The organism is Dietzia sp. IN118 (assembly GCF_032905965.1).
Classification (GTDB): domain Bacteria; phylum Actinomycetota; class Actinomycetes; order Mycobacteriales; family Mycobacteriaceae; genus Dietzia; species Dietzia kunjamensis.
Genome location: NZ_JAUMSR010000001.1, coordinates 2,388,489 through 2,446,159, shown reverse-complemented (window position 1 = coordinate 2,446,159; position 57,671 = coordinate 2,388,489). Strand labels below are relative to the sequence as shown.

Sequence of the window (57,671 nt, the reverse complement as noted above, 5' to 3'; positions counted from 1 at the left end):
GTGATCGAGAAGGCCGAGTTCTTGTCGACCTACGCGCAACGGGACCTGTTCTTCCTCTCCGGATCCGGTGACGCGCTCGTCCCGGACCCGCGCTGGACGGCCGCCGACCGCACCGATGTCGAGTACTCGCTCGTCAATCTGCTCGCCACCGGCCCCCGGCCCGGACTCACCGACGCGGTCCTGTCCCGCGTACCCGCCTCCGTCTCCGTCCGCCCCGACGAGGACGAGGACGGCGCCGACGCCGCGGGCACCACCATCGACTTCGCCGGGCTGCCGGTCCTCAGCAGCCAGGCCACCACCCAGTTCGCCGCGCAGGTCGTGTGGACCCTCGCCCGCGCCGACGTCCCCGGCCCCTACCGCCTCGAGCGGGACAGCGCCCCCCTCGACGAGCGATACGCGACCGGGTGGACCACCGAGGACGTCCGTGACTTCGACCCCTACCCGCCGGCGGAGCCCATGCGATACGCCCTCACCGCCGCGGACGGGTTGGTGCGGCTCGAGGCCGGCGGCGCACGACCGGCCTCGGGGCCCTGGTCGGAGGTGCGCGGCGGCACCAGCGCGGTGATCTCCCACGACGGACGCAACCTCGCCGTGGTGACCGGGGAGGGGGAGATCGGACCGCGCCGTGTCCTGGTGGGGCCGATCGACGGCGCGCCCGCCGAGGCCCTCACCGCCGGGACGGTGGCCGGCCCGACGTTCCACCCGGTGACCGGGCGGGCCTGGGTGCTGGTCGACGACGCGCGACTGCTCCGTATCGGGATGGGCGAGAACGCCCCCGCCGTCCAGGAGATGGACGCCGGGCCGCTGCTCGCCCTCGGGGCGAGGGTGACCGGCCTGCGTATCGACCAGTCCGGAACCCAACTGGCCGTGGTCGTCGACGGCAAGGTGTTCATCGGCGCGTTGTCCGCCGAGACCGGACAACCGCTGCCGGGCACGTTCCGCCAGGTCGGCCGCGCACTCGGGGAGACCGTCACCGCCGTGGCGTGGCGGGACCGGTCCACGATCGTCGTGGGTCGCGACACCACCGAGGCCCCCGTCGCGACCGTCTCCGTGGACGGGGCGATCGCCGAGCCGTTGTCCCAGCGAAACATCTCGGGGCCGGTGACCGCGGTCGCGGCGGCCGGGCGCGAGATCTACGTGGTGGACCGGCGGTCCCTGCTGCGACTCGACACCGGTGCCGACACCGGTGACAGGTACTGGCGGGAGATCGCCGGACTGGCCGCCATCCGCGCGGACCCGGTGGTGGCGGGCTGAGCCGGTGACCGCCGGGGACGAGGGTGCGCCGGCCCGGTGGCGCGGCGGGGAGACCTGGACCGCGGCTCTCGCCGACCTGGTCGTACCCGTGGAATGCGCCGGATGCGGCCGCCCCCGTCACCGGTGGTGCCCGGACTGCGCCGCCACACTCGCGGGAGCCCCGCTGGGAGTGCGGACCCGCGCCGAGCTACGGGTACCGGTCTGGGCGCTGTCCCGGCACGCCGGCCCGGCCGCCCGGGCGGTGTCCGCCTACAAGGACCGCGGGCGGGCCGACCTGGCACGGCCACTCGGAGCGGCACTGGCCGCGGCCGTCGACGTGCTCCGGGCAGACGGGGAGATCGCGGAGGCGGGCGACCGCCCCACCGTGCTGGTGCCCGCCCCCGCGTCGGCCCGGGCCCGGCGGCGACGGGGGTTCGACCACGTCCGCGGCGTCGTGGACGTCCTCGCCGCCGAGCTCGCCGGCTCGGTGCCGGGCGGGCCGGTGGTGGTGGCCCCGCTCCTCGAGGTCCGGGGACGGGTGCGGGACGCGGCCGGGCTCGGCGCGCAGGCCCGCGCGGACAATCTCTCGGGGCGGATCCGCCGCCGCCCGGTGGGCACCGGGTTGCGGTCGACCCCGGGGGCGCCGGCGACCGTGCCCGCCCTGTTGGGGACACCGTCGACCGTGCTCCTCGTCGACGACGTGGTCACCACGGGCGCCACCGCCGCGCAGTGCGTCGCGGTCCTGGACGCGGGCGGGTTGCGCGTCACGGGTGTGCTCGCCGTGACCGCAGCCTGACGGCGGACCACTCCCCGCGGGGGAGGGGTCGACGCGACCTTCGCGGTCCGCGGGTCCGCGCCCACGCGAGGGGGTAGGGTGGGTTTTGGACGCGTTCACCAGCACGTTCGCCGCCTGGCGGCTCCGGTGGACAGCGTCTGCAGAGTATCCACTCAGCCATGTGGGTGGCCCCTTCGGCCGGGATTCCGGGCGGTTACCGGATCGGCCGCAGCGGCCCGCCGCAGGCCCGATGAGGAGGAGCTTCGATGGCGAAGACCCCCGCAGTCCTGCTTGATCCCGCCACCTTCGACGGTCCGTCGACAGACGACCCCGGTACGCCGGAGGCCCCGGTCACCATCCGTGGCCGCAATGTCGAGGTCCCCGAACACTTCGCGAGCCGCATCAACGCCAAGCTCGCGAAGATCGAGAAGATCTCGCCGGCCATCCAACGGTTCGACGTGATCCTGCTGCACGAGAACAACCCGCGGCTGTCCAAGGTGAGCCAGCGCATCGAGATCACCCTCAAGGGCAAGCCCGGCGTCGCTCGCGCGGAGGCGGCCGAGGACACCTTCTACGCGGCCCTCGAGTCGGCGGTCGCCAAGCTCGAGCGTCAGATGCGCAAGGCCCGCACGCGGCGCAAGATCAGCCACTCCGGCCACCGGCGCCCCCAGTCCGTCGCCGAGGCGACCGCCGAGCTGACGGCCGACGCCGCCCCGGCCGAGATGCTGGACGGGGTCGACGGCGCCGAGTACAACGACGGGGTCGACGAGCAGATGCCGGGACAGATCGTGCGGAAGAAGGAGCACGACGGCGCCCCGATGTCGGTCGACGAGGCACTCGAGAAGATGGAGCTGGTGGGCCACGACTTCTATCTCTTCCGGGATACCGAGACCGGACGCGCCACCGTCGTCTACCGCCGGCACGCGTTCGACTACGGGCTCATCACCCTGAGCGACGAGGGCTGACGGCCCCGTCCCGTAACCCCCGAGGGCGGTCCGGTCCCCCCTGACCGGACCGCCCTCGGGGTGTCACGACGGCCCACAGCGCCTAGGATGAGGACGGGCCCGCGTGTCGCCACGCAGGTCGCCGTATCCACGACCACTTCCCCGACCACGAGGACGTTCGAGACTGTGTCGATTCTTTCCAAGCTGCTCCGTGCCGGCGAGGGGCGAAAGCTCAAGAAGTACACCGCTCTCGCCGACTACGTGGACACACTCGCCGACGAGACGGAGAAGCTGAGCGACGACGAACTGCGGGCAAAGACCGACGAGTTCAGGCGTCGCGTCGCCGACGGGGAGACCTTGGACGAGCTCCTCCCGGAGGCCTTCGCGGTGGCCCGCGAGGCGGCCCACCGGGTCCTCGGTCAGAAGCCCTACAAGGTGCAGATCATCGGCGCCATCGTGCTGCACACCGGGTCGGTCGCCGAGATGAAGACCGGCGAGGGCAAGACCCTGACCTGTGTGTTGCCGGCCTACCTCAACGCGCTGGCCGGTAACGGCGTGCACGTGGTCACCGTCAACGACTACCTGGCCAAGCGTGACGCGGAATGGATGGGTCGTGTCCACCGCTTCCTCGGCCTGTCGGTGGGAGCGATCCTCGGCGGGATGACCCCGGCGCAGCGCCGCGAGGCCTACCACGCCGACATCACCTACGGCACCAACAACGAGTTCGGCTTCGACTACCTGCGCGACAACATGGCGCACGACACCGCCGACCTGGTCCAGCGCGGCCACAACTACGCGATCGTGGACGAGGTCGACTCGATCCTCATCGACGAGGCGCGGACCCCGCTCATCATCTCGGGACCCGCCGACGGTTCCAGCAAGTGGTACGGCGAGTTCGCACGCATCGCGCCGTTGCTGGAGGAGGGGACCCACTACGAGGTCGACCGCAAGAAGCGGACCATCGGCGTGACCGAGCAGGGCGTGGAGTTCGTCGAGGACCAGCTGGGGATCGACAACCTCTACGAGGCCGCGAACTCGCCCCTGGTGAGCTACCTGAACAACTCCATCAAAGCCAAGGAGCTGTTCACCAAGGACAAGGACTACATCGTCCGCGACGGCGACGTGATCATCGTCGACGAGTTCACCGGCCGAGTCCTCGACGGGCGTCGCTACAACGAGGGCATGCACCAGGCGATCGAGGCCAAGGAGCGGGTCGAGATCAAGGCCGAGAACCAGACGCTGGCCACCATCACCCTGCAGAACTACTTCCGGCTGTACGACAAGCTGGCGGGCATGACGGGCACGGCCGAGACCGAGGCCGCCGAGCTCTACTCGATCTACAAGCTCGAGGTCATGCCCATCCCGACCAACCGGCCGATGGCCCGCGAGGACCAGGCGGACCTCATCTACAAGACGGAGGAGGCGAAGTTCGCCGCCGTCGTGGAGGACATCGCCGAGCGGGTCGAGAAGAAGCAGCCGGTGCTCGTGGGCACCGCCTCGGTCGAGCGCAGTGAGCACCTGTCCAAGCTGCTCACGCGCAAGGGCATCAAGCACCACGTCCTCAACGCCAAGTTCCACGCCTCGGAGGCGCAGATCATCGCGCAGGCCGGACGGCCCGGTGCGGTCACGGTCGCCACGAACATGGCCGGCCGCGGCACCGACATCGTCCTCGGCGGCAACGCCGACATCATCGCCGACCTCAACCTGCGCGAGCGCGGACTCGACCCGGTCACCACCCCGGAGGAGTACGAGCAGGCCTGGGACACCGAGATCGAGCGGATGCGCACGCTCACCAAGGAGGAGGCGGAGCGGGTCCGCCAAGCCGGTGGCCTGTACGTGCTCGGCACCGAGCGGCACGACTCGCGGCGCATCGACAACCAGCTGCGCGGGCGCTCGGGACGTCAGGGCGACCCGGGCGAGTCACGCTTCTACCTCTCGCTGGGTGACGAGCTCATGAGGCGCTTCAACGGTGCTGCCGTCGAGGCGATCATGAATCGTCTGAGCCTGCCCGACGACGTGCCGATCGAGGCCGGCATGGTCTCGCGGGCCGTGAAGAACGCCCAGACGCAGGTCGAGTCGCAGAACTTCGAGATCCGCAAGGACGTCCTCAAGTACGACGAGGTGATGAACCAGCAACGCACGGTGATCTACCGTGAGCGCAAGCGGATCCTCGAGGGCGAGGACATCACCGACCAGGTCGAGTCGATGATCTACCAGGTCGTCAGCGCCTACGTCGACGGTGCCACCGCCGAGGGGTACGTCGAGGACTGGGACCTGGACAAGCTGTGGGACGCGCTCCACCAGCTCTACCCGGTGACGATCGCGGCGCAGGACATCATCGACGGCGACGAGTACGGGTCGTCCGGCGACCTGTCCGCCAAGAACCTCAAGGACGCCGTCCTCGACGACGTCTTCGCCCGCTACGACGAGCGTGAGGCAGAGATCGAGGGCATCGGCGGGGAGGGTGCCATGCGTCAGCTCGAGCGGTCGGTCATGCTACAGGTCCTCGACCGGAAGTGGCGCGAGCACCTCTACGAGATGGACTACCTCAAGGAGGGCATCGGCCTCCGGGCGATGGCCCAGCGTGACCCGCTCGTCGAGTACCAGCGCGAGGGCTACGACATGTTCTCGGTGATGATGGACGGCGTCCGTGAAGAGACGGTGGCGTTCCTCTTCAACGTCAAGGTCGAGGCCAACCAGCAGCAGAAGGCGATGGCCGGTCCCTCCGCGTCGCAGGCGGCGGCACTCGCCGGCGCCAACCCGATCCTCCGGGCCGCCGGTACCGGCCGGGATGTGAGTGCGGACCAGATGCAGTTCTCCGGCCCGTCGGAGAGTGGCGACCCGGAGCTGGTCGACGAGGGTGCCTCCGCGAACCGGGCGGAGCGGCGGTCTCAGGAGCGGCAGCAGCGCGCAGAGCGCCGCGAGAGGGCGGCCAAGGCCGCCACGAGGGGCCGCCGGGACTGACCCGGCACCCCCGCGCGGCCCGCGGGATGGTTCAGACCAACCTGAGGGCCACGCAGCCGGCACCGGTGGGGGTGACCCGAATGCGGGCCGCGACGGCGAACAGTCGCGGCCCGCGGGCGTACGTGGCGCAGACCTCGTAGTCCACCGCCTCCGCGTCCGGCGCTCGTCCGGGGTCGGCCGTGCGGCCTTCCGACCTGCCGGGCTCCGACCTGCCGGGCTCCGCCCGACCGGGGTCGGCGGCGTGGATGTGCAGCCGGTGAACCCTGGCTGGTCCCAGGTGCTGTCCGGGCACACCGTCACGCGCGAGCGTGCGCAGCATCTCTGCGAGATGGGGCGGGAACGCGCCCCTGGTGTGGTGCGGGGCCCGCCTGCGATCCACGACTTCCAGAGCCATGACGACCAGGGCGTGTGCGGCCCGCCGCGCGGGGACCGGGACGCCGCGTTCCGGAGCCGGCACCGGCCTGGCGGGCGGGGTGACGACGCACTCCCGATCCGTCGTCCCCGCGGCCCCCGGCACTCCCGGCGCGGGTTCGGTGGAGGGTAGGGGCCGGACGCGGCCGGCCTCCCGATCGGTTTCGGCCGACCGGTGAGGCCGCACCGTCGTGGGTGGCGAAACGGGCGTCGGTGCCATCTGGGGTCTGCTCCCTCCCGCGCCGGACCCGGGGTGGTCTGGCGTGCTCTACCCCTCATGACGCGCCGGAACGAGCGCCCGGTTCCACCTCGCCTACTGCACCGTGCCCGGGTGTTGCCTAGGCTGTCCCCATGCGTGGACTGATAGTCGACTACTTCGGGGTGCTGGACGGCACGGAGGAGGACCGTGAGAACTGGCGGTCGATCCTGACCGGTGCGAGGGCGAATGACGTCCGTCTCGCCGTGCTGAGCAATGAACCCGAGGGGCCGGGAGCGGACCGTGTCCGGGAGGACGCCCGCGATCTCGGGATCGAGCACGTGGTGCTCAGCGGTGTGACCGGGGTGGAGAAGCCCGAGCCCGAGGCGTTCCTGGAGGCGGCGCGCCGGCTCGAACTCGAGCCGCGGGAGTGCGTGATGGTCGACGACGCCATCGAGAACGTCCTCGGCGCCGTGCGGACCGGCATGATCGGCGTGTTCTACCAGGTGTTCGACCGTGCGGCCGTGGAGATCCGGGGACTCCTCGGGTTGGACGAGGTGGTCTGACACCGTGGCGACCAGGTTGGCCACCGCGGACGCGGATCTGCTCCTCGGTGACGCCGCGCGTTCCCGGAGCAGGCACTCGTGCTCGTTGGCGCTGGTCGCCAGGGACGAACCGTGGGACATCGACCGCGTCATGGAGTTCGTCGACGCCCGCCTGGCCGACGCGCCCCGGTACCGTCAACGGATCCGGCATATCCCCTTCTCCCTGGCCAGGGCCGTGTGGGTGGACGACCCGGACTTCGACCTCAGTTTCCACGTCCGGCGGTCGGCGCTCCCCGCTCCCGGCGGGATGCGGCAGCTGGCCGACCTCGTGGCGCGGCTCGTCGACAGGCCACTGGAGGCGGATCGCCCGCTGTGGGAGCTGTACCTCATCGAGGGGCTTCCGGATGGACGGTTGGCGATCCTCACCAAGACGCACCATGCGCTGCTGGGCGGTCCCCACGCCGTGGATCTCGCCCAGGTGCTCGTGACGGACGAGCGGGCCTCCGCGGATGTCGACGAGGTCGCCACGTGGACCCCGGTGCCGGCGCCCGGGGACGGGGTCCTCGTCCTGGACGCGCTCATGACCATCGCGACCGACCCCCTGGAGCTGGTGCGCCGCTCGGCCCGCCTGGCTCACGCGCTGGAGCGGGCCACCCGCGGACTGGTCGGCGCGGCGAATCTGTCGATGCTCCGTCCCGCAGGCGGTCTGGCGGAGATGTTCCGCACCACCCGTCCCCGCGGGAGCCGGGTGGGGTTGGCGTCCTTCCCTCTCGCGCAGGCGCGGGAGATCGCGCGCGAGCACTCCTGCAAGGTGAATGACGTCGTGCTCGCCGTGCTCTGCGGGGCACTGCGGTCCTGGATTCTGTCGTGCGGCCACCCCCTGTCCACCTCGGACACGCTCAGGGCGATCGTGCCGATGGCGGTGACCTCGGAGGCCGACGGGTCGGAGAACCAGAGCGAGGCCACCTCGGCGGAGATCGCCTCGGCGCTCATCGGCATGCCGGTCGGGGAGCCCAATCCCCGTATGCGTCTGGCGCAGATCGCCCGCGAGACGGCCACCCAGCGTCATCCGCGTGAGGCCGTGGGGGCCAAGTCCCTGGCGCGGCTGTCCGGGTTCGCTCCGCCCACCCTGCACGCGCTGGCCTCCCGGGCGGCGATCATGTTGCCGTCGGAGAGCTACGACCTGGTCGTCACGAACGCGCCCGGTCCCCAGCGCAAGGTGTTCTGGGGCGATGGCGAACTCGTCGAGGTCTACCCCGTCCCGGCCCTGCTCGAGGGGCAGGCGTTGGCCGTGTCGATGAGCAGCTATGCCGGGACCGTGTACTGCGGGTTCACCTCGGATCGCCAGGCCGTCCCGGACGTGGAGGAGATCGGAGAGCTCATCTCGTCCGCGTTGGACGAGCTCACCGGCACCGCCGGTTGAGCGGCACCGCCCGCTGACCATCACCCGCCCGAGGAGAGTCCATCATGCGTTTGTTCGTCCCCGCCACCATGGCGATGCTCGAGACCCTGCTCGAGGCAGGGGAGATGCCCGTGCGGAGCGGCACCGCGTTCGCGGCGACCCCCGCGCTCATCGAGTCCTACGCCGAGGGCGACATGGAGGAGATCGAACACGTGGCGTTCCTCGAGGCCGCGCGGGCGTCGCTCCGGCTGCTCGGCGGTGAACTCGACTCCGGCGCCGCGCACGAGGCCCACCCGTACCGGCGGGTCGTGGTGAGCGCGGACGTCCCCGACGGGCGGGTGCAGCCGCGGCCGGACCTGGACACCGCCGTGGTGCGGCTGGACGGTGCCACGGTGGGGACCGCGGAGATCGCCGCCGTCCACGTTGATCTGGCCGGGGCCGTGGACCTGGTGAAGGACGCGGTCGAGGTGGTGGACCGTGCGGATCTGGGGGACGAGGACGCCGAGCTCACCGTCGGTGACGCCCTCGACGTGGACCTGGCGTGGTACGACGCGGTGGAACTGCCGTTCCTGCTCACGCTGCTCTAGGGGTGCGGGCGCACCCGGGCCGGACACCGCCCGGATGCCGGGACTGCCCCGATCGCCTGCGGACCCGGGTCGACGGCGTGGAGAATCGGCCCGGGGGATCCCGCCGGACGGGAACCTACGCTACCGTAGGTTCGTAGTCCGGAAGCGGCGGTCCGACCCCCGGGCCGCGGGGATCCGTTTTCAAGGAGGCACCAGTGTCCGAGTCGAGAAGTGGGCTCAATCGCGTCCTGCGTGCGGCGGCCGCGCGGGTTCCGGAGCCGCGGGGGGCGCGTACGTTCCTCAACCGCCTCACCCACCCGCTGCGGATGGACGACTACTCCTCGCTCATCTACCCGCTGTGGTCGTCCCGCGAGCTGCGCGGCGAGATCGTCTCCGTGCGCCGTGAGGCCGACGACGCGGTGACCCTCGTGATCAAGCCGGGCTGGGGCGCCACGCCCGAGTACCGCCCCGGTCAGTACCTGGGGATCGGCGTCCTGCTCAACGGCCGGTGGACCTGGCGCTCGTACTCGTTGACGTCGGCGCCCACGACGGGGCGTGGCGAGTACTCGGTGACGGTCAAGGCCCTGCCGGAGGGGCTGCTGAGCAACCATATCGTCGGAACGGTCGAGCCGGGGATGATCGTCCGGCTCCAGGCGCCGGCCGGTGATTTCCACCTGCCCTCGCCCACGCCCGAGAAGCTGATGTTCGTCACCGCCGGCTCGGGCATCACCCCGGTGATGGGCATGCTGCGGTCGCTGGACCGCCGCTCGGCCGACGAGGGGTTCCCCGACGTGGTGCACGTCCACTCGATCCGCGACCGTGATGACGCACTGTTCCACGACGAGCTCCTCGCGCTGGAGCGCACCCAGCCGGGTTACACGCTGCACCTGCGGGTGACCAGCGAGGACGGCCGCATCGACTCCGAGCAGATGTCGGCGCTCGTGCCGGACTGGTCGGAGCGTCCCACCTGGGCGTGCGGGCCCTCGGCGATGCTCGACGAGCTGACCGAGCACTTCGAGGCAACGGGACGGGACGACCTCCACATGGAGCGTTTCACCGTGGACCGCAACGCGGGCGCGTCGGGCGGGACCGTCAAGTACGGCTCGACCGACAAGACGGTGGAGCTCGACGGGGCCACCACGATCCTCGAGGGCGGGGAGAGCGTGGGCGTGCAGATGCCGTTCGGCTGCCGGATGGGTATCTGCCAGACGTGCGTCGTGGGCTTGGAGGAGGGCCACGTCCGCGACCTGCGCAACGGCACCGACCACGGTCCGGGGGAGCGGATCCAGACCTGCGTCTCGGTGGCGCTGGGGGACGTCGAGATCAAGATCTGATCGGCCGCCCGGCCGGCGCCCCCGTGAGGCCCGGGTGCTGGCCGGGCCACACCCGGCCGCCGCGCCACACCCGGCCGCCGGGCCACGCCCCGCCGCAGTCCACCGAATCAGTCCTGGTCGAACCCCAGCGCCCAGGGGTCGTTGGACTGCAACGCCCCGAGGAGTTCCCGCACCGCGAGCGCCCGCCGGTGCACGGCGGGGTCGGTGACGGCGTCGAAGGCGCACTCGGGGTCCGCGGGCGGACCCTGGTGGGTGCATCCGCGCGGGCACGCGCCGGCGATCTCGTCGAGGTCGGAGAACGCGGCCACCACGTCGTCGGGGGAGACGTGCGCCAGCCCGAAACTGCGGATGCCGGGGGTGTCCACCACCCAGCCGCCCGTCGCCAGTTCGAGTGCGACGGACTGCGTGGAGGTGTGTCGGCCCTTGCCGACGCCGGAGACCACGCCCGTCGCCCTGTAGGCATCGGGGACCAGGCGGTTGACCAACGTCGATTTGCCGACGCCCGAGTGCCCGATCATCGCGGAGATCCGGCCGTCGATCAGGTCATGGAGATCGTCCAGCTCGTCGTCGACCCCCACCCGCAGGACCGGCACGTCGAGTTCGGCGAATTCGGCGGCGAACACCGACGGGTCGTCCAGGTCGCCCTTGGTCAGGCACAGGACCGGGTCCAGCCCCCCGGTGTAGGCGGCGACGAGGGCGCGGGCGACGAACCCGGCGCGCGGCGGGGGGTCGGCGACGGCCACGACGATGAGCAGGAGCTCGGCGTTGGCCACCACGACCCGCTCGTAGGGGTCGGAGTCGTCGGCGGTCCGGCGCAGCACCGTCGAGCGTTCCTCGACGCGAACGATCCGGGCGAGGGTGTCGCGCGCGCCGGTGAGGTCGCCGACGACGCCCACGCGGTCACCCACCACCACGGGGGTCCGGCCGAGCTCGCGGGCCCGCATGGCGACGACGCGGGTCCCGGCGGTGTGGTCGGGGCCGTCGTCGAGCAGCACGCAGCCCCAGCGCCCGCGGTCCACGGCGACGATCATCGCGGCGGCGGCGTCGTCATGGCTGGGCCGACGTTTGGTCCTGGGGCGTGAGCCCTTCCCGGGCCGGATCCGGACGTCGGACTCGTCCCACCCCCGTGCGCTGCCCGCACCCCGTCCGCTCGGCATGGCCGCCCGTCAGCCCTGTCCGGCGAGCATGTCGGCCCACATCGCGGTGAAGCCGGGCATGGTCTTGGAGGTGGACTCGACGTCGTCGACCCCGACGCCCGGGGCCACGAGGCCGATGATGGCGCCGGCGGTGGCCATGCGGTGGTCGGCGTAGGCGCGCCAGGGCGCGCCGTGCAGCGGGGCCGGGGTGATCTCGAGGCCGTCGTCGAGCTCGGTGACGCCGCAGCCCACGGCGCCGAGTTCCGCGGCGAGCGCGGCGAGGCGGTCGGTCTCGTGTCCGCGCAGGTGCGCGATGCCGGTGAGCCGGGAGGGGCCGTCGGCGAGCGCGCACAGGGCGGCGACGGTGGGCGTGAGCTCGCCGATGGCGGACAGGTCCAGGTCCACGGGGGACAGGCGTGAGGGGCCGACGACGACGAGGGTGCCATGGCCCGCACCGTCGGCGTCCTCGAGGGTGACGGTGGCGCCCATGGCCTGCAGGATGACGCGGATGGCGTCCCCGGGCTGGGTGGTGGCGGCGGGCCAGTGCGGGACGCGGACGGTCCCGCCGGTGACCGCGGCGGCGGCGAGGAACGGGGTGGCGTTGGACAGGTCCGGTTCGACGACCCTGTCGACGGCGTCGATCGGACCCGGCGCGACCCGCCACGAGGACGGGGTCGGTTGGTCGACGGTGACGCCGGACTCGCGGAGCATCTCCAGCGTCATCTCGATGTGCGGCCCGGAGGGGACAGGCGAGGCGCCGACGTGGACCAACTCGGCGCCCTCGTCGAACCGCGCGGCGGAGAGCAGCAGGCCGGAGACGAACTGCGAGGAGGCGGAGGCGTCCATCTCGACGCGGCCGCCCCGCAGCGAGCCGGCGCCGTCGACGGTGAACGGCAGGCTGTCCCCGGCGATCCGGGCACCCAGTGCGCGCAGGGCGTCGAGCACGGTGGCCTGCGGTCGGACACGGGCCGCGGGGTCACCGTCGAAGGTGGAACGGCCGGTCGCCAGGGCGGCGACCGACGGGACGAATCGCATCACCGTGCCGGCCAGTCCACACTCGACGTCGGCGCCCCGCAGCTCACCGGGGGTGATGACGAGGTCGGTGTCACCCGGGCCGAGCGGTCCGGACGGTCCCTCGATGCGTGTCCCCAGCGCCTGCAGCGCGCCGATCATGAGATCGGTGTCCCGACTGCGCAGCGTGCCGACCAGGCGGGAGGGGCCGTCGGCCAGCGCCGCGAGCACCAGAGCACGGTTGGTCAGTGACTTGGACCCGGGGATGGTGACGTCGGCGTCGACGGGGCCGGCGGCGACGGGCGCGTTCCAATGACTCACCTGGTCATTGTCGCCCATCGAGGCGGCATCCGCCGGACCCGGGTGCGAGGATGTCGGCATGTGTGGACGGTTCTCCCTCTCCTCGGACCCGGCGCTGCTCGCGGTGGAGCTGGACGCGGTCGACGAGGCGAGCTCCCCGCCTCCCGGTCTGTTCCCCGCCTCCGCGCCCCGGGCGCCGCGGTTCAACATCGCGCCCACCACCACGATCCCGGTTCTGGCACTGGACGTCCCGCGGTCCGAGAGGCTCGTCGAGCCGGCCGGATCGGCGGCGACGGCGGGTCAGGGCGTGACCCCTGGCCCGGGCGCGGCGGCGGGCACGGCGACGCCCCGGCGGGTGCTCCGGGCGATGCGGTGGGGGCTCGTTCCCTCGTGGGCGGGGGACTCACAGCGGCTGCCGAACCTGTTCAACGCCCGGGTGGAGACCGCGTACTCCAAGCCGTCGTTCCGGTCCGCGGTGGCCCGCCGGCACTGCGTGATTCCGATGGACGGCTGGTACGAGTGGGTGGCGGGCGAGCCCGCGACCCCCGGCGGGAAGGCGGGGCCCAAGCAGCCGTACTTCATGAGCCTGCCGGGGGACCGCGGCCTGCTCATGGCCGGGTTGTGGGAGGCCCGACGGGACCCGGTGGACGAGACGGTCACCCAACTGTCGTGCACGATCCTCACCACGGAGGCGCTCGGGTCGCTGCGCCGGGTGCACGACCGGATGCCGCTGGTGGTCCGCCCCGAGGTGCTCGGGGACTGGCTCGATACCGCCGTCATGCGTGACCCGCGTGCCCTGGTGGACGGCGCGGGCGGTGACCTGGGCGAGTGGGCCGAGTCGGTGGAGATCAGGCCGGTGTCGCGGGCGGTGTCCACTGTCCGCAACGACGGCCCGGAGCTGGTGCGGCCGGTCGACCCCGCCGAGGGGATGCTCTTCTAGGCGGTCGGGACCGGGCGGCCGTGTCCGGGCGGCCGTGACCGGGCGGTCAGCCGGCCGTGATCGGGGCGGTCACCGCCCGGGTGATCGCCACCAGATCCACGGGGGCGAGCTCGATCTCCCACCCGCGTCTGCCGGCGCTGCAAAGGATCGTGGGATGGGCCAGGGCCGAGGCGTCCACCACCGTCGCCAGGGGGCGACGCTGGCAGACGGGCGACACGCCCCCGACGACGTACCCGGTGCTCTTCTCCGCCACGTCGATCGGCGCCAGGGCGGCCTTGCCGCACCCCAGGGCGGCGGCCGCGGCCTTGAGGTCCAGCGAGGAGGTCACGGGCAGGACCGCCACCGCGAGCGGGACCCGTGACCCCTCGGGAGGTCTGCCGGTGGCCAGGACCAGTGTCTTGAACACCCTGTTCGCGGCCACCCCCAGTCGGTCGCCCATCACGCGGGCCGCCTCGTCGCCGTAGGTCGCGTCACCGGTCACCTCGTAGGTGTGCACGGTGTGGTCGATGTCGGCGTCGCGCAGCGCGACGATCGCCGGGGTCGCCGCGGCGCCGCCTCGTCCCTTCCTGCTGCCCACGGGACGGGAGCCTAGCGGGTGACGGGGTCCGGAATACCGCGACGGCCCACCGCGTTGATTCCCAGCAGGTACCCGGGGTAGGTCCCGGGTCGGAAGGGAGGGTGCGATGCGGACCGCGGTCCTCGACGCCCCGGGCGTGCGGTTAGACTCCGGGACACCGACAGGTGAGGAGTTCCGGTTGCCGACCGAGTTGCAGCCCGACGAGGCCGACCAGCGCGCAGAGAAGTTCGAGGAGCTGGCGATGCCTCTCCTCGACCAGCTCTACGGCGCGGCCTTGCGGATGACCCGGAATCCCGCCGATGCGGAGGACCTGGTGCAGGAGGCCTACGCCAAGGCCTTCGCGGGATTCCACTCGTTCAAGCCGGGGACCAACTTCCGTGCGTGGATGCACCGCATCCTCACCAACGCCTACATCAACCACTACCGCAAGCGTCAGCGCCAGCCCGCGCAGTACCCGACCGATGAGATCACGGACTGGCAGTTGGCCGCCGCGGCCGAGCACACCTCGACGGGCCTCCGCTCGGCGGAGGTCGAGGCGATGGAACTGCTGCCGGACGACGAGATCCGGGCGGCCCTCGCCGAGCTGCCGGAGGAGTTCCGGATGGCGGTGTACTACGCCGACGTCCAGGACCTGCCGTACAAGGAGATCGCGGAGATCATGGACACCCCGCTGGGGACCGTGATGTCGCGTCTACACCGCGGTCGCAAGCAGCTGCGCGAGCTGCTGCGCGACGTGGCCACCGAGCGGGGTTTCGGCCGCGACCGCGAGGAGGGGGCGAAGTGATGAGGGAGCACGACCCACGACTCGACGAGATCGACTGTCGGTCGGCGAAGCGCGACCTGTCCCTGCTGGTGGACCTCGAGTGCGACGACGCCTGCCGCTCTCGACTCGAACATCATCTCGCGGGGTGTCCGGACTGCCGGGAGTTGTTCCTCTCGGAGCGCCGCCTCAAGGCGAAGCTCTCCAGTTCGTGCTGCGAGAAGGCTCCGACCGGGCTGCGGGAACGCCTGATGGTGGAGATCCGACGCACGACGGTGACCACGACGGATGCGGACGGCACCACCGTGGTTCACAGACACACGACCGTCGAGAGACGCGACTTCGGCTGATCCGCGGACGCGGTGACGGACGACGAGGGGGCGGGCACCGGTCAGGTGCCCGCCCCCTCGTCGTCCACGGCGTCCGTACTCAGCTGTTCGGACGCTTACCGTGGTTGGCGTTCTTCTTACGGCGATCCCGCCTCTTGCGGCCACGCTTGCTCATGGTCGCCTCCTTTCGTCGGTGTACAAGTCTTCCATGCGCGGGCCCGTGTGGTTGCATTGGAGGTGTCCGGGGGCCGTTGTCGAGGAAGCAGAGGAATAATCCATATGACTGAACAGGTCCGTGCCGAGATGGTCGCGAACGTCTTGGAGGTCGTCGCGGCGGTCGGCACCGAGGTCGCCGAGGGCGACACGATCGTTCTCCTGGAGTCGATGAAGATGGAGATCCCGGTGCTGTGTGAGGGCTCGGGAACCGTGACGGAGGTCGCGGTGAAGCCCGGCGACGTCATCCAGGCGGGCGATCTCATCGCCGTCATCGACTGACCGATCGGCCGCCACAACGGCGGGAGGCCGGTTCCCACCCTCATCGGGTTGGGAACCGGCCTCTCGTACGCTGGCCGTCCTGGGGTCGGGCGACGTACGCGTCAGACGGTCGGGGTCAGACCGTGGTCCGGGTGCGGGCGCGGCGACGCTTGAGGGCGCGACGCTCGTCCTCGCTCATGCCGCCCCACACGCCGGCGTCCTGGCCGGACTCGAGGGCCCAGGTCAGGCACTCGGCGGTGACGGGGCAGCGGTTGCAGACGATCTTCGCCTCGGCGATCTGCGCGAGGGCGGGGCCGGAATTGCCGACGGGGAAGAACAGCTCGGGATCCTCGTCGCGGCAGATGGCCTTGTGGCGCCAGTCCATGGGAACTCCTTCGTCGTGAGACCGAGGTCGGGTGCGCCGGGCAGCACGAACACGCGCCGTTCAGGCGTGGACCTGTACGATCGACGTGAGAACGTGCGTGTTCGGTGACACCCGACGGGGTGGTGGGGGTTGTACCCGCTCCGCGGGCTCACTCCTGCTGGAGTGGCTCCCGGTTAAGGCAAGGCAAACACGGTGTGTCTGCGCTGTTACAACTGATCGTCCCACGATTCCCTGACAAGTCAACCCTCTTGAACCTCGATGTGGTAAACGTCACGCGCTTTGTCAAATCGGCGCGAAAGCGCACACCAGAGGCTGTTATCGCCTAGGCGGAGCGCGCCCCACCAGGGGTGTGGGGCCCGGTGGATCCGGTGCCACATAGTCTTGAGAGGTGAACGTGAGACGACAGGACGAGCCCCGTGTTCCGGCAGGCCCGCGGATCGCGATCCCCGGCCCGGTCCGCCTCGCCGGCTGGATCGCCTCTGCTCAGGGGCTCATCGGCGTGGGCATCGCGGTGATCCTGTTGGTCCGTGCGATCGGCGGCCACCGCGAGGAGACCGTGGTCATCAGCGGGTACGGGACCGCCGTGTGGTTCGCGATCCTCGGGGGCGGGTTGTTGGCCGCCGGGCTGGGACTGCTGCGCGGTCGGCGGTGGGGCCGCGGTCTGGTGGTGATCGCCGAGCTGCTGCTGCTCTTCGTCGCGTGGTACGTGGGGGTGGGGTCGCACCAGTACCTGGCCGGGATCGCCCTGGCGGTGGTGTGTGCCTCCGCCCTGGTGGCGTTGTTCCGGCGCGACGCCGTCGAGTGGTACGCCGCCTGACCGACTGGTACGCCGCCCGGCCAGCCGTCCGCGGCCCGGTCAGGCCAGCAGCTTGTAGGCGTGGATCGAGCCGCCGCGGCGTTCGTAGAGGATGTCGCCGATCTGCGCCAGCCCGGTGACGCCGTCGCCCTCCGCGGAGGTGGCACCCAGCCGGAGTGTCTCGACGCCCGAGTCGTGATCCAGGAGACCGAAACCGCCGGCGACGGGGAGCAGTACCCAATCCCGCGCGGTGGTGACGTCGGGGTCGGGTGACCACCCGCCGGTCAGGCCCGGGCCGGTGGCCCCGCCGGCCGTCCAGGTGTGCTGGCCGGTATCGGTCCGGAAGGCGTGGGTGGCGCCGCCGTCGAACCACCGTGCCTGGGTGTCATCGCCGGAGAGTGTGGTGGCGCCCGGTTTCGCCGCGGGTTCGGAGTCCAGTCGCAGGACGGGGGAGTACTGGCGCGGGGAGGTGAACCATTCGACGGCCCAGGCGCCGTCGCGGTCGGTCAGTGCGAGGACGCCCTCGTCGGTGACGTCGATGATCCACAGGCCCCGGGCGCTGGTGGTCTCCGAGGCGATCTCCTCGGGCTTGCGGCTGTCCTCGGGGACGGTCTCGGCGAGCGTGAGCCGTGTGGAGTCGTCGCCGGGGCAGCGTTCGGCGACGGCGAACCGGTCGTCGGTGAGGTCGGCCGTTCCGAGGGTGCAGCCGGTACGTGGTTGCATGTCGGCTTCCTGGGGCGCCTCGACGGCGCCGTACTCGACGGTGCGGACGAGGTCGTCGCGCCAGATCTCGAGCCGCTCGGGGCTCGAGGCCAGCGCGTGCCGCCAGGTCGAGGTCAGTTCCATCGCGTCGGGGAAGGCGCTCTGTCGGGTGCTCGTGTACTGCTGCGTCGTCGGATCGAGGGCGGTGACGTCACTGCACCCGGCGGCCCCGTCGAACGCCGCGGCGAGGATGTCGGCGTAAAACGTGGCCGCGCAGGGACGTCCGGCGTGTGAATACGTCCACCGCTGCTCGCCCGAGCCCGCGTCGCGGCCCACGAGGGTCCCGTCGTCGTCGAGGGTGACGAGGTTGCCCTTGGTGGTCAGTGGGGCGCCCGCGCCCCCCGACGCGTGGGACCACAGGGGCTGGAGTGAGGTGGGGCGTTCGACTGCGGGCCCGTAGACGGGCTGCTCGTCGTCGGCGGCGCGGAAGTGCGAGCGGTTCGCGCTTCCCGACAGCAGGACGGCGGCGGCCACCACCGCCATGACGACGACGATGACGGCCGCGGTCACCAGATCGCGCCGTGTCCCCCGTTCGGAGGGCACACCGGGGAACCGTCGGCCCGGGCCGCCGGTGGCGTGACTGTCTGCGCGCACGTGCCGTATGTGGGGAGGTGGTGGCCCGGTCAGTCCTGACCGGCCTGGTCGGGCGACGACGACGAGGGGCGCCGACGGCGACGGCGGCGCCGCGGGGGTGCGTCGCCGGGGGTCGCCGAACCGTCTGCGCTGTCGGTCCCGGGAGCGGGGTCACCGGACGTGGCGGGCGTCGAGGCCTCGTCAGCGCCGGAGGCCCCGGTCCGGGTACGCCGCCGACGGGGTCCCGATCCGGTCCCGGACTCCCGGGCGGGCCCGCGGGAGTCGCGGTCGACCGGGCGGCGGCCGGAGCCGGTCCCGGTGGGGGCGCCGACGCGTCCGCCGGCGCTCTCCGGGATCCCGAGATCGGACCGCAGGTGCGGGGACGTCGAGTAGGTCTCGGCGGGCTCACCGGACCCGAGTCCGAGGGCCTTGTCGATCAGGCCCCACCGGGGCAGGTCGTCCCAGTCCACGAGGGTGACGGCGACACCCGTGCGTCCGGCGCGGCCCGTGCGGCCGATCCGGTGCACGTAGGTCTTCTCGTCCTCCGGGCACTGGTAGTTGATGACGTGGGTGACATCGTCGACGTCGATCCCGCGGGCCGCGACATCGGTGGCGACGAGGACGTCGACGTCACCGGAGCGGAACGCCTTGAGGGACTTCTCACGCGCTCCCTGGCCGAGGTCGCCGTGGATGGCGCCCACCCGGAAGCCACGCTCCGCGAGATCGTCGGCCAACTTCTGGGCGGTGCGCTTGGTGCGGCAGAAGATCATGGTGGCGCCACGGCCCTCGGCCTGGAGGATCCGGGAGACCACCTCGGGCTTGTCGAGCGAATGGGCCCGGTAGACGTACTGGGTGGTGTTCTCGTGCGTGGCGCCGGAGTCGGCGGCCTCGGCGCGGATGTGGGTGGGTTTGGTGAGGAAGGTGCGGGCCAGGGTGATGATCGGGCCGGGCATGGTGGCCGAGAACAGCATGGTCTGGCGCTTCTCCGGGACCATGCGCAGCAGCTTCTCGATGTCGGGCAGGAAGCCCAGGTCGAGCATCTCGTCGGCCTCGTCGAGGACGAGGGCCTCGACCTTGCCCAGCACGAGCTTCGACTGGTTCGCGAGGTCGAGCAGGCGGCCGGGGGTGCCGACGACCACGTCGACGCCCTTCTCCAGGGCCTCGGTCTGCTGCTCGTACGGCGTTCCGCCGTAGATCGCGAGGACCTTGAGCGGGCGGGTGCCGGACCCGGAGGCCGCCGGCGCGGTGAGGCCGGTCGCGGCGATCTTGAGGTCCTGGGTGACCTGGACGCACAGCTCGCGGGTGGGGACGATGATGAGCGCCCGCGGGGTGCCGTCGAGCGTCCTGGTCGCCTCGCCGGTGGCGATGCGGTGGAGGAGCGGGACGCCGAACCCGTAGGTCTTGCCCATGCCGGTCCGGGCCTGACCGATGAGGTCGGATCCGGCCAGTGCCAGCGGGAGGGTGAGTTCCTGGATGGCGAACGTGTGGGTGATCCCGCGCTCGGCGAGCGCGGTGACGATCTCCGGGCGGACGCCGAGCTCGGCGAAGCTGGGGGAGGAGTCGGAGGACGGGGCGTCGACGACGGCGGTCGTCGTGGCCATGCCGTCGACTTCTTCGGTGGTGACATCTGTGGTGGACAGGGCGGTGCCTTTCTCGTCTCGCGCGCGGATGGTTCGGGCCGCACAAGGTCCGGCCTCGCGAGCGGGGCGCGCGCACATTTCCACGGGACCTGTCACGCCCGGCGCCGGAGCGATCCGGACCCGGGGAGTGATCCACGTGCACACATCCTATCCCGTGCCGCCGCCTTTCGAGCGCGTCGGGCTAGCCTGGACCGCACGCACCGCCGATGACGGCGTGACATGCGCCTACGACGAGAAGGGCAGGCACCGTGGAGGTCAAGATCGGCATCGCCGACAGCAACCGTGAGCTCGTGTTCAAGACCGGGATGACGCCGGAGGACGTGTACAAGCGCGTCGAGGCGGCCCTGACCGCGGAGGCCAAGGCGGTACTCGAGCTCGAGGACGAGAAGGGGCGCCGTTACCTCGTGTCCACCGATCGGGTGGCGTACGTCGAGATCGGCGAGACCGCGCGCCGCGCGGTCGGGTTCCTCTCCTGAGGGAGTGAACCCCGGGCCGGGGGCCGCCCTCGCGGCCCCGACCCCCGGGGGTCAGGCCTGGTTGTCCGGCTCGGTCCGGTCCCTTCCGTGACAAGGGATCTTCGACAGGCCGCCCCAGCACAGCGTGACCGTCGTCGAGACGGCGTCCGCGCGGGGGATCGGCCGGCCGGCGTCGAGCCAGTGCCCGGCGCTGACACGACTGGCCCCGACCAGTCCGACGGCCAGCAGTCGCGAGCGGTGGGCGTCGAGCCCCGAGTCCCCGCGGACGAGGTCGTGGACCGCGTCGATGCAGCCGTCGGTGGCCCGGTCGAGTTCCCGCCGGACGTCCTCGTCACCGGACTCGGAGTAGAAGACCAGCCGGAACCCGCGGGTGTCGGCGTCGGCGTACGCGAAGAACGTGTCGACGGCCGCCTCGACCCTGCGCCGGTTGTCGGAGGTCGAGTCCAGCGCGGCACGGATGCGTCCGAGCAGTTCGTCGACGTGGTGGCGCAGCACCTCGATGTACAGGTCACGTTTGGAATCGAAGTGCTGGTAGAGCACCGGCTTGGAGACGCCGGCCAGGACGGCGATGTCATCCATCCCGGAGGCGTGGAAGCCCTGGTCGACGAACACGGTCCCGGCGGCGTCGATCAGCTGGCTGCGCCGGGCCCCGCGGGGGAGCCGGGCCGCTCGGGTGCGGCCCGGTGCGGCCGGGAAGGATCCGTCCGGGCTCGTCATCTGCTGGCTCCTTCTCCGCCCGGGCGGGAGTCGACAGGCGTCCGGGCCAGACGGACAATACCCGCAGCCGCGGAGTGCGGGAGGAGGCGCCTCACCCCTCATGTGGGATCGTGTAGGCCTTGACTTCAGGAGTGGACGTGGAGGTGTACGGATGAGCGACGGCCGTCGCCGGACGCCGGGCGGTGCGGACGCCGAGGGTCGTCAGCGACCCCCGTACTACCCTCCGCACGGCGAGCCGCTGCGCGCGCCGTGGGACCCGCAGGAGTCGACCCCGGGGCGCCGCCGGTCGGTGCCCGGATCCCGGGACCACCTGCGTCGGCAGACCCCGGTCGGCAGGTTCTTGGCCACCTGGGGCTGGCGCGCGTACGCGATCCCGGTGCTCGTGGTGCTCACCGCCCTGGTGATCGGGGACGCCATCGTCTCGCCGGGCGCGTCGGACGAGGACCGGGTGGTCCGGGCGGAAGAGACCCCGGCCGTGGTCGGGGTACCCGCGGCGGGTGAGGTCCCGCCCAGTGGTGAGTTGCCGGAGGGCGGCTCCTTCATCGGGGCCGCGAGCGGGGAGTTCAGGATCGTGCCCGGCGGCACCGATCCGGTGGGACGCCCGACGGCCGAGCAGTTCAGCTACACGGTCGAGGTCGAGGACGGGATCGACACCGTCGACTTCGGCGGGGACGACTCGGTCGCCAGGATGGTCGACGCGACCCTGGCCAACCCCAAGAGCTGGACGGCCGACGGCGCAGTCGCGTTCCGGCGGATCGCCGGTGACGAGCCCGCGTTCCGGGTCTCGCTGGCGAGCCCCATGACGGTCCGCGAGAACTGCGGGTACGACATCGAACTCGAGGCGAGTTGCTACAACTCGGCCACGGGTCGCGTCTACCTCAACCTCGCGCGCTGGGTGCGGGGAGCGAGGTCGTTCCAGGGCGACATCGGGTCCTACCGGCAATACCTGGTCAACCACGAGGTCGGCCACGCGATCGGCTACCCGGCCCACGAGCCGTGCCCCGCGGACGGCGCCCTGGCGCCGATCATGATGCAGCAGACGTTCGGCGTGAACAACGGCGACATCCACCAGTTGGATCCCGAGGGCGTGGTCCCGGACAACGACGACACGTGTCGATACAACGCGTGGCCGTTCCCCGACGGACCCCCGGTGGCGGGATGACCGCCGCGGGCGGACCGGGGGACCGCGGCCTTCCCCCGCTGGTGGACCCGGTACCGGAGCTGACGAGGGACGAGCGGGAACGGTACTCGCGGCACCTGTTGCTCGGCGCGATCGGCGACGAGGGGCAGCGTCGCCTGCGCGCCGCGTCGGTGTTCGTCGTGGGTGCCGGCGGCCTGGGTGCCCCGGTGCTCATGTACCTTGCCGCGGCGGGTGTCGGGCGGATCACGGTCGTCGACGACGACGAGGTGGACCTCGGCAACCTGCACCGGCAGGTGATCCACTCCGTCGGGGCCGTGGGCCGACCCAAGGTGGACTCGGCGAGGGACCGTCTGGCCGAGTTGGCGCCCGGGGTCCGGGTCGACGCGATCCACGCCCGACTCGACGCCCTGAACATCGAGTCGCTTCTCGAGGGCCATGATCTGGTGATCGACGGCAGCGACAACTTCGCGACCAGGTACCTGGTCTCCGACGCCTGTGAGATCGCCGGGATCCCGCTCATCTGGGGGACCATCGACCGCTTCCGGGCGCAACTCGCCGTGTTCTGGTCGCGCCCACCGGCGCCCGCCGACCCGGTGACCCTGCGGGACCTCTACCCGTCCCCACCGCCTCCCGGGTCGGTGCCCAGCTGTGCCGAGGCCGGGGTCGTGGGCGCGCTGTGCGGCACGGTCGGGTCGATGATGGCCATGGAGGCGGTCAAGCTCGTCACGGGAGCGGGCCGGCCCCTACTCGGACGCCTGGTCCTGATGGATCTGCTCGAGTCGACCCACCGGGCGGTGACGATCCGACCGGACCCGTCGAGGGAGCCGGTCACCCGACTGCCCGACGGGGCCGACGACGTCTCCTGCGAGATGCCGGCGGCCGGGCCGGCAGCCGTGCCGGTCGTCACCGCCGCCGAGCTCGCGGAGGAGTTGACGCAGGCGGGGTCCCCCGGCGCTGCCGCCCCGGTCCTCGTGGACGTCCGCGGGGCGGGTGAGCGGTCCATCGCCCGGATCGAGCCGTCGGTGTGGGTGCCCCTGGACTCGGTCGCCGAGGACGCCGCGGACCCCACCGGTGTCCTCGGTCGCGCCGCCGCCCGGGGGCGCCTGGTCCTCTACTGCAAGTCCGGTGTGCGCTCCGCGCGCGCCGCCACGACCCTGTCCGGGGCCGGATTCACCGGCGTCCGGTCGTTGGCGGGCGGAATCGACGCGTGGACACGCGACGTCGACCCGTCCCTGCCCGGGTATTGACCGAGGAGGTGGGTAGCGTGGGCGGCGTGAACGATGCGAGGGTCCCCGAGCACGTCCGTGGCGCGTTCGGCGTGACGGACGGCCCGGCCGTCCCCGTGGTCGCCGGCTCCGGGACCGGCTGGCTGGTGTCCACCTCCGGTGCCGCCGTCGTGCTCCGCCCCGTCGCGGACACGGCGCTGGCGAACTGGTCCGCCCGGGTCCGGGAGGAACTGGACGTGACGGGGCTACGGGTGGCCCTCCCCGTCCGCTCGACCGATGGACGCCACGTCGTGTCCGGCTGGCGCGCCGACCGGGTGGTGTCCGGTCGCCCCGAGGCGCGCGCCGACGAGACCATCGCGTGGTCCGCGCGGATCAACGCGGCGCTCGCCGACGTGGAGCCCCCGCGGCCCGCCACCCGCCCGGCGAGGCGGCCGTGGGCCGAGACCGACCTGTTCGCGTTCGCCGAGGCGGCCGCCTGGGACGGTGACCCCGAGCACGACCTGGCGCCCGGGATGGAGGACCGCGGTACGCCCTTCGCGACCCACCGTGCGGCCGCTCTGCTCGGTGCGACGGGCCTCATCCGGCACCGCAGGCCGGTCGGGATCCCCGTGACCGGCGTCGTCCACGGGGATCTCGCCCGGGGTCTGCTCTTCGACTCGTCCGCCGAACCCGCACTGACCGACGTCGTGCCCTATGCCCGGCCGACCTCGTGGTCGGCCGCGGTCGTCGCCATCGACCACCTGTCGTGGGGGACGGCCGACATCGGGGTCCTCGGCAGATGGCGCCATCTCGAGCAGTGGCCCCAGATGGTGTTGCGCGCTGCCGTGTTCCGGTTGGCGGTACACGCGCTGCACCCCGGTTCGCGGCCGCACGCGATGGACGGGTTGCAGTCCATGGCCCGCGAGGTCGGCGAGTTCGTGGGGGACACGTCGGCATGACCCCCCGTTCCCCGCGGGCATCGTCCCGCCAGGGTGCCCTCGCGTTTCCGCTCGTGGCCCTCGTCGGCGTCGTCCTCGTCTCGCTGAACCTCCGGACCGCCGTCACCTCCCTCAGCCCGCTGCTCGGGGTGATCGACGCCGAGATCGGCCTCGGCGCCGCCGGGATGGGGCTGCTCGGGATGGTCCCGACCGCCATGTTCGCCGTCTGGGGTGTGCTCACCCCGATCGTCCTACGCCGGGTGGGTCTGGAGATGCTCACGGTCCTGGCGATGGTCGCGGCGGCCGTCGGGCAGCTCATCCGGGCCGCCGCCCACGACCCCTGGGTGATGGGCGCGGGATCACTCATCGCGCTGGCGGGGATGGGGATCGGCAACGTCGTCGCCCCGCCCCTGGTCAAGAAGTACTTCCCCCGGCACGTGGCCGCGGTCAGCATGGCCTACATCACCGGTCTGCAGCTGGGCACCGTCGTCCCGGCGCTGGTGGCGGTGCCGGTCGAGGAGGCCGCCGGGTGGCGGGTCTCCATCGGGTGGTGGGCGGTCCTCGCCGTCGTCGCCGCGATCCCCTGGATCGTCGAGGTCGTGCGGCCGGGCGTCCCCACCGACTCCCCTCGTGCCACCGGGTCCCCCCGCCCCGCCGACGGCTCCACCGGCAGCGCCCCCACCAGCGCCCCCACCAGCGCCCCCGGCGGCTCCGCCGCGACCCCCACCCGGCGCATCCGCCCGTGGCGTTCGCCCGTCGGCGTGGCGCTGGCCCTGTTCTTCGGAACCAACTCCTTGTGCACGTACGCGTTCTTCACCTGGCTCCCGGCCGTGGCCGAATCGATCGGGATGACGCGCGCGGAGGGCGGGTTGGCGTTGGCGGTGTACTCGGCGATCGGCCTCGTCGCGGCGTTGGTGGTGCCGTGGGCGGCGGGCCGCTTCGAGGACCCGTACGCCGTCGTCGTCGTCTCCGTCGTGTCCTACCTGGCCGGGTTCGCCGGCCTGCTCTGGGCTCCCGGCGCGGCGTGGGTGTGGATCTGCCTGCTCGGCGTGGGACCCAGCACGTTCCCGCTCTGCCTCACGCTGATCAACCTCCGCACGCGCACCCAGGCCGGCTCCGCCGCGCTCTCCGGGTTCTCCCAGGGCGTGGGGTACACGGCCGCGTCCCTCGGGCCGCTCGTGTTCGGCATGCTGTTCGACGGCCCCGGGCTCGGGGCGGGCCTGGCGTTCCTCACGGTGGTGTTGGCCATCATGACGGTCGTCTCGCGGACCGCGTGCCGCCCGAACATGCTCGAGGACACCCTGCGCTGAGGCGTACCGTCCCCCGCGCCGGTCGCGGGCCCGGTCTGCGCGGTGCGGGGTCGACATGCCCTCCGGCGAGCGGCTTGTCCGGGCGGGCAGGGGGGATGTCGTGGTCGTGTGGTCTCATCGAGCCGTGACACAGCCCGCCACCGCCTTGACCGCCACTGCCTTGACCGCCCCTGCCCCGACCGCCCCCCGCGACGCACGCGCGGTCGACGAGCGCGGAACGTCCTGGTCGGCGGAACTCGACGACCTCCTCGGGCGTGATTGGCCGGGTGCCCGGACGGGCAGGCAGGACCGGTGGGTCGTGCGCGGGGGCCCGGGCAGCGGGAAGACGTCGCTGATCGTCGATGTGGTGCGCTCCGCGGTGGCCGGCGGGGTGGGGATGGACGGGGTCCTGGTGCTCACCGGCTCGGCGGCGGCCGCGGCCACCCTGTTCGAACGGGCCACCCACGGGATGCCCCCGCACCTCGTGGTCGGCACCGACGCGCCCGTCCGCACCGTGCACTCCCTCGCCCACGCGGTCGTCCGGTTGGCGGCCGCGCGGGCAGACGCACCGCCCCCGCGCCTGCGCACCGGGGCCGAGCACGACGCGGTGGTGCGGGAGACCCTGATGGGCGAACTGGCGGACGGGGCCCCGCACTGGCCCGAACAGATGCGGCCGGCTCTCTCCACCGTCGGATTCGCCCGCGAACTGCGCGACCTGCTCCTGCGTTCGCTGGAGAGGGGCATCGGACCCCGTGAACTCGCCCGGCTGGGCCGCACCGCGGGGCGTCCGGCCTGGGTCGCCGCCGCCGGGTTCTTCCGCCGCCACGAGGAGCAGATGGCGCTGCGGTCCGGGGTGCGTTCCGGACAGTCGGACATACCGGAGGCGCTCAACGCCGCAGAACTGGTCGGGGCCGCACTGGACGCCCTCACCGCCGATCCCGATCTGCGCGAGATCTTCCGGTCCCGCCGTCTCGTCGCGGTGGATGACGCGCAGCACCTCGATCCGCTGGCCGCCGAGTTCGTCGCGGCGGTCGGAGGCGGGGCGGACGTCCTGCTCGTGGCCGAGGACGGCGACCAGTCGGTGTTCCGGTTCCGTGGCGCCGACGGGGGTCTCGCCCGGGCCGTGGTGGACCAGGGTGGCCGCGCGATCGACCTGAACACCGGGCACCGCATGTCGCCGGCGATCACGGCCGTCGCCGCGCGCGTCGCGTCGAGACTCCCCGGGGCCGCCCGCCACCGGCCCCGCGAGACGCCGGGCCCGGCCGAGGGGTCGGTGGGGGTGACCGTCGCGGGCTCGTCCGCCGCGGAGGCCGCGGTCATCGCGGACTTCCTCCGCCGTCGACACGTCCTGGACGGCGTCGACTACGCGGAGATGGCGGTGGTGACCCGCTCGCTGCCCCGGATGGCGGACGCGCTCTTCGCCGCCCTCGACGCCGCGGGGGTCCCTGTTGTGGACGCGGGTGCGGAGATCCCGCCCGCCCACGACCCCGTGGCGTCGGCGCTCCTGCTGCTGGTGCGCTCCGCGGTGGAGGGCGAGGCCGGAACCGATGCGGAACGGACACTGGCGATGCTCTCGGGACCGATCGGACGCGCCGACGCGGTGGCCATGCGACGCCTCCGACGCGGCCTGCGTCGCTCCGGGATCGGCGGGACCGAGCCGAGCGCGGACACACTGCGCCGGCTCGTGCTCGCGGAGGAGGACCGGATGCCGCCGGGCCTGACGGTGGTGGAACTCGCGCCGGTGACGAGGATCCGGCGGGCCCGCGCGGCGGTCCTGGAGGAACTCGAGACGGGCGGCACCGCGGAGGAGGCCCTCTGGGCCGCGTGGTCGGCGTCGAGACTGGAGAAGCGCCTCGTCCGTCAGGCGGTCGCCGCCGACCCGTGGTCCCGGTCCGCCGACCGCTCGCTCGACGCGGTCGTGTCACTGTTCGACCACGCCGCCGACTTCGTCGACAGGGTGCCCGGCGGGTCCGTCGCCCTCTTCTGCGACGTCGTCTCCGGCGAGGACCTGCCCGCCCCCGGACGCGCGGACATCAGAGCCCGTGGAGGGGCGGTCAGCGTCCTGTCCGCGCATGCGGCGGTGGGCAGGCAGTGGCGGGCCGTGGCCGTGTGCGGCGTGCAGGACGGAGTGTGGCCGGCACCCCGCCGGCGGTCCGGTCTCCTGGGAGTCGACGAGCTGGTCGACCTGACCGAGGTCGCCGGTGACGGCCCGGTGCCGTCCGAAGCCGAGCGGGCCGTGTCCTCCGCCGCCGCCCGGTCGGCAGAGGAACGTCGACTGTTCTACGTGGCGTGCTCCCGCGCGAGGGATCACCTGCTGGTGACCGCGGTCGAGTCGCCGGAGGAGGGCGACATCGCACCCTCCCGGTTCGTCGACGAGATCTCGGACCTGGCCACCACCACTCCCACCGCGGCGCCCGCCGGGGCGGTGGGAGGCCCGCCCCGGCACGCGCCGACCGTCTTCACGCTGCCGCACCTGGCCGTGGACCTGCGGGCGGCACTCCATGACCAGGCCACCGACCCCGCGGACGCCCGGCACGCGGCCGGACTCCTCGCCGGGCTCCGCAACGCCGGGGTGGAGGTCGCCGACCCGCGGACCTGGTTCGGCGCGGCCGAGCCGTCCTCGACGACCCCGGTGGTCACCTCGACGCCGGGCGAACCCCTCGCGGTCCTCTCACCCTCCGGTTTCGGTGCCCTGGAGGAGTGCCCCCTCCGGTGGTTCCTCCAGAAGGTGCGAGGCGACTCCTCGGATGCCGGATCGGCGGCCCCTCTCGTCCGGGGCTCGGCGGTCCACGCGCTGACACAGGCGGTGGAGGGAGGGATCTCGGAGGACGCACTGCGGGGGGCCGTGCGGCGACGGGCGGAAGCCCTCACGATGGCCCGTGGGTGGTTCGCCGAGCGGGGCGCGGAGTCGATGGTCGAGATGGCCGAGACCTTCCGACTGTGGCGTGCCTCAACGCGCGACCGGTACACCACCGCCGGGGTCGAGGAGGCGTTCGAGTTCGACGTCGACGGACCGGTGCGGGTCCGCGGACGGATCGACCGGCTCGAGGCGACCACGGCGGGACAGGTGATCCCGGTCGACGTGAAGACCTCCCGGGCCGCGGCGAGCCACGCCGAGGCCGCCGTGCACCCGCAGCCCGCCCTCTACCAACTCGCCGTCGCCGCCGGGGCCGTCGACTCCGCGGCGGGGCGGGCCCCCGGCGGAGGGCTCCTGCTCTACCTGGCGGGAAGGGAGGGACGCATGCCGGCCGAACGGATGCAGGACCCGCTCGGGACGGGGGCCGGGGAGGAACTCACCCGGCGGGTGACGGAAGCGGGCCGCGCGACCATCGGGCCGTCCTACACCGCGAGGGTAGGTCGCTGGTGTGAGCACTGCGACGTGAGATCCAGCTGCCCGGCGCAGCCCGAGGGAGAGCAGGTGATCGGGTGACCACGATGATCGAGCCCGACGTCATCGCCGACGCGCTCGGGATCCACCGGCCGACCGCAGAGCAGGCCGAGGTGATCTCTGGTCCGGCGGAACCGACGCTGGTCCTGGCGGGAGCCGGTGCCGGCAAGACCGAGACGATGGCCGCCCGCGTGGTGTGGCTGGTGGCGAACGGCTACGCCCGCCCGGGGGAGATCCTCGGGCTGACCTTCACCCGCAAGGCGGCGCAGCAGCTGTCCCGTCGCATCCGCCGGCGGCTCGACGCGCTGGCGCGCAGTCCCCTGTGCACGGGCCCGGGAGCCGCTCCCGGGATCGCGGAGGCCATCCGCACCGAGGATCCACAGATCTCGACCTACCACGCGTTCGCCGGGACCCTGCTCGGGACGTACGGGCTGCTCGTCCCCGTCGAACCGGACGCGCGGCTGCTCACCCCCACCGCCGCCTTCCAACTCGCCCACGACGTGGTGTCGAGGTGGGAGAGTCCCCTGACGACCGGATCGACCCCCGGCCGGGTGACGCGCGACGTGCTCACGCTGGCAGGACAGCTGTCCGACCACCTCGTCACCACCGACGACCTGCGCACCGACCCCGACCTGATGACCACCCTCGTCGCGACCCTGCCCCCCGGGCCGCGGCAACGCCAGGCCCCCACCCGGTGGCTCCAGGAGACGGCGGACGTGCAGGGGCATCGCGACGAACTGGCGGACCTGGTGGACGCGGTCGCGGCCCGCATGCGCACGGAATCGGCGCTCGATCACGGTTCGCAGATGGCGCTGTCCGCCACCGTCGCGCGCGACCACCCCCAGGTCGGCCAGGCCGAGCGCCGGGCGTTCCGGGTCGTGCTGTTGGACGAGTACCAGGACACCGGACACTCGCAGCGAGTCCTGCTCTCCTCCCTGTTCGGGGGCGGGGCGGGACCCGTCCCTGCCGTCACCGCCGTCGGCGATCCCATGCAGTCCATCTACGGCTGGCGCGGGGCCTCGGCCTCGAACCTCGACCGGTTCCGCGAGGACTTCCCCCTGGCCGACGGTCGGCGGTCGCACCTGCGCGAGCTCACCACCTCGTGGCGGAACCCACCCGAGGTCCTGACGCTGGCCAACCGGATCACCGCGCCCCTGCGCGACCGGCCGGGGTCGATCCCCGTCGCCGAACTGCGAGCCCGACCCGGCGCCGAGGCCGCCGACCTCCGGGTGGCCGTCCTGGACACCGCGTCGGACGAACGGGAATGGCTCGCGGACGCGATCGCCGCGAGATACAGCGCGGCCGCCCGGGACGGTCGCACGCCGACCGCTGCGGTGCTGGTCAGACGCAACGGGGATTCCGCGGCGATCGCCGCCGCCCTCGAGTCGCGCGGCCTGGCCGTCGAGGTGGTGGGGGTGGGCGGACTGCTCGACGTCCCCGAGGTCGCCGACGTCGTCGCGTTGCTCACCGTGGTCTCCCGCCCGGGTGCGGGACCCGCACTGCTGCGCCTGCTCAGCGGCTCCCGGTTCTCTCTCGGAGCCGCGGACCTCGCCGCGCTCGCCCGGCGTGCCTCCCACCTATCGCTGCGCCGGCCCGCGGCCCCCGGCGGGGCGGTGACCGCTCTCGACCAGCTGGAGGACATTCTCGACGGCATCGCCAGGGGGGAGGAGACCGACTCGGCCGGGCTCGCCGACGCCCTCGCCGACCCCGGCCCCGCAGGCGGCTACAGCCCGGACGGCGCCGCCCGCATCAGCGAACTCGCCGGGATCATCTCGGGCCTGCGCGCCCGCTCGTCGGCACCCCCCGCCCGTCTGGTCGCCGCCGCCGAGCAGGCGCTCGGACTCGACGCGGAGGTCCGCCTACGTCAACGCGCGGGAGTCGGCGAGGCCCGCGAGCAGCTCGACGCGCTGCAGGAGGTGGCGGCGGGGTTCCGGCCGGACCGGGGAACAGGACTGGAGGCCTTCCTGTCCTACCTCGACCTCGCGCGCACGGTCGACGGGGGGCTCGCGCGCGGCGAGGTCGCCGCCACACCGGGGCGGGTCCAGATCCTCACCGTCCACTCGGCCAAGGGGCTCGAGTGGGAGATCGTGGCCGTCCCGCACCTGGCGCAGGGGGTCTTCCCGTCCGACCAGGCGCCACAGACCTCGGTGCGCACGGCGACCCAGTTGCCCGAGCACCTGCGGGGGGACCGTGAATCGGAGGACAACGCCGGCGGCGTACCTGTGCCCCGGCTCGACGACGTGACCGACCGGAAACTCCTGCAGGACGCGCTCGAGAGTCATGTCAAGCGGGTCCGGCGACGCTCACTGGACGAGGATCGGCGGCTGTTCTACGTGGCGGTGACACGAGCCGAGCAGACGCTGCTGTTGTCCGGGTCGCACTGGATCGGAGGGGCCGCCACACCCAAGGGCCCCTCGGAATTCCTCGACGAGGTCCTGGAGGCGTGCGGGGGAGACGAGCCACTGGGGGAGATCGATCACCTCGTCGTCACACCCTCCCCGACCAACCCCGCCACGACGACCGTCGTGGAGGCCACGTGGCCTCGACCGGCCGCCCCCGGCCGCGTCGCCGTCGCACGGGCGGTCGACGCGGCCGTGCCGGTGGACCCGGAGAACGAGGACCCGCCGGAATCGGGACCGGCACGCCGCTGGCACCTCGCCGCGGCACCGCTGCTGGCCGACGCGCGGCGGGCGGCCGAACAGCGGGACGAGGTGATCCTGCCCCGCCGGCTCACCGCGGGGCAGATGGTCGCACTGGCGTCCGACCCCCGGGAGTTCGCGGACCGTCTCCGCAGGCCGGTCCCGTTCCGTCCCGACCGCTTCGCCCGGCGCGGGACCCGCTTCCACCTCTGGCTGGAGCACCGCTTCGGCGCCACCCACCTCCTCGACATCGACGACCTGCCCGGCGCCGGCGACCAGGGCGCGGCCGACGGACTGTCCGAGGCGGACCTCACTGCACTGCAGGAGGCGTTCGAGGCATCCCGATGGGCACGGATGACACCCGCAGCGGTCGAGGTGCCCTTCGAGGTGGGGCTCGGCGAACACCTGTTGCGCGGACGGATGGACGCGGTGTTCACCGCCACCGCCAGCGCGGACACCGACGGCGACGACGACCCGGGGTGGATCGTCGTGGACTGGAAGACGGGACGGGTTCCCGCCGAGCGGGACATGCCCGCCGTCGCCCTCCAGCTGGCCGTCTACCGGTACGCCTGGGCCCAGATCGCCAGTGCCCGCCTGGGACGACCCGTGGGGCTCGACCGCGTGCGCGCCGCGTTCCACTACGTGCGTTCCGGGCGCACGATCGAACCGGCCCATCTGCCGGATGCCGACGAGCTGTCACGACTGCTCTCCGACGGGCCGGGGCGGGGTCGGTTGTTGTCCCGCGGCGGGCGATAGGCGACGATTCATGTCGATGACGGCACGGTCCCCGCGGGGGACGCGTCGCGGAAACGGAGCCCCATGGTGAAGAAGCGCGCACTGGCATCGCGGTTCCGTGGCCACGACCCGCTGGACGAGAGCCCCGACCACGCGCTCGTGGGCGTGGTGAGCATCCCGGAGAACAGTGAGACGCCGTGGCGGCTGATCGGCAAGCGCGTGGTGATGGCCGTCGTCGCCCTGTGCATCGCTGTGCTGGTGGTGTGGTTCGACCGCGGGGGCTATACCGGTGGCGGCGGAGCGAATGGTGAGCTGACGCTCATCGATTGCTTCTACTACGCCACGGTCTCCCTCTCGACCACCGGTTACGGAGACATCACCCCGATCACCCAGCAGGCGCGGCTGATCAACACCATCGTCGTCACCCCGCTTCGCCTCGTATTCCTGATCCTGCTCGTCGGCACCACTCTGGCCGTGCTGACCGAGCAGTCCCGTCAAGCCTTCAAGATCCAGCGATGGAGAACCCACGTGCGCAATCACACCGTCGTCGTCGGCTACGGCACCAAGGGCAAATCCGCCATCGCCGCGATGCTCGCCGACGACACCGCCCCGGACGACATCGTCGTCGTCGACACCGACCCCCAGGCACTCAAGGCCGCGGCCGCCCACGGTCTGGTCACCGTCCACGGTTCGGCCACCCGGTCCGACGTCCTCAAACTGGCCGGCCTCACCCGCGCCTCCGCCGTCGTGGTGGCCACCAACTCGGACGACACGGCCGTGCTGGTCACCCTCACCGCGCGGGAACTGGCACCCAACGCGAAGATCGTCGCGACGGTCCGCGAGAGCGACAACAAGCACCTGCTCAAGCAGTCCGGCGCAGACTCCGTGGTGGTCTCCGCCGAGACCACCGGACGTCTCCTCGGTCTGGCCACCAATTCGCCGACGGTCGTGGGGATGATGGAGGATCTGCTCACCCCGGACGAGGGCTTCTCCATCGCCGAACGACGGGTCGAGGAGTCCGAGGTAGGAGGCTCACCCCGGCACCTGGCCGAACTCGTCCTGGGGGTGGTGCGCAAGGGACAGCTCATCAAGGTCAACGAGCCCGAGGCAGACGCGCTGGAGAGCGGTGACCGGTTGCTCTACATCCGGATGATCGCCGACTGAGCGACGGGCAGGGCAGGAACGCCGAGGTGGCCGGGCTACGCTGATCGGCACCCCTCACGACCGCGAAAAGGACCCCACACGATGCCGATGGACTTCACCCTCGACTCCGATCCGGTGCTCTCGGTGGCGGCGCCCGACAGGGCGGCACCCCTCCGGCAGGACTCCGATGAGTTGAACAGAGGATGGGCCACGGCGCGCGTGATGAAGGTGGACCGTCGCAACAGGTTCGCGATCGAGCCGGCACGCGGTGATCGGCAGCGGATCCGCCTGGAGCCCGCCCTGGACCTCGCGGACTCCCTCCCCGAGGAGGCGGTGTTCCTCGGGAGGACCGAGGACGCCCGGCACATCTGGGCGGTCCCGGTCGACGAGCTCCCCGCCGAGCCCGCGGTGACGTCGCTCCGCTCGTGCGGGGCCGACCTCGTCGAGGGTGACGGGTCGTTGGCCTCCCAGGCCATGGCCCTACTCGGGTGGCATCGCGACAACGTCCGCGGACGCGAACGCACCCACCATCCGCGCCGTGTCGACGCCGGATGGGCGATCGAGGACCCGTTCCACGGGGGCCTCGAGTACCCACGGACCGACCCCGCCGTGATCTGCCTGGTCCACGACGGGGGACGCCGCGTGCTCCTCGCCCGCCAGCCGATCTGGCCCGAGGGCATGTACTCGCACGTCGCCGGTTTCGTCGAAGCGGGCGAGTCCCTGGAGGGCTGCGTCCGGCGAGAGGTCGCCGAGGAGGTGGGCGTGGTCGTCGACCGCGTGCGCTACCTGGGCAGCCAACCCTGGCCGTTCCCCCGGTCCCTCATGGTCGCATTCCACGCCATCGGCGACCCGGAGGCTCCGATCGTGCTCGAGGACGAGGAGATCAGTGAGGCCGCGTGGTTCGACGTCGACCGGGTCCGTGACGCGCTGGCCGGCCGTGGCGACCTCATGGTGGCGCCGGCCGTCTCCATCGCGCACGTGATGCTGCAGTCCTGGGTCGCAGCGGTCGACGGCGACACCGACGCCTGAGGGTGCCGGTGCCCGGCGTCGCCCCCCGGCCCGGACGAGCGCGTCAGGCCCCGGCGAGTTCGGCGAGCTTGGCGCGCACCTGCGAGGCCGGGGGATTGGTGGCGGTGGTGCCGTCCGAGTACAGCGCCGTAGGGACGACCCTGTTGCCGCCGTTCACGCTCTCGACGAAAGCGGCGGCATCGGCGTCCGCCTCCACGTCGACCTCGGTGTAGCCGATCGCCTTCTCGTCCAGCAGCTTCTTGAGCCGCGTGCAGAAGGGGCACCACGTGGTGGTGTACAGGGTCAGGGCGCCGGCATTGTCGTTCGTCGTCACATCGCTCATGACGGGGTGTAACGCGCACGACCGCGGGAATCATCCCCGGGGGGAGGCCGCGGACGAGATGTCGGAGGCGGATGCCACGATGGGTGCGTGAGTGACATGCGGCGCGGACGGGGAGATGGTCGCGGACGGCGAGACGGTGCGGAGTCGGCCCTCGAGGGTCTCGACCCGCAGCAACGCCGTGCCGTGCTGGCCCCGCGGGGCCCCGTGTGCATCCTCGCCGGCGCGGGGACCGGCAAGACCCGCACGATCACCCGGCGTATCGCCCACCTGGTCACGACCGGGCACGTCCGCGGTGACCAGGTGCTGGCGGTGACGTTCACCGCCCGCGCCGCCGGGGAGTTGCGCATGCGGTTGGCGGGACTGGGGGTCGCGGACGCCGGGACGGGACCCGTACAGGCCCGGACCTTCCACTCGGCCGCCCTGCGGAACCTGTCGTACTTCTGGCCACGCGTCTACGGCGAGGAACCCTGGCAGCTGTTGGACGGGCAGTTCCGCGCGGTCGCCCAGGCGGTACGCCGGGTCGGCCTGGACCCCGCCACGGAGACCATCCGGGACGTGCTGACCGAGATCGGCTGGGCCAAGTCCAGCCTGCTCACCCCGGACACGTACGCGGAGCAGGCCGTCGCGCTGGGTCGCGACCTGCCGGTGCCGGCCCCCGAGGTCGCGCGCGCGTTCCGGGCGTACGAGGACCTCAAGGTCTCCGGACCGGTCCGGATGCTCGATTTCGACGATCTCCTGAGCCACATGGCCGAACTGGTGGAAGAGGTCCCGGCGATCGCCGAGGAGTTCCGGGACCGCTACCGCTGCTTCGTCGTCGACGAGTTCCAGGACGTCACGCCGGCCCAACAGCGGCTGCTCACCGCGTGGCTGGGCAGGAGGGACGACCTGACGGTGGTCGGTGACGTCAACCAGACCATCTATTCGTTCGCCGGCGCAGAGCCGGACTTCCTGCTCGGCTTCGCGGACCGCTACCCGGGTGCCACCGTCGTGCGACTGGAGTCCGACTACCGCTCCACGCCCCAGGTCGTGGACCTGGCCAATGCAGTGATCGGCGCCGGCAGCGGCCGTTTCCGCAGTGCCGGGCTCACCCTGCGGGGCATGCGGCCGCCGGGCCCCGAGCCGGTCCTCGCCGAGTACCCCGACGAGGACGCCGAGGCGGGGGCGGTGGCGGGGGCCGTCGCCGATCTCGTCCACGGCGGGATGGACCCTTCGGAGATCGCGGTGCTGTACCGCATCAACGCCCAGTCCGAGCGGGTCGAGGCGGCCCTGGACGAGGCCGGGATCGGATACCGGCTCAAGGGGGGAGAGGGCTTCTTCGAGAGGCCGGTGGTCCGTCGGGCCATGTCGGCGATCGACCGACTGATCGACGGCTCGGACGAGGCGCGGGCGCAGGCGTACTCCCAGCTGTCGGACCCCACGGAGATCGTCGCCGTCATCAGGCAGGCGCTCGAGCCCCTCGGTCTCACCGCCGCCGAGCCGTCCGGTGCCCAGGCCAGGGAGACCTGGAATTCACTGAACTCGCTGGTGGGTCTCGCGGAGGAGATCGCCACGGCGGAGGCTCGCGAGGGCCTGCTGCCGGTGGTCGCGGGGCTTCGAGAACGGGCGGCGGCACGTCACGCCCCGGACGAGCGGGGTGTGACGCTGGCGTCTTTCCACGCCGCCAAGGGCCTCGAATGGGATGCGGTGTTCCTCATCGGGGTCCACGAGGGGAGTCTGCCGATCAGCCACGCGATCAACGCCGGACCGGACGCGATCGAGGAGGAGCGGCGCCTGCTCTACGTGGGCGTCACCCGCGCCCGCGAGCACCTGACGGTGTCGTGGAGTCGGAGTCGACGCGCCGGTGGCCGGGCCAGCCGACGCCCCAGCCGCTTCCTCGACCCTGTTCGCCCGGCCCAGTCCCCGGTCGGACCGCGCGGGTCCACCGACACCTCGGACAAGGGACGGTGCCGCGGGTGCGGGGAGAAGCTCACCGGGCCCATGCACCGCGCGCTCGGGCTGTGCCCGGAATGCTCGGTGGAGGTCGATACCGGCCTGTTCGAACGACTGAGGGACTGGCGCAAGGAGACCTCGGAACGGATCGGCAAACCCGCCTACACGGTGTTCACCAACGACACGCTCGCCCAGATCGCCCGGGAGCGGCCCGCCGACACCCGCGCACTGGGCCGGATCGGCGGGATCGGGGCGCACAAGCTGAGCGAGTACGGCGACGACGTGCTGAAACTGATCCGCGCCACCTGAACCCGCGCCGCGCGGGAGGATCCCCGAGCCGGGGGCTGGTCAGCCCTCGTCGGGGAAGATCTCCGGCATCCAGCGCTGCACGATCTCTCGGTACGGGGCGGACGCCTCGAGTTGGCACAGCATGCCCACCGACGCGGACAGCACCCGGTGGATCAGGACGTACTCGCGCGGCAGGGTGAACGAGCGGGAGGTCCGGAACTCCCGCCCCGACACGTCACCGTAGACGGACATGATGCTCTGCATCCACGCGCGGCTGAAGTGGAAAACAGGCTCGCGCATCGGCTCGATGAACGGGTTCAGGAACGCCATCGCGTCGGCGGGGTCGAGGCCGTTCCGGCCGACGTATCCGGCCCGGGTCATCAACCGCACCAGTTCATCGGAATCACCGGCCAGGGCGAGCCGCATCATGGAGGTGAGAACCTCCGGCACGCCCTCGGGCAGGGGGATCGACGCGCCGAAGTCCAGGACCACCAGTCGACCGTCATCGGCGAGCAGGAAATTTCCGGGGTGGGGATCGCCGTGCATCATCCGGGCACGGGTGGGGGAACTGAACTGGAACTCGGTGAGGAGCTCGCCGGCCCGGTTGCGCTCTGCGGGGGTGCCGTCGCTGGAGATCCGGCTCAGGGCCCGCCCGTCCACCCACTCGGTGACCAGCACCTTGGGCGACGAGGCCAGCACGGAGGGCACCCGGACGAGGCGATCGTCGCGGTAGGCGGCCGAGAACACCCGCTGGGTGTCGGCCTCCGCGCGGTAGTCGAGTTCGCTCACGGTGCTGTCGTAGAGCTCGTCGATGATGCCCCTGATGTCGGTGCCGGGGTTGAGCGGCCGGAACAGGGGAGCCAGTCGCCGGAGTTGCCGCAGGTCCGAGCGGAGGGCCTCATCGGCGCCGGGATACTGGATCTTGACGGCCACCTCCCGACCGTCGGACCAGACGGCGCGGTGGACCTGCCCGATGGAGGCGGCCGCGGCGGCGTCACCGTCGAACTCGGCGAAGCGTTCACGCCAGCGCAGCCCGAGTTGGGTGTCGAGGACTCTCTCCACCTCGGCGGCGGGCATGGGGGGTGCCTCGGCCTGGAGCTTGGTGAGGGCCTCCCGGAACGGCTCGGCGTACTTGTCGGGCATCCCGGCCTCGAACACGCTGAGGGCCTGGCCGACCTTCATGGCGCCGCCCTTGAGTTCCCCGAGAACGGCGAAGACCTGCTCGGCGGCCTGATCGGCCAGTTCCTCGCTCAGATCCCCGTCCCCCCGCCCGAGGGCGCGTCGACCGAGTGAACCGGCGGCGCGACCGGCGATGCCCAGTGGGAGTCCCGCGAGGCGTGCTGCGCGGCGGGACGAGGTGCGGGGTAGGTCGGACACGCCTTCAATCATGACAGAGGACGGACATGCGGGGCGGCCCCACAGTCGCAGGCTGCGTCGGCCTGCCATTCGAGCCGGCGCCACAGTCCCTCGGACGGGTTGATCTCGACGGTGGCCCCGATGGTCTGGAGCCGGGTGCGGGGTTCACGGCTGGCGGCGACCTCCGCCAACACCAGGGCTGCGGCGGCGGTGAGGGCGGGGACGGCGGCCTCGGGGCTGTGCCCGATGAGTTGGGCTGCGACGAACGGCCACCGCGGGTCCCGGCGGGCGCGGTACAGGTCGGTGCAGCGCAGACACGGGGTGACCCCCGGCACCACGGTCGGGCCCACGACCACGCGGCCGTCCCGGCAGTACACGTGCATGTGCGTCTGTCCGGACCGGGCGAGGGCGGTGGTGACCACCGGATCCACGGAGACGGTGCCGGTGAGGATGACCAGGTCGGGGGCCACGCCCCGTCGGAACCAGGGCGGCCGCTCGGCGTCGAGTGTCAAGCCCGGGCTGGGGCCGGTGGTCACACGACAACCGTTGACGGACAGCGGCCCCCGTAGCACCTCCGAGATCTGGCCGACCCCCAGGATGTGGACGCGTCGCACCGGCGCGGGCCTCGGAGTGGAGCCCGTCGCGTGCGCGTCTGCGTCCGTGCTCGTTCCCGGCTCCGGCGGGTCGAGTCGTAGATGACCGAGGTCGGCCAGGTGGACGAGGATCCGGGCCACGGTCGCCATCCCCGCCGCGTCGATTCCCGCGCGCGCGGCGACGTCGTCGAGAGGGGCCCCGCCCTCGAGGCCACGGAGTAGTGCCGAGAGGCTGCGGGCGCCCACGGTGGCGGGGGCGTCGACCACCACCGCGCGGTCAGGCGCCAGTCCCACCTGGACGGTGTGGTCATCCCGTGCGACCACCACGGTGCCGGGACGCAGGGTGGCCCGGACCCGGGAGGCAGAGGCCTGGGCCTGCGCGGCGATGACGGGGGCGGGGGTGCGCGGGGAGACGGTCGCCACCGCCGCGGTGCCGGCACCGGTGCCGGTGGAGGCAACGGTGGCGGCGCGTGGCGGCTCGTCGGCGGGAGCGGTCACTGGGGTCACGGGGCACATCGTGGCACGCGACGGTCCTGCCCGGGCCCTGCTCTGGCGTCGTTGTCCACAGGCGCCGGTCTCGTCGGCGCCTGTGGATAACCGCGCCGTGTGGGGTGGTCTACCGTGGTCCGCGTGTCGCCAGCCCCACGCCCCGCCGCCGCGTCCGCGAGCCCACCGTCACCCGGCCCGGGCCCGGCACCGGCGCTACCCACCGAGCCTGATGATCCTCGGATCGAGGTCCGCCGCTCCACACGCCGCAAGAGGACCGTGTCAGCGCGGGTGGAGGGCGAGTCAGTGGTGGTCCTCATGCCGGCGGGGCTGCCACGCGCGGAGGAACGACGCCTCATCACCGACTTGCTCGGCCGGCTCGCCCGGTCCGGTCGTCGCAAGGGTCACCGGGCGTCCGATGCGGACCTGATGAGGCGCGCCACGGAACTGTCGACGACGTGGCTGGAGGGTCGGGCGCGGCCGGCATCGGTGCGCTGGGTGCCGGCGATGACCACCCGCTGGGCGTCCTGCTCACCGGATTCCGGGGAGATCCGGATCAGCGAGACGTTGCGGGACGTGCCTGCCTACGTGCTGGACTACGTCGTGGTGCACGAGCTGGCCCACCTCGTCGTCCCCGGTGGTCACCCGCCCGAGTTCTGGGAGGCGGTGCGCGGGTATCCGCGCACCGAGCGGGCGATGGGGTATCTGGAGGCCTACTCGCGGGTGCTCCGGTCGTGGGCCGGGTCGGACGCCCCCGGTGGCGCGGGAGAACCGGGGGTCGGGGGCGAGGGCGTGGGCGACCTGGTCGAGGGCGACGACGACGAGCCCGGCCTGTACTAGGCCGGCCCGCCCGTCACGACGCCCGCCGATCAGGCCCCGTCGCGCGGCCCCTCGGAGTCGGAGCCCTCGGTGCCGGAACCCTCAGTGCCGGAACCCTCGGTGCCGGAACCGGAGCCGTCGGTCCCCGAACCATCCGGGCCGGACGCCTCGGGTCCGCCGTCGCCGGCCTCTCCGGTCCCGCCACCCGATTCGCGGAGGAAGCGCTCGATCTCGTCGACGCCGCTGGAGTCCCCGGTCGACTCGTCGAGGAGCCGGTCGATGACGGCGGCGGGGTTCTCGAGGTCCTCGCCGACGGGCAGCAGGTCGGGGTGGCTCCACAGTCCGTCGCGACGTTCGGTGCCGACGGCCTCGCCGACCCGGCGCCACAACTCGGAGGCCTCACGCGCCTTGCGCGGACGCAGTTCGAGTCCGACGAGCGAGGCGAAGGCCTGTTCGGCGGCGCCGCCGGTCGCCCGGCGTCGCAGCCACATCTCGCGGAGCTTGTCGGCGCTGGGCAGCCGGTCGCCGACCGCCGCGGCGACGACGGCGTCGACCCAGCCCTCGACCAGCGCGAGCAGCGTCTCGAGCCGGCCGAGCGCGGCCTCGTTGACGTTGGTCACCTTGGGGCCGATCGCCCCGGCCCCGCCGGAGAGCAACTCCTGGAGCTTGGTGGGGTCCTGCAGGATGGACGGGTCGAGCCCGGAGGCGAGGTCGTCGAGCCCGGAGGTGTCCACGCGGATGCCGCGCGCGTACTCCTCCACGGTCGCCAGGAACCGGGCGCGCAGCCAGGGGGCGCCGGCGAACAGTCGCAGGTGTGCGGCCTCGCGTGCCGCGAGGAAGACCACGACCTCCTGCCGGGGCAGTTCCAGCTCGTCGGCGAACTCGTCGATCGCGGCCGGGCTGAGCGCGGCCACCCCGTCGTCGCCGAACGGGATCCCGACCTCGGAGGAGAAGAGCACGGCCGGCGCGAGCTTGCCCAGCCCCTGCCCGAGCTGCATGCCGAAGCCCATGCCGCCCATCTGGTCGAGCATGCCGAGCAGCGGGCCGGCGAGCTGGCGGGCCTCCTCGGGCATGGCGCCCTTGGTGGCCGAGTTCATCTGTTCGGCGACGGGCGTGCAGATCTTCTCCCAGGTGGGCAGGGAGTGCTCGACCCACTGCTGGGGCGTCCACACCTCGGTGCGGTGCACTCCGGAGGGGAACTGGGTGGTCTCGTCGAGCCACAGTTCCGCCAGGCGGACCGATTCCTGCGCGGCGGTGCGCGAGGCGTCGGTGATCACGGGCGTGCGACCGAGGGACTGGAGGGCGACCGTCCGCGCCAGTTGGTAGTTGACGGGCCCCGAGCTCCCCGGGCCGGACATGGCCGACCCCATGGAGCCGAGCATCTGTCCGAACTGGGAGAGCATCTGGCCGAAGTTGCCGAACTGCGAGGGGTCGAAGCCGCCGGGACCGCCGGGACCGCCCTGGCCGCGGTCGCGGTCGTCGTCGCGCCCGTCGTCGTCGGAAGCGGAGAAACCGAAGGGCTGGTTCATGCCACAACGGTACAGCGTGCAGGGGTGGGGGGTCCGGCCGCGACGCGGCCGGCAGCGGGTGCGGTCTACCCTTGCCCCGTGAGTCGTCGCCTGTTCACCGTTCTCGCCGCGCTGGTACCGGCGGTGCTGCTGCTCGTCCTGGCGACGTCGGCCACCGTCCCCCTGGTGTCGATGGGGCCCGGACCCACCTACGACACCTTCGGCACGGCCGAGGTGGAGACGGAGGACGGTGACACGGAGCGGGTTCCGGTGGTCGACGTAGCGGGCAGGGAGGCGGACGAGACCGCCGGCTCCCTGTTCATGACGACGGTGGCGGTCCGCGACCGGCTGACGCTGCTCGACGCGATGCGGTTCTGGGTGGATCCGGCGCAGGTGGTGGTACCGCGCGACCAGGTGTTCCCTCCGGACCGTTCACGCGACGAGGTGCGCGAGTCCAACGCCGCGGAGATGGTCGGTTCGGAGAACTCCGCCGAGGCCGCCGCCTACCGGTTCCTGGGGATCCCCATGCAGCCGCGCGTCGAGGGGGTGGAGCCGGACGGTGCCGCCGCCGGGCGCCTGCGCCCGGGCGACGTGTTGACCTCCATCGACGGGGAATCCGTCGACGACGCCACGGCCGTGGTGGAGCGGGTCGGTGAGCGCCGCGCGGGTGACGAGGTCCGCATCGGGTTCACCCGTGACGGGCGTGAGGAGACGACGACGGCGACGTTGCAGTCCGCCGGACCGGACGGCGATCCCGAACAGGGCCGACTGGGCATCCTGGTCGGCGACACCCCGGCGGACGGCACCGACGTCGACATCACGGTGGACCCCGCGGTGGGCGGCCCCTCGGCGGGCCTGGTGCTGGCCGTCGCGATCGTCGACAAGCTGTCGCCGGGTGAGGCGACCGGGGGGACGCGGGTGGCGGGGTCGGGCACCATCCGTCCCGACGGGACGGTGGGGCCCATCGGCGGTATCCGGCACAAGATCCGGGCGGCCCACGACGCGGGGGTGAGCGAGTTCCTGGTCCCCGCGGCCAACTGTGCGGAGGCTGTGCAGGGCCCGCCGGAGGGCGTCCGGCTGATCGAGGTGGAGACGCTGGAGGGCGCGCTGGAGGCGCTGGAGACGGCGGCCTCCGGGGGCCAGCCACCGACCTGCGGCTGAGGCACGGCTTTTCCGTAAGGTGGGGGTCACGAGCATGTCCGCCCCAGCAGTGCAGGAGCTTTCCAGGTGTCCGTCCGCCCACCCGGCAATTCCCCCGGTCGGCCGATCGCGATCTCTCGTCGCGGTCGGGCCGTCGCCGTCGCCGTCGTCGTCCTCATCCTCCTCATCCAGGTCCTGCCCAGACTGAACACCGCGTACACGGACTGGCTGTGGTTCGGCAGTGTCGATGCCACCAGCGTGTTCCGGACCGAGTTGCTGGCGCGGCTCGGTCTTTTCGTGGCGGTCGCCCTCCTGGTCGGCCTGGCGGTGGGCGCCGGCATTCTGCTGGCCTACCGGTATCGCCCGGTGTTCCTGGCGCAGGCGGGCATGCCGGACGCGCTGTCCCGCTACCGGGCGGCCATGGGGGCCTCGCCCGGCAGGACCGTGCTCTGGATCCCGGTCGTCCTGGCGATCCTGGCCGGGTCGGTCGCGCAGACCGGGTGGCAGACCGTGCTGGCGTTCTTCAACTCGACGCCGTTCGGTGAGACCGACCCCCAGTTCGGTCTGGACATCTCCTTCTACGCCTTCGAGCTCCCGATGTGGCGCGCGATCGTCACCTGGCTCATGGTGGCCGTCGTGCTGGCCTTCCTGGCCAACCTGTTCACCCACTACCTCTTCGGCGGACTGCGTCCCGGCGCCCGCGAGGGCGCCCTCACCCGCGCCGCCCGGATCCAGCTGGTGACCCTCGCCGGGCTGTTCGTGCTGGCCAAGGCCGCCGCGTACTGGCTGGATCGCTACGAGCTGTTGTTCAGCGAGAACAGCACGTTCACCGGCGCCAGCTACACCGACGTCAACGCCCTGATGCCGGCGAAGATCTTCATGTTCTCGGTGGCGCTGGTGTGCGCGGCCGCGTTCTTCTCCGCCATCGTGATCAGGGATCTGCGGATCCCCGCGCTGGCCACCGTCCTGTTGCTGTTCTCCGCGCTCGTGGTGGGGTCGGCGTGGCCGCTGGCCGTCGAGCAGTTCTCGGTGAAGCCCAACCGTGCCGAGAAGGAACGGGAGTACATCGCGCGGAACATCGACGCGACACGCGCCGCGTACGACATCGGTGAGGAGCGGGTCACCTACATCGACAACTGGGGGGCGGCCGATCCGAACCCCCGCGAGGCGGCCTCGGATCTCACGACACTGTCCAACGTCCGCGTGCTCGACCCGAGCGTCCTGGCGCCGACGTTCACCCAGCTACACCAGTTGCGCAACTTCTACGGTTTCCCCGAGACGCTGGGCATCGACCGCTACACGATCGACGGCGAGATGCGGGACTTCCTCGTGGCCGCGCGTGAGCTCAACCCCGAGTCCCTGCAGGCCAACCAGCGGGACTGGATCAACCGCCACACGGTGTACACGCACGGCAACGGGTTCGTGGCCGCACCGGCCAACCGGGTCAACGAGATCGCCGACGACGCCGGCTCGGACCGCGGCGGCCTGCCGAATTTCCAGGTCTCCGACCTCGAGGCGATCTCCAGTGGTCAGGAGATGATGATCCCGGTGACCCAGCCGCGGACCTACTTCGGTCCGCTCATCGCGCAGGCGGACCCCGACTACGCCATCGTGGGGGACAACGGCGACGGGCCCCGTGAGTACGACACCGACACCGAGCAGTACACCTACACCGGCGAGGGCGGTGTCCCCGTCGGTGGCTGGGTCAACCGGATCGCCTACTCGCTCAAGTTCGCCGAGCGCAACATCCTGTTGTCCAGCATTCTCGGGGACGACTCGAAGATCATCTACGACCGCGACCCGCGGGACCGGGTGCAGAAGGTGGCCCCGTGGCTGACCACGGACACCAACACCTATCCGGCGGTGATCGACGGCCGTATCAAGTGGATCGTCGACGGGTACACGACGCTCAAGACCTACCCGTACGCCGAGCTCAGCTCGCTGGAGGCCATGACCTCGGACTCGCTCAACGACGCGAACGGCCGGGTCCTGCCGGACGAGGAGGTCTCCTACATCCGCAACTCGGTCAAGGCGACCGTCGACGCGTACGACGGCACCGTCGACCTGTACGCGTTCGACGAGTCGGACCCCGTGCTGCAGACGTGGATGAAGGCACTGCCGGACATCGTCCAGCCACGCGAGGCGATCTCCGAGGAGTTGGAGGAGCACCTGCGCTACCCGGAGGACCTGTTCAAGGTGCAGCGTGAGCTGCTGGCCAAGTACCAGGTCGACGACCCGGGTCAGTTCTTCACCAATGACGCCTTCTGGTCGGTGCCGTCCGATCCCACGGTGACCTCGTCGATCCAGAACCCGCAGGGTCCGCCCGTGGGCGGGCCCGCCGGTGGTCCGGCCGGCAGCCCCGCCGGTGGTCCCGCCGGCGCCCAGACCGTCGACCGTGACGGGCCGGCCCAGCCGCCGTACTACGTGGTGGCCTCCGATCCGACCGACCCGGAGTCCGACGAGCCGTCGTTCCAGCTCATCTCGGCGTTCCGCGGCTATGAGCGTGAGTTCCTCGCCGCGCACATGACGGCGAGCTCGGACCCCGAGACCTATGGGCAGATCACGGTGCGGGTCCAGAGGCCGACAGAGCCGCTGTCGCAGGGGCCCAACCAGGCGCAGGACATCATGATCGCCTCGCCGGCGATCGCCGAGGACCGGCGACTGTGGGGTGAGACCGCCGAGATCACTGAGGGCAACCTCCTGGCGCTGCCGTTGGCGGACGACTCGGTGCTCTACGTGGAGCCGATCTACACCCAGCGCAAGGACCAGGACTCCGCCTTCCCGAGGCTTCTGCGCGTGATGGTCTCGTACGACCGGGCGGTGGGTTACGCGCCCACGCTGTACGAGGCGCTGCGACAGGTCGGGATCGAGGCAGACCCGGACGTCGTGCGGATCGACGAGAGCGGGGAGGCGGAGGCCGAGGCAGAGGAAGGCGCCGCGCGGCCCGCCGAGGGCGCCGCCCCGCGACCGTCGTCGCCGGCCACTGGGGGAGGCGCTGACGACTCCGAGCGGGCGGCCGCCGTGCGCGAGCTCAACTCGGCGCTGAACGCGGTCCGCTCGGCCCAGAGCGGGGGAGACCTCTCCGATCTGGGGCAGGCGCTCGAGGACCTGCAGGCCGCCGTCGACGCTTATCAGGGCCTGGGGAACTGAGTCGACCTGCGGCTTTGAGTGCGAGGGTGTGAGTTGCGTCATCTTCTCGTCGTTCGGCGTCCACCGATTTGCAATGTCCGGTGAATGGCACGTAGTGTCATAGACGCAAACGACGCGGGGTGGAGCAGCTCGGTAGCTCGCTGGGCTCATAACCCAGAGGTCGCAGGTTCAAATCCTGTCCCCGCTACCACGCACCAGGCCCGGTTCCCGAAAGGGAGCCGGGCCTGAGTTTATTTCTGGAGTTGTCTCGCTCGAGTATGCCGACGCCGTGGTCGGGAGTGCGGACGTCGTAGATGCCTCCGGAGCGATCATCGCGCCTGTCCGTGTGTTCCGGCCCACACAGTGGTTCGGTCCTCGTATGGTGGACAGGTGTCTGTTCGCATGTCCGATGCGGCCACGACGACGCCCCGTGACGGCAGGAGAGCCACATGACCACCTCACTCGACCGCGATGCCCTGTTGATCGGCACCCAGTGGCGTTCCCCCGCCACCGATGACGTCATCGAGGTGATCAGCCCGCACACCGAGGAGGTCGTCGCCCGCGTGCCCGAGGGCTCGGTGGCGGACGTGGACGCCGCGGTGGCCGCCGCGCGCGAGGCCTTCGACCACGGCCCGTGGCCCCGTATGAGCCCCGACGAGCGGATCGAGGTCGTCGCCAGGCTGTCCGCCCTGTACGCGGCGAAGCTCGATGACATGGCGACCGTCATCTCCACGGAGATGGGTTCCCCGATCTCGTTCAGCAAGCTCGCCCAGGCGCCCGCCCCGTGGATGCAGATCGAGGCCTTCCTCACCATCGCGCGTGAATTCCCGTGGGAGGAGACCCGCCCCGGCGTCCTCGGCGGGGAGGTGCTGGTGCGACACGAGCCCGTGGGCGTGGTCGCGGCGATCCCGCCGTGGAACGTCCCCCAGTTCACGGTCCTGTCCAAGCTGATCCCGGCCCTGCTGACGGGGTGCACGATCGTGGTCAAGCCGGCGCCGGAGACGCCGCTGGACACCTACCTGCTGGGCGAACTGCTCATCGAGGCGGGCGTGCCCGAGGGCGTCGCGAGCATCGTCGCCGGCGGCCGCGAGGTGGGCGAGCACCTGGTGCGGCACCCCGCGATCGACAAGGTGGCGTTCACCGGATCCACCGCGGCGGGCCGGAAAATCGGCGCGATCTGCGGCGAGCAGCTCAAGCGCTGCTCCCTCGAGCTGGGCGGCAAGTCCGCGGCGATCGTGCTCGACGACGCGGACCTGACGACCGTGGTCGAGGGGCTCAAGTTCGTCGGCGTGATGAACTCCGGCCAGGCGTGCGTGGCACAGACCAGAGTGCTGGTGAGTCGCGACCGCCACGACGAGGTGGCACAGGCGCTGGCCGACGGCATCGGGTCGATGGTGGTGGGGGACCCGCTCGACCCGGCCACGGAGATCGGGCCGATGGTCGCCCGTCGCCAGCAGGAGCGGGTGAACTCCTACATCGAGATCGGGCAGCAGGAGGGTGCGACGCTGCTCGCCGGGGGCTCCGACCGCCCCGACGGCCTGGACACCGGCTGGTACGTACGACCCACGGTCTTCGGTGGCGTCGACAACTCGATGCGCATCGCGCAGGAGGAGATCTTCGGTCCCGTCATCTCCGTGATCGCCTACGACGACGTCGACGACGCCGTCCGCATCGCCAACGACTCCGAGTACGGACTGGCGGGCACCGTGTGGACCGCCGACCGGGAGGCGGGGCTGGGCGTCGCGCGACGGGTCCGGACCGGCACCTACGGCGTGAACACCTACACGATGGATTTCTCCGCCCCGTTCGGCGGCTTCAAGGCCTCCGGGGTGGGTCGCGAGTTCGGCCCCGAGGGGTTGGCCCAGTACACCGAGCTCAAGTCCGTCTACCTGGAGCAGAGCTGACCATGGCGCGAGACGAGAGGACGACGGGCCTGTCAGTGTGCGATGCGGACCGGGTCCGCACCCTGACACTGGCGCGCACCGATGCCCTCAACGCCTTCAACGAGGCGCTGTACGACGCGGTCACCGAGGCGTTGCACGCCGCCGCGGCGGACCCCACGGTCGCGGTGGTCCTGCTCACCGGTGAGGGCCGGGCGTTCAGCGCGGGCACCGACCTGCTGGAGATGGGTGAGCGGATCACCAACCCCGATTTCGTCCCCGGCGAGCACGGATTCCTGGGTCTCGTGGACGCGCTCACCGGGTTCGACAAGCCGCTCGTCCTGGCGATCAACGGGCTCGGACTGGGTATCGGCATGACGATCATCGGGTTCGCCGACCTGGTGTTCATGGCCGACGACGCCCGGCTCAAGTGCCCGTTCACCCGCCTGGGAGTGGCGCCCGAGGCGGCGTCGAGCTACCTGCTGCCCAGGCTGGTGGGTCGGCAGAACGCCGCGTGGGCCCTGCTGTCCTCGGAGTGGATCACGGCCCGCGAGGCCCACGAGATGGGACTGGTCTGGCGGCTGTGCGCCCCCGCTGAACTCCAGCAGGTCGCCGGCGAGCACGCCGCTCGGTTGGCGCGGCTCCCGATCTCGAGTCTGCGGGCGGTCAAGCGGACGATGACCGAACCGCTGGCGCGCCAGATCGCAGACGCCCGCGAACGGGAGAACCGGGCCTTCGCCGACCTCATGGGTGGACCGGCGAACGCGGAGGCGCTGTCGGCATTCGCCGAAGGGCGCACGCCGGACTTCGCCTCGTTGCCAGACGGGTCCTGACCCCGGCGTCTGCGACGATCCCGCGCCCGCCCGTCCTCGCCGGAGCCGCATGGCCCACCATGGTGGCGTGACGCCCGATCAGGAGAGCCCCACCCGTCCGGTCGACGTGGTGGTGATCGGCGCCGGCCAGGCCGGACTGTCGGCCGGCTACCACCTCAGGCGGCGGGGGTTCGCGCCGGTCGGCCGTGCCGAGGCGGGGGAGCGCAACTTCGTCATGCTCGACGCCGAGGACGCCCCCGGCGGGGCCTGGCGGCACCGCTGGGAATCCCTCACCATGAGCACGGTCAACGGCATCTTCGAGCTGCCGGGCCGACCCGTCCCCGATGTCGACCGCACCGCCCCGAGTCGGGACGTCCTGCCGCCCTACTTCGCCGACTACGAGAACCGATTCGGGCTCGACGTCCGGCGGCCGGTCCGCGTGCGCTCGGTCCGCAGACCCACGCCCGGGCGGGACGGGCCGGAGTCCGACCACCTCGTCGTCGTCACCGATCCAGGCGGTGACACCCGCCCTGAGGCCTGGGCGGCGCGCTACGTCATCAACGCCACCGGCACCTGGACCCGACCGTTCTGGCCGTACTACCCCGGCCAGGAGACGTTCCGCGGCCGACAGCTCCACGTCCACGACTACGTCGACGCCGAGGAGTTCGCCGGACAGCGCGTCGTGATCGTCGGCGCCGGCATCTCCGCCACCCAGCTGCTCGAGGAGATCTCGCGCGTCGCCGACACCCTCTGGGTAACCAGGCGGGAGATCGAGTGGGAGACGGACCCCGCCCCGGAGAACTTCTCCGCCGCGATCGACCGGGTCGCCGATCGCACCGCGCAGGGACTTCCCCCGCAGAGCATCATCCGCGTCACCGGCATGTACCGCGCCCCGTGGATCGAGCGCGCCGACGAGCGCGGTGTCCTGGTCCGACACCCCATGTTCACCCGCATCGAACCCGACGGGGTCCGGATGCCCGACGGGCGACACGAACCGGCGGACGTCATCCTCTGGGCGACCGGATTCCGACCCGCGGTCGCCCACCTCGCGCCCCTGGGCCTGCGCACCCCCGAGGGGGGCATCCGGGTGGCGGAGGGCCGGGCCCTCGACGAGCCGAGGCTGTTCCTCATCGGCTACGGCCCGTCCCAGTCGACCGTGGGGGCCAACCGAGCGGGCCGTGACGCCGTCCGGGCGATCGTCGCCGAGCTTTAGTTGTCGCCGACGAACTCTAGAGGGTCCGCGAGATGAGCTCCTTCATGATCTCGTTGGTGCCACCGTAGATCTTCTGCACGCGGGCCGAGGCGTACATGCGGGCGATCGGATACTCCGTCATGAAGCCGTAACCACCGAAAACCTGCAGGCAGCGGTCGATGATCTCGCACTGCTTGTCGGTGCAGTAGTACTTGGCCATCGACGCCGTCGACGGGTCCAGTTCACCCTTGAGATGCAGGCCGATGCAGTGATCCAGCAGGGTGCGCGAGGCGAGCGCCTCGGTCTTGCACTCGGCCAGCTCGAAACGCAGGTTCTGGAACTTGAGGATGGGCTTGCCGAACGCCTCGCGCTCCTTGGCGTAATCCGTCGCCAGCCTCACGGCGGTCTCGGCCGCCGCGACCGCGGTCACCGCGATGATGAGGCGCTCCTGCGGGAGCTGCTGCATGAGCTGGATGAACCCCTGGCCCACGCCCTCCTCGCCACCCAGGGCGTTCCCGGCGGGCACGCGCATGTCGTCGAAGAACAGCTCCATCGTGTCCTGGTACTTCAGGCCGATCTTGTCGAGCTTGCGGCCGCGGTCGAAGCCGGGCAAGTCGGTGGTCTCCGCGACCAGCAGGGACAGGCCCTGCGCGCCCTCGCCGCCCGTGCGGGCGACGATGACGAGCAGGTCGCAGTGCATGCCGTTGGAGATGAAGGTCTTGGCGCCGTTGACCACGAAGTCGTCGCCGTCGCGCACCGCCGAGGTGCGCAGCGCCTGCAGATCCGACCCGGCGCCCGGCTCGGTCATCGCGATGGCGCCGACCATCTCTCCGGTCGCCAGCTTCGGCAGCCAGCGCTGCTTCTGCTCCTCCGTGCCGTACTGGAGGATGTAGTGCGCCACGATCGTGCTGTGCACCGAATTGCCCCAGCCGTCGTCGAGGGCTCGGGTCTGCTCCTCGGCGATCACGGCCTCGTGGGCGAACGTGCCGCCGCCACCGCCGTACTCCTCCGGGATGGAGATGCACAGCAGGCCAGCGTCGCCGGCTTTGTTCCAGAACTCACGGTCGACGGCGCCCTGCTCGGCCCAGCGCTCGAGGTGCGGGGCGGTCTCCTTCTCCAGGAACGCACGCGTATGGGCGCGCAGCGCATCCAGATCGTCGGTCATCCACGGGGATCGGAAGGGGGCGGTCTCTAGCACGGGGGACTCCAGCGATGGGGTGGGGGCCGGTTGACGGCCATGACGATCCCCACCATACAACTGCATTGCCTGACATGCATGTGTATGGTCGACCTTCCGGCGGCGCCCTCGGGCGTCGCACGTCGCGGCGAGACGAGGTGGGGCGAGTGATCGCAACTGAACCCGGGTCGGGGGACGGTGTCCCGCGCTCTGCTGACGGTGACCTCACCGCCCGCGCGCGAATCCGCTACGCGGCGCTGGAGCTCTACTCCGATCACGGCGAGGACCGCGTCTCGATGCGGCGGGTCGCCGCCCGGGTGGGGGTCACCATCGGGTTGATCCAGCACCACTTCGGCACCAAGGAGGGGTTGCGCCGCGCTGTCGACGAGCTCGTGGTGGAGCAGGTGGTCGCCGCACTGGCGACGGTCGAGCACTCCGGATCAGCAGCGGAGGTCGTGGCGGCCCGCGACGCCGCGGTGCGGGAGATGCTCGAGCGCAACCCGATGTTGGTGAAGTACATCAACCGGGCCCTCCTCGAACCCGACGGCCGGGGTGTCCCGCTTCTCGAGGCGATCGTCGAGCTCACCACCAGGGAGGTCGACAGTCTGCGGCGCGGTGGCCACGCCTCGACGCGGGCCTCGGACAAGGTCCAGGTGGTCCGCACGCTCATGGGTCAGGTGGGCGAGCTGTTCCTCGAGCCCGTCGTCGCGGGGATCTGGGCACAGATCGGCGGAGACCCCGACGAGCGGCCCTCCATCCGCATCATCGTCGAAGGCCGCTGACCGGGGGATCGGCCGGGATCCGACGTGTCGGGGCCAGCGCCGCACGGGTGGTGGGGCTCCAGCCGGCCCGCGCGTGGTGCACCGGCGGCTGATCGCCGCTACGCTGTCGAGGGCGTATACCCGGGCAGTCCGCCCGGGGTGGGAAGGACACATTCATGAGGCTCACCCGTGTGGCGAAGCTCGCCGCGACGGCCGTGATGGCCGGTGCCGCCACGTTGATGGCGCCCGCAGCTGCCCAAGCCGCCGTGCCCGTCGGGGGTGCGACCCCTGTTCTGGTCGGGGGAGTGGCCGGATGCACCATTACCGCCGCCGGGTACGACGACTCCGGAGCGCCAGTCGCGTTCACCGCCGCCCATTGCAGTGAGCGGATCGACGCCCCGGTGATCCTCCGCGACGACCCGGGTGCCGGCGTGATCGGCACCATCGCCACCCGCAACGAGATCCTCGACTACTCCGTGATCCGTCTGGACCCGGGCGTCGCCGTCCCCGTCCGACAGGCGGGCATCGTGGGCCGCGGACCCGCGCCGCAGTTCGGTGACGTCGTCTGCAAGGACGGGCTGACCACCGGACACACCTGTGGCATCACGTGGCAGCGCGAGGGCGACCGGTTCTGGACCCACACCTGTGCCGGTTACGGCGACTCCGGTGGCCCCGTGATCCGCGAGGGGCGTCTCGTCGGGCTCCTCTCCGGCGGGCACATGCCGCCGGACGCGGGATCGGCCGGCAGCATCGGCCCCATCCTGCCCTCGTGTATCCACCCGGCGCAGACTCCGTTCTTCCTGCCGGCGGTGGCGTACTCGTTCGACGCGATCGTCGCCGACGCCACCGCGCGCGACTGGCCGGGGAGTGGCTTCCGGATGGCCTGATCGCCGGCACCCCGCCCGGGACGAGCATCTGTGTCGGGGTCCAGCTTCGACGGTAGGTCGTGCGGTGACGGGGGCTCCGGCAGGCCGGCCGCCCCTCCATCCGCCTGCGGGCCTCGGTGTCCGAGCCTCTCGCTACCGTCCGCTCCATGTTCTGGACCGAGGACGCGCCTACCCACTGCCCGTATGGACATGAGCTCGGTCCCGACCGGGTCCTCGTCGGCTGGGATGCCGCTCGCAGCGGCAGTCTCGACCACGGCCACCGTGTCCACATCTGCCGGCAGTGCGGAACCATCATGTCGTGGGCACCGAACAGTAGACTGGAGTGAGTCAGCTGAAATGGGCGGCGCCCCGCGGACATCGGGTCCGCGGGGCGCCGCTCAAATCAGTGATCGCGTCAGTGATCGTGATCGCGCCGGGGTCGGCTCACTTCAGCTCGGCGCTTGACAGGTTCAGGATCCGGCGCGCGATCACCAGCTGCTGGATCTGCTGCGTGCCCTCGAAGATGTCGAGGATCTTGGAGTCGCGCGACCACTTCTCCAGGAAGCTGCGTTCGGAGTAGCCGTAGCTGCCGGCCAGCTCGACCGCGCCCAGGGTCACGGCGGAACCGGTGCGCCCGGCCTTGGCCTTGCACATCGATGCCTCCTTGGTGTTGGGCATCTTGTTGTCTGCCATCCACGCCGCGCGGAGCGTGAGCAGGTAGGAAGCCTCCCAGTCGGCTTCGAGGTCGAGGTACTTGGCGACGGCGGCCGGCTGGCTGGTGGCCGGACGGTCGTAGTCGATCTCCATGCCGGCCTCCTCGAGGAGGGTGCGGATCTCCTCGAGCGCGGCCCGGGCGACGCCCACGGCCATGCCGGCGACCAGCGGCCGGGTGTTGTCGAAAGTCTGCATGGCACCAGCGAAGCCCTTGTCCACGCGGACCTCCGGATCGCCCAGAAGATTCTCTTTGGGGACCCGGCAGTCGGTGAAGCTGATCTGCGCCGTGTCCGAGGCCCGGATGCCGAGCTTGTGCTCCAGCCGGTCGACGGAGACGCCGGGATGGTCCCGGGGCACGACGAAGGACTTGATCGCGGCGCGGCCCTTGCTCTTGTCCAGGGTCGCCCACACCACGATGTGATCCGCGCGCTGGCCCGAGGTCACGAAGATCTTGGTGCCGTTGATGACGTACTCGTCGCCGTCCAACCGCGCGGTGGCCGAGACGGCGGCCGAGTCGGAGCCGAATTCGGGCTCGGTGATGGCCATCGAGGCCCACACCCGGCCGAACTTCTGCATCTGCTCGTCGCTCGCCACGGCGGCGATGGCGGAGTTACCCAACCCCTGGCCGGGGACGGACAAGGTCAATCCCGCGTCGCCCCAGCAGGTCTCGATGGCATTGAGCAGCGACTTCATATTGCCGCCGTTGGACACGCCCTCGCGCCGGGGTGCGCGACCTGATCCCATGGTGGCGCCGGAGGCCGCCTGACCGGCGTCCTCCATGGCCTCCATCATGGCCTTGAGGGTGTCCAGCTCGACGGGGTACTCATGCTCGGCGAGGTCGTACTTGCGGGAGATGGGTCGGAAGATCTGCATGGCCACCTGGCGGGCCTGGTTTGCACCCGCCTGCAGCTTCTTGGGGATTTCGAGATTGATCATCGCTTCAGGTCCTTGGTCCGGTTCGGGAGTGTGGCGGAGCGGGCGGACGTCACAGGACCACCACGCCCTCGGCCACTCCCACGGCGCGCAGGTCGCGATACCACCGCTCGACCGGGTGTTCCTTGGTGAACCCGTGGCCACCGAGCAGCTGGACACCGTCGAGGCCGATCTTCATACCTTTGTCCGCGGCGATCTTGCGGGCCAGCGCGGCCTCGCGGGCGAAGGACAGTCCCTGTTCGGCGCGGGCGGCGCCGCGCCAGGTGACCAGGCGCATGCCGTCGAGTTCGGTGGCCATGTCGGCCACGGCGAACGCGACCGCCTGCCGGTGGGCGATGGGCTCGCCGAAGGCGTGACGCTCCTTGACGTACGGGGTCACGTAGTCCAGGACGGCGTGGGAGGTGCCCACGGCGAGGGAGGCCCAGCCCAGACGCGACAGGCGGATGACGTCGGCGTAGGCCGAGGACCGGTCCTCCGGCGAGACGTCAGCGCCACCGAGGATGGCGTCGGCGGGAAGGGAGACGTCGGTGAGGACGAGTCGGCCGAGGCCGGCGGCGCGCAGGCCCATGGACGGGTCGGCCTCCACCACGAGTCCGTCGGTGTCGGATTCCACGACGAAGAAGGTCGGCGCGCCGTCGAGGGAGGCGGCGACGACGAAGAGTTCCGCGCTGCCGGCCGTGGGCACCATCGACTTGACGCCGCTGAGCGTGAACCCGCCGACGGTGCGGGTGGCGGTGGTCTTGAGATTGAACGGGTCGAAGAGTGGCTGCGGCTCGGCCACCACGACGGCGGCGGCGGGGACCTGCTCGGAGGCGAACGCCGGGAGGTATGACTTCTGCTGGGTGTCCGAGCCGAACTGCGTCAGGGTGGTGGCCACGCCGGAGGGGGCCAGGATCGGCAGGGCCAGGCCCATGTCGCCGTAGGCCAGGGCCTCGGCGACCAGCGAGTTGGTCACCACACCGCGCTCGGACGCGATGCCCTCGAACTCCTCGGGCACGTTGAGCATGGTGGCGCCGATCTCGGCCGAGCGCTCGAGCAGCGACGCGGGTGCCTCGGCGGCGGCGTCGGCGTCGTGCGCGGCCGGCCGGATGACCTCGGCGGCGAACTCTCGCACGGTCTGCGAGATCATCTGCTGGTCCTCGTCCAGCGTGAGGTCGAACAGGTCGGGCCGGGCCTCGGAGTCGGGAAGACGCTTGGGTGCGCCGCCGCCGGAGACCTTCTTGAACGACTTGGTCGCTGCACCGAGGGTCTTGAAACCGGTCTTGGTGGCCTCGTAGGTGACCCGGTCGACCTTTTGCCGCAGGCCGAAGCGCTCGGCGAACTCCGACCCGGTAATGGTGGTCAGCGCGCGCATGGCGGCGCCGATGGCGTCGATGCGCGCGGGGTTCTTACCCGGTGTCGAGGTCTCCGCGCGTCCGGTCGTGGACGGGGCTGTGGGGTTCTTGCTCATCATCACCAGCTGTTCTCGTGACGGACGGTGGACGGTGCTGTCCCTGACACCTTACTTCGGAGTAAGTTCCGTGCGCCACTCTTTCCTCGAACCCGTCCGTCCCGCCGGTGGGTCGGACGGGTGTCAGCCGCGCAGGAGGTCGACCGTCTGCTCGACCGCACCCGGGCGGCCGGCCACGAACCAGTCGTAGCCGCCCACCTCGACGGTCGCGCACACCCCGCCCGCCCCCTCGACGAGTGCGCGGCCGGGTAGCCAGTCCCACTCGGGGCAGGAGTGCTGACACCACACCGTGTGGATCCCACACGCGACGGAGGCCAGGTCCACGGAACCGGACCCGAGCATTCGGATGGTCGCCGCGCCACGGCTCACGCGGTGGAAAGGCTCGGCGAGTTGGGGATCGTCGAAGAACGGCGGGTGCAGGTAGGTGGCGAGGCTGCCGGCGGCCAGGTCACCGGGGGCCAGGCGCGCGACGGGTACCCCGTTGCGGCGCGTCGGCACGTCCGAACCGCCGACGAAGGTCTCCCCGGTGACCGGTCGGTGGACCGCGCCGAGCAGATAGTCTTCCTCACCGGTGACCGCGACGGCCGAGCACCAGTAGTCGGAGCCGGAGACGAAGTTGTAGGTGCCGTCCACCGGGTCCACGACCCACCGTCGTTCGCCGTCGCCCGCGACGAGGGAGCCCTCCTCGCCCAGGACGCCGTCGGACGGACGGTGGGCGGCCAGGAGTGCGGTGATGTGCCGCTCGGCCGCATCGTCGGCCTCGGTGACCACGTCGGAGACGGAAGTCTTGCGCCGGACGTCGAGCCCGTGCTCGCGCAGTCGCCGCGCGAGGTTTCCGGCGTCGACGACGAGGCGGGCGGCCAGATCGGCGTCGGTCATCCCCCCGGTGGACTCGTCGTGCAGGGGGCCCGGTTGTCGGGTGTCCATGGACGTTCACTTCCTCCACTTGGTCGTAGCGGCTCACTGACCACGAGCGGTAGCGGGTCCGAGGCATCCGACGCTACCGGCGGGGGGTGACGATCGGAGGCGCGGCAGGCCACGCGGAAGGGGCGGGTGGGCAAACGCTGGAAGGCGCCCGGGCCGCGTAGAGTCGGATAACGTGCACCCTGACGTTTCTGCCGACATCGCTGCCCTCGACGCGACCCTGACCACGGTCGAGAAGGTCCTCGACATCGAGGAGCTGGCCCGACGCGTCGACGAGCTCGAGCAGATGGCCGCCGACCCGGACCTGTGGAACGACCAGGACCGGGCGCAGAAGGTCACCAGCGAGCTGTCCTACATCCAGGCCGACCTGCGCCGCTGCCGGGATCTGCGGCAGCGGATCGAGGACCTGCCCCTGATGTACGAGCTGGCGGAGGAGGAGGGCGACGGCGCCGTCGAGGAGGCGGACTCCGAACGCGCCAGCCTGCGTGAGGACGTCGAGGCCATGGAGGTCAAGACGATGCTCAGCGGTGAGTACGACCAGCGTGACGCCGTGGTCAACATCCGTGCCGGTGCCGGTGGCGTGGACGCCGCGGACTTCGCCGAGATGCTCATGCGCATGTACATCCGGTGGGCCGAGAA

General features: G+C 71.7%; 49 protein-coding genes and 1 tRNA gene (2 of these 50 cut by a window edge). 33 read left to right on the top strand and 17 right to left on the bottom strand.

The window, feature by feature from the left end; translation table 11 throughout:
* The 4 genes from Q2K20_RS11735 to secA form a co-directional block, all read left to right on the top strand.
* A protein-coding gene (locus Q2K20_RS11735) for an LpqB family beta-propeller domain-containing protein (RefSeq protein ID WP_159148544.1) crosses the window boundary here: on the top strand, positions 1-1,254 show its 3' portion. 492 nt of this gene lie to the left of the window's left edge; only the last 1,254 of its 1,746 coding nucleotides appear in the window; its start codon lies beyond the left edge, outside the window; it ends in the stop codon at positions 1,252-1,254.
* Positions 1,255-1,258: 4 nt separating this feature from the next.
* Positions 1,259-2,029: a ComF family protein gene (locus Q2K20_RS11730; protein ID WP_269502212.1), complete on the top strand. Its 771-nt coding sequence runs from the start codon at positions 1,259-1,261 to the stop codon at positions 2,027-2,029.
* A 245-nt stretch (positions 2,030-2,274) separates the two neighbouring features.
* Positions 2,275-2,973 (top strand): ribosome hibernation-promoting factor, HPF/YfiA family, encoded by a 699-nt coding sequence (hpf, locus tag Q2K20_RS11725; RefSeq protein WP_067712290.1) that lies wholly within the window; start codon positions 2,275-2,277, stop codon positions 2,971-2,973.
* Between the two features lie 165 nt (positions 2,974-3,138).
* Positions 3,139-5,916: a preprotein translocase subunit SecA gene (gene secA / locus Q2K20_RS11720; protein ID WP_067712293.1), complete on the top strand. Its 2,778-nt coding sequence runs from the start codon at positions 3,139-3,141 to the stop codon at positions 5,914-5,916.
* Between the two features lie 31 nt (positions 5,917-5,947).
* Here secA and Q2K20_RS11715 read toward each other — a convergent pair whose 3' ends face one another.
* Complete coding sequence (locus Q2K20_RS11715) at positions 5,948-6,310, bottom strand: hypothetical protein (protein WP_244200891.1); 363 nt, start codon at positions 6,308-6,310, stop codon at positions 5,948-5,950.
* A gap of 368 nt (positions 6,311-6,678) precedes the next feature.
* On the opposite strand from Q2K20_RS11715, the gene Q2K20_RS11710 reads away from it, so the two are divergent.
* The 4 genes from Q2K20_RS11710 to Q2K20_RS11695 all read left to right on the top strand — a co-directional run bounded on the left by Q2K20_RS11710 (position 6,679) and on the right by Q2K20_RS11695 (position 10,370).
* The gene (locus tag Q2K20_RS11710) at positions 6,679-7,089 is read left to right on the top strand and encodes an HAD family hydrolase (protein WP_067712297.1); all 411 of its coding nucleotides are present in this window, start codon (positions 6,679-6,681) and stop codon (positions 7,087-7,089) included.
* Positions 7,090-7,093: 4 nt separating this feature from the next.
* On the top strand, positions 7,094-8,491 hold the full coding sequence (locus tag Q2K20_RS11705; protein WP_067712299.1) for a wax ester/triacylglycerol synthase family O-acyltransferase: 1,398 nt from the start codon (positions 7,094-7,096) through the stop codon (positions 8,489-8,491).
* Positions 8,492-8,535: 44 nt separating this feature from the next.
* Positions 8,536-9,057, top strand: coding sequence for a DUF6912 family protein (locus tag Q2K20_RS11700; protein ID WP_067712302.1), 522 nt, complete (start codon positions 8,536-8,538; stop codon positions 9,055-9,057).
* 194 nt (positions 9,058-9,251) lie between these two features.
* Positions 9,252-10,370, top strand: coding sequence for a ferredoxin reductase (locus Q2K20_RS11695; RefSeq protein WP_067712304.1), 1,119 nt, complete (start codon positions 9,252-9,254; stop codon positions 10,368-10,370).
* A gap of 107 nt (positions 10,371-10,477) precedes the next feature.
* Here the strand turns inward: Q2K20_RS11695 and rsgA are convergent, their stop codons facing one another.
* Both rsgA and aroA read right to left on the bottom strand, forming a co-directional pair.
* Complete coding sequence (gene rsgA, locus Q2K20_RS11690; RefSeq protein WP_067712307.1) at positions 10,478-11,527, bottom strand: ribosome small subunit-dependent GTPase A; 1,050 nt, start codon at positions 11,525-11,527, stop codon at positions 10,478-10,480.
* Between the two features lie 9 nt (positions 11,528-11,536).
* A complete protein-coding gene (gene aroA / locus Q2K20_RS11685) occupies positions 11,537-12,856 on the bottom strand; it encodes a 3-phosphoshikimate 1-carboxyvinyltransferase (RefSeq protein ID WP_067712310.1) in 1,320 nt (439 codons plus the stop codon).
* 40 nt (positions 12,857-12,896) lie between these two features.
* Between aroA and Q2K20_RS11680 the strand changes: the two genes are divergently transcribed.
* Positions 12,897-13,757, top strand: coding sequence for an SOS response-associated peptidase (locus Q2K20_RS11680; RefSeq protein WP_163376655.1), 861 nt, complete (start codon positions 12,897-12,899; stop codon positions 13,755-13,757).
* A 46-nt stretch (positions 13,758-13,803) separates the two neighbouring features.
* Here Q2K20_RS11680 and Q2K20_RS11675 read toward each other — a convergent pair whose 3' ends face one another.
* The gene (locus tag Q2K20_RS11675; RefSeq protein WP_269502209.1) at positions 13,804-14,334 is read right to left on the bottom strand and encodes an aminoacyl-tRNA deacylase; all 531 of its coding nucleotides are present in this window, start codon (positions 14,332-14,334) and stop codon (positions 13,804-13,806) included.
* A gap of 106 nt (positions 14,335-14,440) precedes the next feature.
* On the opposite strand from Q2K20_RS11675, the gene Q2K20_RS11670 reads away from it, so the two are divergent.
* Positions 14,441-15,118 (top strand): sigma-70 family RNA polymerase sigma factor, encoded by a 678-nt coding sequence (locus Q2K20_RS11670; RefSeq protein ID WP_067712319.1) that lies wholly within the window; start codon positions 14,441-14,443, stop codon positions 15,116-15,118.
* Positions 15,118-15,444, top strand: a complete 327-nt coding sequence (locus Q2K20_RS11665) for a zf-HC2 domain-containing protein (RefSeq protein WP_067712322.1) — start codon at positions 15,118-15,120, stop codon at positions 15,442-15,444. The genes Q2K20_RS11670 and Q2K20_RS11665 overlap by 1 nt, the downstream gene beginning before the upstream one ends.
* 79 nt (positions 15,445-15,523) lie before the next feature.
* On the opposite strand, the gene Q2K20_RS18210 is transcribed toward Q2K20_RS11665, so the two are convergent.
* The gene (locus Q2K20_RS18210; protein WP_370452405.1) at positions 15,524-15,598 is read right to left on the bottom strand and encodes a 50S ribosomal protein bL37; all 75 of its coding nucleotides are present in this window, start codon (positions 15,596-15,598) and stop codon (positions 15,524-15,526) included.
* Positions 15,599-15,702: 104 nt separating this feature from the next.
* Between Q2K20_RS18210 and Q2K20_RS11660 the strand changes: the two genes are divergently transcribed.
* Positions 15,703-15,918, top strand: coding sequence for a biotin/lipoyl-binding carrier protein (locus Q2K20_RS11660; RefSeq protein WP_067712324.1), 216 nt, complete (start codon positions 15,703-15,705; stop codon positions 15,916-15,918).
* A 115-nt stretch (positions 15,919-16,033) separates the two neighbouring features.
* Here Q2K20_RS11660 and Q2K20_RS11655 read toward each other — a convergent pair whose 3' ends face one another.
* On the bottom strand, positions 16,034-16,282 hold the full coding sequence (locus Q2K20_RS11655; RefSeq protein ID WP_067712327.1) for a WhiB family transcriptional regulator: 249 nt from the start codon (positions 16,280-16,282) through the stop codon (positions 16,034-16,036).
* A 388-nt stretch (positions 16,283-16,670) separates the two neighbouring features.
* On the opposite strand from Q2K20_RS11655, the gene Q2K20_RS11650 reads away from it, so the two are divergent.
* The gene (locus tag Q2K20_RS11650) at positions 16,671-17,099 is read left to right on the top strand and encodes a hypothetical protein (RefSeq protein ID WP_269502201.1); all 429 of its coding nucleotides are present in this window, start codon (positions 16,671-16,673) and stop codon (positions 17,097-17,099) included.
* A 39-nt stretch (positions 17,100-17,138) separates the two neighbouring features.
* Here Q2K20_RS11650 and Q2K20_RS11645 read toward each other — a convergent pair whose 3' ends face one another.
* On the bottom strand, positions 17,139-18,434 hold the full coding sequence (locus Q2K20_RS11645) for a hypothetical protein (RefSeq protein WP_269502198.1): 1,296 nt from the start codon (positions 18,432-18,434) through the stop codon (positions 17,139-17,141).
* 29 nt (positions 18,435-18,463) lie between these two features.
* Entirely contained in the window at positions 18,464-20,083 is a 1,620-nt protein-coding gene (locus Q2K20_RS11640) for a DEAD/DEAH box helicase (protein WP_390890252.1), read from the bottom strand.
* 218 nt (positions 20,084-20,301) lie between these two features.
* On the opposite strand from Q2K20_RS11640, the gene Q2K20_RS11635 reads away from it, so the two are divergent.
* Positions 20,302-20,529 (top strand): DUF3107 domain-containing protein, encoded by a 228-nt coding sequence (locus Q2K20_RS11635; protein ID WP_067712332.1) that lies wholly within the window; start codon positions 20,302-20,304, stop codon positions 20,527-20,529.
* Positions 20,530-20,580: 51 nt separating this feature from the next.
* On the opposite strand, the gene Q2K20_RS11630 is transcribed toward Q2K20_RS11635, so the two are convergent.
* Positions 20,581-21,246, bottom strand: coding sequence for a TetR/AcrR family transcriptional regulator (locus tag Q2K20_RS11630; protein WP_067712337.1), 666 nt, complete (start codon positions 21,244-21,246; stop codon positions 20,581-20,583).
* A 151-nt stretch (positions 21,247-21,397) separates the two neighbouring features.
* Here Q2K20_RS11630 and Q2K20_RS11625 point away from each other — a divergent pair, with 151 nt between their 5' ends.
* The 8 genes from Q2K20_RS11625 to nudC all read left to right on the top strand — a co-directional run bounded on the left by Q2K20_RS11625 (position 21,398) and on the right by nudC (position 34,753).
* Positions 21,398-22,408 carry a DUF3152 domain-containing protein gene (locus Q2K20_RS11625; RefSeq protein ID WP_067712339.1) on the top strand — a complete coding sequence of 337 codons (1,011 nt, stop codon included), beginning with the start codon at positions 21,398-21,400 and terminating at the stop codon, positions 22,406-22,408.
* Entirely contained in the window at positions 22,405-23,634 is a 1,230-nt protein-coding gene (locus Q2K20_RS11620; RefSeq protein ID WP_067712450.1) for a ThiF family adenylyltransferase, read from the top strand. The genes Q2K20_RS11625 and Q2K20_RS11620 overlap by 4 nt, the downstream gene beginning before the upstream one ends.
* A 26-nt stretch (positions 23,635-23,660) precedes the next feature.
* Positions 23,661-24,551: a TIGR02569 family protein gene (locus tag Q2K20_RS11615; RefSeq protein ID WP_253701734.1), complete on the top strand. Its 891-nt coding sequence runs from the start codon at positions 23,661-23,663 to the stop codon at positions 24,549-24,551.
* Positions 24,548-25,840, top strand: a complete 1,293-nt coding sequence (locus Q2K20_RS11610; protein WP_096905872.1) for an MFS transporter — start codon at positions 24,548-24,550, stop codon at positions 25,838-25,840. The genes Q2K20_RS11615 and Q2K20_RS11610 overlap by 4 nt, the downstream gene beginning before the upstream one ends.
* A gap of 160 nt (positions 25,841-26,000) precedes the next feature.
* Complete coding sequence (locus Q2K20_RS11605; protein ID WP_317176807.1) at positions 26,001-29,249, top strand: PD-(D/E)XK nuclease family protein; 3,249 nt, start codon at positions 26,001-26,003, stop codon at positions 29,247-29,249.
* Between the two features lie 5 nt (positions 29,250-29,254).
* Positions 29,255-32,602, top strand: coding sequence for a UvrD-helicase domain-containing protein (locus Q2K20_RS11600; RefSeq protein WP_269502464.1), 3,348 nt, complete (start codon positions 29,255-29,257; stop codon positions 32,600-32,602).
* A 63-nt stretch (positions 32,603-32,665) separates the two neighbouring features.
* Entirely contained in the window at positions 32,666-33,745 is a 1,080-nt protein-coding gene (locus Q2K20_RS11595) for a potassium channel family protein (RefSeq protein ID WP_067712343.1), read from the top strand.
* 81 nt (positions 33,746-33,826) lie between these two features.
* Positions 33,827-34,753 carry an NAD(+) diphosphatase gene (gene nudC, locus Q2K20_RS11590; RefSeq protein WP_159149098.1) on the top strand — a complete coding sequence of 309 codons (927 nt, stop codon included), beginning with the start codon at positions 33,827-33,829 and terminating at the stop codon, positions 34,751-34,753.
* Positions 34,754-34,796: 43 nt separating this feature from the next.
* Here nudC and Q2K20_RS11585 read toward each other — a convergent pair whose 3' ends face one another.
* Entirely contained in the window at positions 34,797-35,075 is a 279-nt protein-coding gene (locus Q2K20_RS11585; RefSeq protein ID WP_159149099.1) for a mycoredoxin, read from the bottom strand.
* 96 nt (positions 35,076-35,171) lie between these two features.
* Here Q2K20_RS11585 and Q2K20_RS11580 point away from each other — a divergent pair, with 96 nt between their 5' ends.
* Positions 35,172-37,313, top strand: coding sequence for an ATP-dependent DNA helicase UvrD2 (locus Q2K20_RS11580; protein WP_159149100.1), 2,142 nt, complete (start codon positions 35,172-35,174; stop codon positions 37,311-37,313).
* Positions 37,314-37,352: 39 nt separating this feature from the next.
* Here Q2K20_RS11580 and Q2K20_RS11575 read toward each other — a convergent pair whose 3' ends face one another.
* Positions 37,353-38,669 (bottom strand): ABC1 kinase family protein, encoded by a 1,317-nt coding sequence (locus tag Q2K20_RS11575; protein WP_154830276.1) that lies wholly within the window; start codon positions 38,667-38,669, stop codon positions 37,353-37,355.
* Positions 38,670-38,677: 8 nt separating this feature from the next.
* On the bottom strand, positions 38,678-39,748 hold the full coding sequence (locus Q2K20_RS11570) for a hypothetical protein (RefSeq protein ID WP_317176806.1): 1,071 nt from the start codon (positions 39,746-39,748) through the stop codon (positions 38,678-38,680).
* A 270-nt stretch (positions 39,749-40,018) separates the two neighbouring features.
* On the opposite strand from Q2K20_RS11570, the gene Q2K20_RS11565 reads away from it, so the two are divergent.
* A complete protein-coding gene (locus Q2K20_RS11565) occupies positions 40,019-40,567 on the top strand; it encodes a M48 family metallopeptidase (protein WP_269505505.1) in 549 nt (182 codons plus the stop codon).
* Between the two features lie 29 nt (positions 40,568-40,596).
* Here the strand turns inward: Q2K20_RS11565 and Q2K20_RS11560 are convergent, their stop codons facing one another.
* A complete protein-coding gene (locus Q2K20_RS11560) occupies positions 40,597-42,075 on the bottom strand; it encodes a zinc-dependent metalloprotease (protein WP_268099434.1) in 1,479 nt (492 codons plus the stop codon).
* A 78-nt stretch (positions 42,076-42,153) separates the two neighbouring features.
* Here Q2K20_RS11560 and Q2K20_RS11555 point away from each other — a divergent pair, with 78 nt between their 5' ends.
* From Q2K20_RS11555 to Q2K20_RS11530, 6 genes are all read left to right on the top strand, one after another.
* Positions 42,154-43,215 carry a PDZ domain-containing protein gene (locus Q2K20_RS11555; protein ID WP_082923688.1) on the top strand — a complete coding sequence of 354 codons (1,062 nt, stop codon included), beginning with the start codon at positions 42,154-42,156 and terminating at the stop codon, positions 43,213-43,215.
* Between the two features lie 66 nt (positions 43,216-43,281).
* Complete coding sequence (locus tag Q2K20_RS11550; protein WP_182640342.1) at positions 43,282-46,344, top strand: UPF0182 family protein; 3,063 nt, start codon at positions 43,282-43,284, stop codon at positions 46,342-46,344.
* Between the two features lie 113 nt (positions 46,345-46,457).
* Positions 46,458-46,534, top strand: a tRNA-Met gene (locus Q2K20_RS11545).
* 238 nt (positions 46,535-46,772) lie between these two features.
* A complete protein-coding gene (locus tag Q2K20_RS11540) occupies positions 46,773-48,227 on the top strand; it encodes an aldehyde dehydrogenase (RefSeq protein ID WP_269505502.1) in 1,455 nt (484 codons plus the stop codon).
* 2 nt (positions 48,228-48,229) lie between these two features.
* A complete protein-coding gene (locus tag Q2K20_RS11535) occupies positions 48,230-49,036 on the top strand; it encodes an enoyl-CoA hydratase/isomerase family protein (RefSeq protein WP_283468275.1) in 807 nt (268 codons plus the stop codon).
* Between the two features lie 49 nt (positions 49,037-49,085).
* Entirely contained in the window at positions 49,086-50,228 is a 1,143-nt protein-coding gene (locus Q2K20_RS11530) for an FAD-dependent oxidoreductase (protein WP_269505497.1), read from the top strand.
* A 16-nt stretch (positions 50,229-50,244) separates the two neighbouring features.
* Here the strand turns inward: Q2K20_RS11530 and Q2K20_RS11525 are convergent, their stop codons facing one another.
* Positions 50,245-51,372: an acyl-CoA dehydrogenase family protein gene (locus Q2K20_RS11525; RefSeq protein WP_067712361.1), complete on the bottom strand. Its 1,128-nt coding sequence runs from the start codon at positions 51,370-51,372 to the stop codon at positions 50,245-50,247.
* 179 nt (positions 51,373-51,551) lie between these two features.
* Between Q2K20_RS11525 and Q2K20_RS11520 the strand changes: the two genes are divergently transcribed.
* On the top strand, positions 51,552-52,166 hold the full coding sequence (locus Q2K20_RS11520; RefSeq protein WP_386850693.1) for a TetR/AcrR family transcriptional regulator: 615 nt from the start codon (positions 51,552-51,554) through the stop codon (positions 52,164-52,166).
* A 155-nt stretch (positions 52,167-52,321) separates the two neighbouring features.
* Positions 52,322-53,032 carry a peptidase S1 gene (locus tag Q2K20_RS11515; protein ID WP_069388447.1) on the top strand — a complete coding sequence of 237 codons (711 nt, stop codon included), beginning with the start codon at positions 52,322-52,324 and terminating at the stop codon, positions 53,030-53,032.
* Between the two features lie 423 nt (positions 53,033-53,455).
* Here Q2K20_RS11515 and Q2K20_RS11510 read toward each other — a convergent pair whose 3' ends face one another.
* The 3 genes from Q2K20_RS11510 to Q2K20_RS11500 form a co-directional block, all read right to left on the bottom strand.
* Positions 53,456-54,661: an acyl-CoA dehydrogenase family protein gene (locus tag Q2K20_RS11510; protein ID WP_069388448.1), complete on the bottom strand. Its 1,206-nt coding sequence runs from the start codon at positions 54,659-54,661 to the stop codon at positions 53,456-53,458.
* A gap of 49 nt (positions 54,662-54,710) precedes the next feature.
* Positions 54,711-56,111: an acyl-CoA dehydrogenase family protein gene (locus Q2K20_RS11505; RefSeq protein ID WP_069388449.1), complete on the bottom strand. Its 1,401-nt coding sequence runs from the start codon at positions 56,109-56,111 to the stop codon at positions 54,711-54,713.
* Positions 56,112-56,231: 120 nt separating this feature from the next.
* A complete protein-coding gene (locus tag Q2K20_RS11500) occupies positions 56,232-57,035 on the bottom strand; it encodes an inositol monophosphatase family protein (RefSeq protein ID WP_069388450.1) in 804 nt (267 codons plus the stop codon).
* Positions 57,036-57,207: 172 nt separating this feature from the next.
* On the opposite strand from Q2K20_RS11500, the gene prfB reads away from it, so the two are divergent.
* Positions 57,208-57,671, top strand: the 5' portion of a protein-coding gene (prfB, locus tag Q2K20_RS11495) for a peptide chain release factor 2 (RefSeq protein WP_069388451.1). The gene runs 643 nt beyond the window's last position; the window shows 464 of its 1,107 coding nt (coding positions 1-464); its start codon is at positions 57,208-57,210; its stop codon lies beyond the right edge, outside the window.

Excerpts from the sequence above, each read along its gene's own strand:
- Q2K20_RS11505 (WP_069388449.1), bottom strand. The coding sequence starts at position 56,111 with ATGATGAGCAAGAACCCCACAGCCCCGTCCACGACCGGACGCGCGGAG.
- Q2K20_RS11535 (WP_283468275.1), top strand. The coding sequence starts at position 48,230 with ATGGCGCGAGACGAGAGGACGACGGGCCTGTCAGTGTGCGATGCGGAC.
- Q2K20_RS11515 (WP_069388447.1), top strand. The coding sequence starts at position 52,322 with ATGAGGCTCACCCGTGTGGCGAAGCTCGCCGCGACGGCCGTGATGGCC.
- Q2K20_RS11715 (WP_244200891.1), bottom strand. The coding sequence starts at position 6,310 with ATGGCTCTGGAAGTCGTGGATCGCAGGCGGGCCCCGCACCACACCAGG.
- Q2K20_RS11710 (WP_067712297.1), top strand. The coding sequence starts at position 6,679 with ATGCGTGGACTGATAGTCGACTACTTCGGGGTGCTGGACGGCACGGAG.
- Q2K20_RS11540 (WP_269505502.1), top strand. The coding sequence starts at position 46,773 with ATGACCACCTCACTCGACCGCGATGCCCTGTTGATCGGCACCCAGTGG.
- Q2K20_RS11630 (WP_067712337.1), bottom strand. The coding sequence starts at position 21,246 with ATGACGAGCCCGGACGGATCCTTCCCGGCCGCACCGGGCCGCACCCGA.
- Q2K20_RS11585 (WP_159149099.1), bottom strand. The coding sequence starts at position 35,075 with ATGAGCGATGTGACGACGAACGACAATGCCGGCGCCCTGACCCTGTAC.
- Q2K20_RS11700 (WP_067712302.1), top strand. The coding sequence starts at position 8,536 with ATGCGTTTGTTCGTCCCCGCCACCATGGCGATGCTCGAGACCCTGCTC.
- Q2K20_RS11500 (WP_069388450.1), bottom strand. The coding sequence starts at position 57,035 with ATGGACACCCGACAACCGGGCCCCCTGCACGACGAGTCCACCGGGGGG.
- Q2K20_RS11560 (WP_268099434.1), bottom strand. The coding sequence starts at position 42,075 with ATGAACCAGCCCTTCGGTTTCTCCGCTTCCGACGACGACGGGCGCGAC.
- Q2K20_RS11625 (WP_067712339.1), top strand. The coding sequence starts at position 21,398 with ATGAGCGACGGCCGTCGCCGGACGCCGGGCGGTGCGGACGCCGAGGGT.
- Q2K20_RS11530 (WP_269505497.1), top strand. The coding sequence starts at position 49,086 with ATGGCCCACCATGGTGGCGTGACGCCCGATCAGGAGAGCCCCACCCGT.
- rsgA (WP_067712307.1), bottom strand. The coding sequence starts at position 11,527 with ATGCCGAGCGGACGGGGTGCGGGCAGCGCACGGGGGTGGGACGAGTCC.
- Q2K20_RS11655 (WP_067712327.1), bottom strand. The coding sequence starts at position 16,282 with ATGGACTGGCGCCACAAGGCCATCTGCCGCGACGAGGATCCCGAGCTG.
- Q2K20_RS11595 (WP_067712343.1), top strand. The coding sequence starts at position 32,666 with ATGGTGAAGAAGCGCGCACTGGCATCGCGGTTCCGTGGCCACGACCCG.
- Q2K20_RS11670 (WP_067712319.1), top strand. The coding sequence starts at position 14,441 with ATGCGGACCGCGGTCCTCGACGCCCCGGGCGTGCGGTTAGACTCCGGG.
- hpf (WP_067712290.1), top strand. The coding sequence starts at position 2,275 with ATGGCGAAGACCCCCGCAGTCCTGCTTGATCCCGCCACCTTCGACGGT.
- Q2K20_RS11580 (WP_159149100.1), top strand. The coding sequence starts at position 35,172 with ATGCGGCGCGGACGGGGAGATGGTCGCGGACGGCGAGACGGTGCGGAG.
- Q2K20_RS11525 (WP_067712361.1), bottom strand. The coding sequence starts at position 51,372 with ATGACCGACGATCTGGATGCGCTGCGCGCCCATACGCGTGCGTTCCTG.
- aroA (WP_067712310.1), bottom strand. The coding sequence starts at position 12,856 with ATGGGCGACAATGACCAGGTGAGTCATTGGAACGCGCCCGTCGCCGCC.
- Q2K20_RS11680 (WP_163376655.1), top strand. The coding sequence starts at position 12,897 with ATGTGTGGACGGTTCTCCCTCTCCTCGGACCCGGCGCTGCTCGCGGTG.
- Q2K20_RS11510 (WP_069388448.1), bottom strand. The coding sequence starts at position 54,661 with ATGATCAATCTCGAAATCCCCAAGAAGCTGCAGGCGGGTGCAAACCAG.
- Q2K20_RS11620 (WP_067712450.1), top strand. The coding sequence starts at position 22,405 with ATGACCGCCGCGGGCGGACCGGGGGACCGCGGCCTTCCCCCGCTGGTG.
- Q2K20_RS11610 (WP_096905872.1), top strand. The coding sequence starts at position 24,548 with ATGACCCCCCGTTCCCCGCGGGCATCGTCCCGCCAGGGTGCCCTCGCG.
- Q2K20_RS11665 (WP_067712322.1), top strand. The coding sequence starts at position 15,118 with ATGAGGGAGCACGACCCACGACTCGACGAGATCGACTGTCGGTCGGCG.
- nudC (WP_159149098.1), top strand. The coding sequence starts at position 33,827 with ATGCCGATGGACTTCACCCTCGACTCCGATCCGGTGCTCTCGGTGGCG.
- Q2K20_RS11600 (WP_269502464.1), top strand. The coding sequence starts at position 29,255 with ATGATCGAGCCCGACGTCATCGCCGACGCGCTCGGGATCCACCGGCCG.
- Q2K20_RS11660 (WP_067712324.1), top strand. The coding sequence starts at position 15,703 with ATGACTGAACAGGTCCGTGCCGAGATGGTCGCGAACGTCTTGGAGGTC.